The following is a 55,317-nucleotide window of genomic DNA, read 5'->3' on the forward strand; positions in this document are numbered from 1 at the left end:
ACTTGCGACGCTAATCCGCTTCGCGCGCCGGGCCTTCAGCGCACATGGCACATTGAGGGACTCTATGTCCCTCAATGTGCCATTCACGGCTGTGGGCGAGCTCCTGAAACCGGGCCAATCGGGCAGGTCTCGCGAGAGGGTGGCGTCGGCGCCGAGGGACTGAGTCCGCGCAGGTCGAGAAGGGGCGCCGACGCCAGATGCACTGAGACAGGACACGAGGTGTCCTGTCTCAGTCGGCCTGATGCGAGCGCGTCCACCGTCCGACGCGGGAGGGCTCTCCAGCTCGGCCACGTGGCGGCCAAGAAAGCCGGGCGGAGGCGATTCCACAGAGCGCACCCGTTTCCGAGTAGGAACCACCCCCGCCGTACTGCCCCGGATTCTACCCGAGACGGGTCACGTCTTGGACTGCGCGTAGGAACCGACGTCACCCAGGTCGATGAACACGCAGGTCTCCTCACCCACGACCCAGGCATCGTGACCCGGAGGTATCCGTGCCAGGTCACCCGCCCGCATGTGGACCACTTGCGAGTCACCGCCCGACGGCATGGTCACGTCCATCTGGCCGGCCACGCAGAATCCGAGATGCGAGACCTGACACAGCTCCGTGCCCGCGATGGGCCGGACGTCCTTGCTCCACTGCCAGCCAGGCTCGTAGTGACCCCTCAGGGCCGTCTTCCCGTTGGCCAGGGTGACCGCGTCGGCGTGCCCGTGACCGGCGAACTCACGAACCTCGTCGGGGGAGTCGAAACTCCGGACCTCCATCTGGCCGGTTACTTCTGTCATCGCTTTCCTTTCCTGTTCTGATTGTCAGACCTGGCAGGCCACAACAGCGTTGAAGAACAGCCCGCCGTAGACATCCTCGGCGTGCTCCAGTCCCTTTCCGTCGCTCAAGTTGGGGTTACTGCTACCCTCCCCGATGGTCTTGTCCGACCGCACCGTGAACGATGCTGGGCCGCCGTTGGCCAGCCAGTACGCCTCGAAGCAGGCAGCGTCCGTACCCGGAGGGGCGAACCCGGCGAGATCCGAGACCGTCAGAACGGACCAGACCTTGGAATTAAGCCCTGCCTGGAGATCACCCCGAGTGGACCGTGAAGATATGTAACATTCGTGGCTTGAGGCAACCCCGGCAAACATCACCAGCGATGCCACAAATGCTCCGGCAACAATCAGAAACCTACGCATTTTTCTTCTCTCTTGTCTCTATCCCGGACTAACTTCTCAGGCGTTGTCCCACGAGGGGCGCGACCAATGGAACCCGAATGCGTCGGCCTCGTCCGAGGTGGCCATCCCCCAGGTGGCTACCTGTCCCGGCCCCATGTGCGCCTGCACGCGCGCGCCTTCCGGTGTGGTCGGTCCGGTGAGCGCCTCGACGTTGGCCGACGCCCGACCCGGAATTTCGACGCTCCAGCCGGCCAGGTCCTCGGCGATCGACGCGTCGATGGGCACGAACTCCATCCCGGATCTCAGTGCCTGACATCTCGCCGCGTTGCGCCGGCCAGCCGCCAACCTGCCCACCGAAGATGGTCTGGAGGGCGCAGCCACCGACCTTCGGGGATTGCGACGGCGTCCTGGTCTGGCACATCACGGAGGGGACATAGGAGGACACGCGCCTGGACAGGTTCAACGTGGCGATGCTGGGTTCGTTCGTCGGCGACGTACGGGGCGAGCACAGCGACGCCTATGCCGCGCTCTTTCTCGACGAGCGGGCCGACGAGGCGCAGCGCGAAGCACATGAGCACGGGCACAGCACCGTGCATCTACACGCATCGAACCAGCCGCCTCGCAGGGACCAGTTCTGCGCCGTCAGCGGACCCGCCATCGGACATCGCCACCCTGAACAGGCTCTATTATTCGACTACCACCGCCTCAAGGATGACTCTCCCCTGTGGGGGAAACAAGGCGTACATCATTTCGATTCGGGATTCAGGCGAGAAAGTCGAGGTGGGGCAAGAATTACCGACCAAAAGCCGGGAAAGAATGATTTTTCCCGTTTACGTGAGTCCGTGCGGCGACACTACATCGAACTTCAATTCCCAGCCTGGTGGCACGTGAACACGATCGCCGTTGTCGACTTCGCCGTGCCGGAGGGTTCTTGCGTAGACGCCGGCGCTCAGGGGCACCACGCGGGTGCCGAAGAGGGAGCTCTGAGTGTCACCCTCGTCGGCCGACTAGTGGTGGCTGATATGCGAACTTGCCTGCATCACAGAAAACTGGTCACCGGCGTACAGCGGGATTCGGGGCAGGTTCGCGCCGTCGGAAGGGTCTGCTTGGCGTAGGAGTAGTTACGGCCTCGAGCCAGCCGAAAGGTTCCTCGGCTGGCTCGACTGGGGTCGAATCCGTCACCCCGTGATCATCGCATTCGCGCAAGTAGATGACCGGAACCAAAGATTGGCATTGATGACGGCGATGGCTTCGTCGACCCGTCCGGCGCGGGCGCTCGCCAGGACCGGGCCGACGATCGGCCGGTTCGGCGGAGAAGAGTGCACAGATATCGGACCATACGCGGCAGGCGTACGCCGAGCGAGGATGGCGGCGGCCTGCAGTCCGGGCGCCACCCCGGCGAGCTGCGCGAGCCCGCTGGGCTGTCAGGACGGGCGGGCGGGCGGGCGATGAGACCCTGCGCCACTGGATGGCGGCGGCCTGGTTCGCCTGGTCAGGCCTCGGATCTCCGCCGGTGGGTCGGCCGGGGCACCACATTCGCCCCGCACCCTGCCGCCCAAGTAGGACCGCCTGCCGGTCCCTTGCCGCTACATGGCCTCCTCGCGCAGGACGTCAAGGTTGCGGAATACCGCGGGACCGTCGCAGAGTTCCGCCATGGACTTGGCGAACGCGGTGGTCTCGGGCCGGTTCGAGTTCTCCATCGCCTCTTCGTAGGACGGGAACTCGACGATCTGCACGTAGGTGTCCGCCCGGTCGCGGTCTTTGGTCAGGACGCCGCGGGTGGGCACGCGGGAGCCTTCGGTTTCGGCCAGCCAGGCGTCCATCGCGCTGGTGAGCTCGTCGATCCGGGTGGTATTGAACTCGATGGTCTGCACGAACTTGGTCATCCGCTTTCTCCTGTCCGGCGGCCGCGCGGACGGCGTCCGCGCGGCCATCCAGTTGACCACGCCGTCCGGACGGCGCACAGGGCCGAAAGGCCTCAGGTCAGCCCTGGGGGCGAAGGACCGGAGGCGCGTGAACTTGCCTGGTCCGGAGCGGGATCGAGGAGGCCTCCCAGCTCAGCCGAGCGTCCTCGGGTGAATATCGTCGTCGACAACAGCAGCGGAGGCCCGGCTCATGCGCCCCGATGTGGCGTTGCGTCCGGCGCTCCGAGTCAAGGGCCGGCCATTCCGATGTGCCACTGCGAGTACCGCGGTTTCCAGCCCAGGTCCCGGCGGGCCCGTTCGTTCGACGCGCCGCGCAGGGCGGTCAGCTGGTACGTCGGGAACCACCCGAGCAGGCGCCGAGCCATGTCGGCCGGGATCGTCCGCGGTGACGGACCACCCAGGAGCCCAGCCAGCCGGGGCACCCACTCGGCTCCCGTCACCGGCTCGTCGTCGGTGATGTTGAACCGACCTGTCACCTCGGCCTCCACGGCCAGGGCCGTGGCGTGCGCGGCGTCGGCCGCGTGGACGAACGACGTGCGGCCCGTCGCCTCTTCCGGCAGGCGGAACCGGCCCTTCGCCAGCGCGGCGCCGACAGCGCCGTCCGGCGCGTACTGCGTGCCCGGGCCGTAGAGCGTGCCGCAGCGCAGCACGATCCCGCTCGCGCCGAGCGTCAGCTCCTCCAACCGCGCCACCGCCCGGACCGTGCGCGCCCACCCCTCGTCCGGGGCGTCCGTATACAGCCGCGCGTCTTCGTCGACCACCGCCGGGCCCTCCGGCGCCGTCGCGAACGCGATGCTCTGTGCCACGAACCGGTGGACCCCGGCCGCGCGCGCCGCCGTCAGCAGGTTCTCCGTGCCCTCCGTCCGCAGCCGGGCCGTCTCCTCGAACGCCGACGGCGACCGCAGTGCCGACAGCTGGTGCACCACGACGTCCGGCGCCGCGGCGCGGACCGCGGCCACCACACCGTCGCGGTCCAGCGCGTCCGCGACGACGACGTGGCCGGGGGTGGGGGAGCGCACCAGGGAGATCACGTCGTGGCCTCGCTCGGCCAGCAGCGGCAGCAGGGCCCGGCCGAGCACGCCGGTCGCGCCGGCGACCAGAATCCGCACGTCAGTTCTCCTCTTCCGGGATCCCGTGGACGCGCATCAGCAGCCGGCACGCCGGGTCGCCGTGGCGCAGGCAGCCGGTCGCGCGGTTCTCGGTCAGCTCGACGCCGAGCCCGGCCGACCAGCCCGCGTGGATCTCCGTGCACGGGCACTCGTAACCCTCGATGGACCCCGCCATCCGCACCATCGTCACCGCGAAGTTCCGCCGCATGGTCAGTTCCAGCAGATCGTCGTCGACGACGTCCACGCCGCCGTCGCGCAGCTCCGAAGGGAACATCGCCTCCGCACACGCCTCGTACCGCTCGCACAACCCCTTGATGCCGGGGTCGACGTCCCGGGTGCGTTTGGCCACCTTGCGCCCGATGTTCTCCGCGACGAACCGCAGCGCCTCGGCGTTGATCTCGTTCGCCACCTCCTGGCCGAACCGGCTCGCGACGCCCTGGTACCAGCGCGCGTCGTGCAGCCACCACGCCCGGTAGGCGTCCATCGCCCGCAGGTTCGGGGGTTCCGGAGTCACGCGCGCTCCCCGGCGACGAGCTTCGCGCGGAAGCGCTCCCGCAGCTCACGCTTGAGCACCTTGCCCGTGGCGCCCTTGGTGACCTCGCTCGCGTCCATCACCAGCGCGCGGGTCAGCGCCGGGAACCCGGCCGCCGTGAGGACTTCGTTGACGACGCGGGTCCAGTCGGCCCGTGACCCGGTGGTCTGCAGCAGCACATAAGCCTCCGCGACGCCGTCGCCGTCCCAGTCGGCGCGTACGCCGTCGGGGGCGACGGCCACCACCGTGCAGTCGGCGAGCTCCGGCAGCTCCCGCAGCAGCAGCTCCTCGGTGCGGGTGCTGAGCACGAGCCCCGCGGCGGTGCGGATCGCGTCCGGCGCGCGGTCGAGGTGGTAGAAGTTGCCGTCCTCGTCCTGCATGGACAGGTCGCCGGTGAGCCAGTAGCCGCCGAGCCGCAGCCGGTGGAACGTCAGCGAGTCGTTCCAGTAGCCCGGGGTCAGCGTCGGCGACTTCACGCCGAGCCTGCCGATCTCGCCGGGTGGCAACGGCTTCCCGTCCTCGGACAGCACCGCGGCCTCGGCGAAGCTCATCGGCTTGCCGATGCAGCGGCCGTAGGAGGCGCTGCCCGGCCGGTGCCCGTTGTGGAAGATCGAGTACCCGGTCTCGGACGAGCCGAGCCCGTCGGTGAACACCGAGCCGGGGACGCGGACGCGCTTGAAGTCGGGGCCGATCCACTCGTGGCTGCCCTGGGCGATCAACGCGCGCACGTGCGCCTCGTGGGCGGCGTCACCGGTGTTGTACCAGCCCTCCACAGAGGACAGATCACGCTTCGACAGGTCGTGCGCGGCCATCTCGCCGTAGGTGCCGGCGAACCCGAAGATGGTGGTGGGCTTGAACTTCTCGGCCGCGTCGAGCACGTCCGCGCCGCGCTGGCTGGACTGCAGGTAGACCGGCGAGCGCAGCAGCAGGCCGAACAGCAGCACCGAGATCGACGCGTTGTGCGAGCCGGGCAGCGCGACCAGCAGCCGGCCCATCGACGTCCCGGTCGAGAGCCTCAGCCGGTGCAGCTGGGCGTAGAGCAGCGTCTCGTGCGTGTGCGGCACGGCCTTCGGCATGCCCGTCGTGCCGGAGGAGTGCGAGATGATGATCGGGTCCGTGCGGTCGTGGGCGTACGGGAACGCCGCCGGCAGCGAGCCGGTTCCGCGCACGTCCGCGGCGGTCACGCCGAAGCCCAGCGCGAGCTCGCCGAGGTGCCCGGCGAACACCTCGCGGTGCGCTTCGTCGGTGAGCACGCCGACCGCGCCTTGCCGGCGCACGTACTCGCGGGCGATCTCCGGCCGCAGGTTGCCGTTGACGAACGACGGGATCGCGCCGAGCGAGGTCAGCGCCAGGAAGTTCACGGCGAACTCGGTGCTGGAGAAGGTCTGGATCGCCACCGGGTCGCGCGGCCCGACACCCTGCGCGTGGTACCAGGACGCGTAGGCCCGGACCACGTCGTCCAGCTCGCCCAGGGAGAGGACCGCCGGGTTCGTGCCGTCCGGGGCGAGCCAGGTGCCGTCCGTCCAGACTGCCTCGTCGTCGCGCGGGTGGCCGTACGCCAGCACCCGGTGCAGGACGTTGCCCGCGCCGAGCGTGGGGTCGGCGAAGATCTGCGCGCGTTCGGCCTTCGTGATCATCGTCGTTCTCCTTCGTCACGCCCGGCGGGCGCGGTCGTGGTGGCGGAGCGGGCCAGCGTCAGCAGCCCGGCGACGCCGGCGGGATAGGGCCGGGGGAGCGCGGAGCCGGGGCCGACGAGCAGCCCGGCCGCGAGGTCGGCCGGCGGCGGCTCGGCCCCGCGTGCCCGGTGCACGGCGTCGGTCCGCGGCGTGCCCGCGAGTTCGACGCCCAGGACGAGAACCCGGTCGAGGTCGTCGTCGAGCAGCAGGGCGGCCAGGTCGAGCGGGCCGGAGGCGGGGTGCGCGCTCGGCGAGACCGACAGCAGCGGCCCGGTGAGGCCGTGCTCGATGCTGATCCGCCCGAGGATCGCGTTGGCCGTGGCCTGCATGAACAGCAGCGCGTTGGCGGGCTCGCCCTCGGCCAGCAGCCGGCTGGCGAGGTCCGTGGTGACGCTGTCGCCCAGTTCGCTGGCGAGCACCACGCCGGTGCGCGAGCCGTCCACAGCGGACTGAGCCAGCAGTTCCGTGGCGACCTGGTGCGCCAGCGGGTTGAAGGGGGACTCGATGAACCCGGCGACCGGGGGAGCCGTCGCGGAGTCGCCGATCGCCGCGGCGAGGACGTTCACGGGCGCTCCAGCACGAGTGCCGTGTTGGCCCCGCCGAAGGCCGCGTTCACCGTCAGCGCCCGGCGCAGGGGCGCGGTTCGCGCCTCGTTCGGCACGTAGTCCAGGTCGCAGTCCGGGTCCCGGCCCGTGAACCCGGCGGTCGGTGGCACCGTCCGGTCGAGCAGCGCCAGCAGCGTGACGACGAACTCCACGGCACCGGCCCCTTCGAGCATGTGGCCGGTGGTGCTCTTGGTCGAGCTGACCGGGACGTCGGGCGCGGCCGCGCCGAACAGCTCGCGCAGCCCCGCGGTTTCCGCGCTGTCGTTGAACGAGGTGCCGGTGCCGTGCGCGTTGACGTAGTCCACGGATCCGCTCCGTCGCAGTGCCGCCCGCGCGGCGAGCACCAGGCCGCGCGCTCGCGGGTGCGGGCGGGCGACGTGGTGGGCGTCCGACGCCGTGCCCCACCCGGGCACCCGCGCCAGCACCTCGGCGCCTCGCCGCGCGGCGGCCGCACCCGATTCGAGCACCACCGCCGCCACGCCGTCGCCGAGCAGCAGCCCGGACCGCCCTTGGCTGAAGGGCCGGATCACGCCGTCGCGGGCGAGCGCGCGTCCGGCGTCGAACTTGGCCTGGTTCTCGGGCTCGACGAGGTAGCCGCCGGCGCAGACGGCGCTGTCGACGACGCCGGCGGCGATCAGGCGGCAGCCGTGGACGAGGGCGCTCGCCGAGGCCACGCAGGCGGTCGTGAACGTCGTCCGGGGCCCGCGCGCGCCCAGCCGCGCGGCCAGCGCGTCGGCGAACCCGCTCGCCACCGTGTCTTCGACCCGGCTGGTGTCACCGGAGGCCCAGAACGCGGTCACGGCGGTGAAGTCACCGGCCGCGCCGGCCAGCACCGCGGTGTCGCGGCCCGGGGGCAGCCCGGCCATCGCCACCGCCGCGTCGGCCACCGCGGTCAGCGCCGCCCGCAGCGGCGGCGTGTCCGTGCCGGGGCCGCACGCGGCGACGGACGTCCGCAGGCCCGCGGTGTCGAAGCGCTCGATCGGGCCGAACCCCGCACGCCCGGCGAACACGCCCGAGCGCAGCGCGTCGGCGCCGTCGCCGAACGCGGTCCGCACACCGAACCCGGTCACCACCACATCGGTCATCGCACCGCCACCTCGGTCAGGTACGCCGCGATGCGCCGCGCGGAAGTGGGCCCCGCGAAGCACGGCTCGTCCGCCTCGGCGAGCACACCGCGGCGGAGTTCGAGCAGGTGGAGGAACCAGACCAGGCCGAGGGAGTCGAACACGAACTCGGTGTCGTCGTCGGCGAGGTACGGGAAGATCTTCGGATCCGCCAAGAGTTCCCGCACCTGGGCGGCCGAGACCGGCCCGCCGGGGGCGGTGCTCATGCCTTCGCGCCCCGGGCCACCGTGTCGGCCACCAGCTCGCCGAGGCTCATCGCGCCGACCGGCTCGATGCTGTCCTCGGGGTACTCGACGGCGAACCGGCGCTCGAGGCGCATCGTCAACTCGATGAGGCTGAGCGAGTCGAGGTCCAGCCCCGCCGCGCCGAGTGTCGCGCTGTCCTCGACGGTGCCGAGATCCAGCGGCTGCCCCAGATCCTCGACGATGGTCTTGAGCACGAACTCGCGGATCTCGGACTCGAGCGTGGTCTGCATGGGTTTCGCCTTTCGTTTCGGCTCGCGGGGTCAGGCGGGCACGGCCGCCGCGCGCAGCACGTCGTGCCGGCGGACGAGCTTTCCGTTGGGGGTGCGGGGAAGCCGGGGGAGCACGCGGATCTCCCGCGGGATCTTGTAGTCGGCGAGCCGCTCGCCGCACCAGGCCAGCAGCTCCGCGGGGGTGGTGTCGCCGACGACGTAGGCCGCGATGGTCCCGCTGTGCACGGCCACCGCCTCGGTGACGTCCGCGTGGGCGCGCAGCGCGGCCTCGACCTCGCCGAGGTCGACCTTCAGCCCGCCGATCACCACCAGGGAATCGCCGCGTCCGTGCAGGTGCAGGCGGCCGTCGGCGTCGAGCTCGGCCCGGTCGCGCACGCGCAGCCAGCCGTCGGCGTACCGGTCGCCGCCTCCGTTGAGGTACGGGGAACCTTCGTCGAGCCGGACCTCGACCTCGCCGTCTTCGACCCGCAGCACCACGCCGGGGGCGGCGCGGCCGACCGACGGCCGCAGCCGCCCGCTGACGTCCATGGCGAGCACGCCGGTTTCGGTGGTGCCGTAGGACTCGCCGACGCCGATCCCGAACCGGCGGCTGAACTCCGCGGCCACCGCCGGCTCCATGATCTCGCCGCCGCTGACCGCCGCCCGCAGCGACGGCAGCGGCGGGATCTCCTTGGCCGTGGCCAGCAGCGCGTAGTGGAACGGGGTGCCGAAGATGGCGTGCACGTCGTACCGCGCGGCGGTCGCGAGGAGGTCGGCGGCGCTCAGCCTGCTCGCGAACACGGCGGTCACGTTCCGCGCGAGGCTGTGGAACAGCCCGGCGATCAGGCCGAAGCTGTGCGCCGTCGAGCTGAGCAGCAGCACCCGGTCGCCGGGACCGGGCATGCCCTCGACGCGGGTGAAGCGGTCGATCTCGGCGGCGATCGACGCCGGCGTCCGGCCGATCATCTTGGGCACGCCGGTGGAACCGGAGCTGAACTGCACCAGCCGGTGCGCGGTCGAGGCAGGTGCGCCGCCGATCCGGGCGGTGACCAGCTCGTACTCCCGCGCGAAGGCCGGCGTGGCACCGGACGGCCCGCCGCGCACGGTGAACTGCGGCCGGCCGACCTGCTTGACGACTTCGACCTCGGCCGGCTTGAACCGGTGGTCGACCAGCATCACCTGCGCGCCGAGCGACCACAGGGCCAGCATCGCCTGCACCTGCGTGTAGCTCGGCGGCACCTGCAGCAGCACGGTGCTGCCTTCGGTGATCCCGGCGCCGGCGAACACCGCCGCTTCGGCCGCGACCTGCGCGCGGACGTCGCCGCGGGTCCGGACGTCGTCGCCGTGGGCGAGGTAGGGACCCGTGCCGGGGTGGGCGTCGAACAGCCGCGTGACGAGGTCCGCCATGGCGCCCGGCATCAGGACTCCCGGCAGAATTCGCCGATCGGGATACCGACGTGCCGCTGGTCGGTGGCGAGGTAGCCGAGCAGCTCGTCCCCGTTCTGCAGCTCGGTGACGTTGCGGACCTTCGCGCCCGGGCCGAGCACCCGGACGTGCCAGTCGTCCTGCACGGTGAGGCTGACGACGACGCCGTCGCCCGAATGCGCGGTGATGGTCAGCAGCGGGCGGGACTCCAGCTTCGCCCGGCCGACGACCACGCGGCGGGTGCGGCCGTCGGAGTCGACGGCGAGCACGGTGCTGCCGGAGCCGAGCTCGGACAGGTAGTTGGTGCGGTTGCCGGGCCCGAGCACGTAGGAGTGCAGCGCGCCGGCGTTGACCCGGAACGGCCGCGTCGGCATGTATGGCAACGGGTGGGTTTCGCTGCAGCACAGGACGAACCCGGTTGAGTACGAGCCGACCAGGATGCCCTCGTCCTCCCGGAAGTGCGTGCAGGTGTCGACGCAGACGCGGTCGCCGAGGCCGTGGTGCTCGATCCGGTCCACGGTGAGCGTGGTCAGCTCCAGCCGCGGGCTCGTCCCCGACAGCAGGCGGGTCAGCGCGAACACGTCCTCGGCGGTGCGCGGGGCGAGCAGGACTCCCTCGGACCCGCGCTCCAGGACGTCGACCACGATGCCGGCCTCTTCGAGGTCGGCGCACACCGTGATCAGCTGCCCGGGTGCCTTGTCGGCGGCGGCCAGCACGATCTCCAGCGGGATCTTGGTGGGGTCGGCGAACTCGACGATCGCGTACGGCAGCTCGATCGCGGCGGCACAGGCCAGCTGCAGCGTGCGGTCGTCGCGGACGTGCACCCAGCCGGCGCGGTCGCCGTCGCCGCTGACCAGCTCGGCGAGGGCGGCCTCGTCGTCGACCGGTGTCACGCGCACCGGTGCGTCGCCCTCGCCGACGAGCACCCCGGTGACCGTCGGCGGCAGCTTGGCGAGGAGCCCGGCGTCGGCGGAGACGACCGCCTGGGCCTTGGCGTGGATGGCCGCGTCCACCACGGCCTCGAGCTGGTCGGCCGGCACGGCCCGGACGTCGATCCATGCGTGTTTCATGCGGCACCTGTCGTGAGGGGAGTGAGGGACTCGGACAGCGAACGGGGATCGGCCGCGTGGACCACCGCGGCCAGCCGGGCGACGGTGACCGCGGGGTTCTCCGCGGTGAAGATCCGGCGGCCGACCGCGAGCCCGGCGCACCCGGCGGCCATCAGCGCCGCCGCGGCCGGCGCCGGGTCGCGGGCGTCGGGCGGGCCGCCGGCGCACAGCACCGGGATCGGGCAGCTCTCGACGACCTCGGCCATCCGGGCCGGGTCGGCGGGCACCGCCGTCTTCACTAGGTCGGCCCCGAGGTCGGCGGCGATGTTCACCGCGTGGGACAGCAGCGTGACGTCCCGCGGGTCGGCAATGCGCGGTCCACGCGGGTAGATCATCGCCAGCAGCGGGATGCCCCACCGCTGGCAGGCACCGGCGACCAGGCCGAGATCGGCCAGCTGCCGGCTTTCGGTGGCGGAGCCGACGTTGACGTGCACGCTCACCGCGTCCGCCCCGAGCCGCAGCGCGTCGTCCACGTCGCCGACGAGGACCTTCGCGTCGGTGTCCGCGGCGTGCGCGGTGCTGGCGGACAGGTGCACGACGAGCCCGCAGTCACCGAGCGCGGCGGGCAGGAGGGTGCGGGCCCGGCCCTTGTGCAGCACCAGGGCGTCCGCGCCGCAGCCGGCGATCGCGCGGACCAGGCTGTCCCAGCCGGAGCGGTCGCTCACCGGGCCGTCCGAGACGCTGTGGTCGAGCGGGACGAACAAGTGCTTCCCGTCCCCCGTGCGAGAAAGCCTGCGCATCCGCAGGGCCTTGCCGTCGACAGTCATGGGCCTCCTTCCGCGGTGCGGCCGAGATGTGCTCGTACACCACGGAAGTCTGCTCGGGGCGATCTTCGGAAATCAAATACCAACCGGTGATAACTCGGCGGTTATCGCTTTTTGAGAATATCGCCAGGTGGTGTTCGCCTGGTTCTTGATTGGTTTCTCAGGTTTCAGTGCGATGTTCGGCGGACCGGCGAGAGAGGAGCAACGGTGACTTCCGAGGTCCGTGTGGCGGTCGCCTACCACGGCGGCCGCGGGCACACCGCGCGGCTGGCCGAGGCGGTGGAAGCCGGAGTCAAGGCGGTGGAAGGGGTTCTGGTCGACCCGATCGACGTCGGCCGGATCGCCGCCGAGGACTGGTTCCGCCTCGACGACGCCGACGCGATCGTGTTCGGCGCCCCGACCTACATGGGGACGGCGTCGGCGGCGTTCCACACCTTCGCCGAAGCCAGCAGCCGGCGCTGGTTCACGGGGCGGTGGACCGGAAAACTGGCCGCCGGATTCACGAACTCGGGGGCCAAGGCCGGCGACAAATCGAGCACTTTGTCCTATTTCGCCACCCTGGCCGCGCAGCACGGGATGCTGTGGGTCGGTCTGGGCCTGCGCCCGGGCTGGAACACCACCAAGGGCGGCCCCGGCGACCTCAACCGGCTGGGGTTCCACCTCGGCGCGGCCGCGCAGTCCAACCTGGACGAGAAGCCGGCCGCCATGCACGAATCGGACCTCGCGACGGCGGAGCACCTCGGTGGCCGGGTCGCCCGGTACACCCTGCAGTTCGCGCTCGGCCGGGAGCGGATGCCGTGACCGGTTCCGCCGCCGTTTCCGGCGACGCGACCCGGGTCGCGCGGGGACGGCTGATGCTGGTCGTCGCGCTGGTCGCGCACACGCTGGTCCTGCTCGACAACACGATCATGAATGTCGCGATCGACGTGCTGGCCGACCCGGTCCGCGGGGTCGGTGCCGGCACCGGGGAGCTGGCCTGGGCCGTCAGCGCGTACCCGCTGGTCTTCGCCGCGGTGACGCTCACCGGGGGTGCGCTCGCCGACCGCTTCGGGGCGTCCCGGGTGCTGCTGCCTGGCCTGTGCCTGCTCGGCGCCGCGTCCGCGGCGGCCGCGCTTTCGCCGGACGGGGGCGCCCTGATCGCGGCCCGCGCGGTGATGGGCGCGGGCGGCGGGCTGATCGCCCCCGCGACGCTGACCCTCGTCACCGCCGGGCTTCCGCCGGGGCGGCGCGCGCGGGCCGTGGCGCTGTGGTCGTCCGCGGCCGGGGTGGCCGTCGCGGTCGGACCGGTGCTCGGCGGGCTGTTGCTGGTCCACTTCGCCTGGCCGGCGGTCTTCCTGGTGAACCTCCCGATCGTCGGCGGTCTCCTGCTCCTGGGCGTGTTCCTGCCCCGGCTCCCGGTGCCCGGCCGGCTCCGGCCGCTCGACCTCCCCGGCGCGGCGCTGTCCGGGCTGGGGCTCGCGGCACTGGTGGGCGGGATCGTCCAAAGTGGACGCGAAGTCACGCCGGTCGCGCTGCTCGCGCTAGCGGCGGGGGCGGTGCTGCTCGCCGTGTTCGTGGTGCACCAGCTGCGGGCCCGGCACCCGGCGTTCGACATGCGCCTGCTGCGCAAACACGGTTTCGGCGGTGGCATCCTCGGCCTGCTGCTGAGCTTCGCCGGGCTCGCCGGGCAGCTGTTCTACTGCGCGTTCTTCCTCCAAGGCGTGCACCGCCTGACCCCCGGTGAAGCCGGGTTCGTCATGTTCGCGGCGGCGGTGGGCATCGTGACCGGCAACCGGGTGTGTTCGCCCGCCGTGGACCGGTTCGGCGCGCGAGGCACGGTTCTGGCCGGTCTCGTGGCCGCGTCGCTGACGTACGCCGCGTACCTGTTCTTCGACGAGCGCACCCCGATCGCGCTGGTCGTCGCCGTGCTGTTCGTCCAGGGTTTCGGTACGGGGCTGGCGTTCGCCCCACTGACCTCGGGACTGGTCGGCGGGCTGCCGGACGACCGGGCCGGCGCCGGTGCGGCACTGGCCACCGTCACCCGGCCGCTCGGCAGCACGATCGGCGTCGCCGTGCTCGGCACGGTGCTGACGCTGGCTTACCGCACGTCGGTCGCCCCCGCGCTGGGCGGGCTGCCGGGGCCGGCCGCCGAGCAGGCGCGTGGCTCGGCCGAGGGCGCCCGGGCGGCCGCGGCGGCGCTGGGCCGCCCGGAGCTGATCACGGCGGCCGACGCCGCTTACGTCCACGCCATGCACGTCACGGCCGGGTGGGCGACCGCGGTCTCCCTCGCTGGGTGCGCCGTCGTCGCGCCGGGCCTGCGCCGGATCGGACGGCGATGGAGCTGACCCTGCGCCACCTCGCGCTCGTGGTCGCGGTCGCCGACGCGGGCGGTATCCGGCGGGCCGCGATGGCCATCGGGGTCGCCCAGCCGGGGGTGACCGCGCAGCTGAAGCGCATCGAGCAGGACCTGGGGGCCGAGCTGTTCGAGCGCCGCGCGGAAGGGGTCGTGCCGACCCCGCTCGGCACCCAGTTCGTCGCCGAGGCCCGGGATCTGCTGGCCCGCTTCGACGAACTCGTCGCCAGCGCCCGGGTGCTGGGCCGCGGGGTGGCTCCGGGCACGACGGTGCGCGTGGGCGCCACCGACAACCGGCACCTCCCGCGGATCACGATGGCGCTGGCCGAGCTGCTGCCGGGAGGAGACCACGAAATCTCGGTGGGCGGCGACGCCGAGGAACTGCTGACGGCGACCGAAGAAGGCAGGCTGGACGTCGTCGTGCTGACCGAGCACGCGCACCGGCCGCGGCCCCGGCTGGGCGGCTTCCTCGACCACGATCTGGGACGGGAACCGCTTTTCGTCGCGGTGCCCGAAGAACACCGGTTGGCGCACCGGCGTTCGGTCGTCCTGGCCGACCTGGCGGGGGAGGGCTGGGCCGTGCCGGTCGAGCAGTCCGAGGAAGAGTGGCGGAGCTTGCAGGAAGCCTGTTCCCGGGCCGGATTCAGCCCGCGGTTGCGCCACCGCGGGGTGGACCGCGCGAGCACCGAGGCGTTGGTCCGGCTCGGGCGCGCGGTCGCGGTCCTGTCACCGCAGGAGCCAGCCGGTGCGGGGGTGGTCCTGGTGCGGCTGGGTGATGCCGGGCTCTGGCGCAGGACACGCTTGCTCTGGCTGCCGGACTCGCCGCTCGCCGCCGTGGCCGCGCAGCTGCCCGCTTTGCTGCGCCCTGCGGGGGAACCGGCCGCGGCCGCCGGGTGAATGACCTCACGTCCGGAATTGTCCGGCCATGAGGTGGTATGGAAACTTTCCGGACTGTGCTAGTAGTTGAAAGTACAACGACGACCTGTGGCGCGCTGCCGCTATGAGGAGAGCGGGAGCAGGGCCCCTGCCCTCCGTGGCGCTCCGGGATCGGGCACCCGCGTCCGGTGGGTACCTCAGAGCGGAGGAGGAGATCCCATGCGTGGACGTCCCGGCCTCGCGCCCGTGCTCGAGCAGCGACCGCCGGGCGCGGTGATCCGCGTCCTGCTGATCACCGGCGACCCGCGGGTTGCGGCTCGGCTCGGCGACACGCTCAGCGGCGGTAACTGCGTGGTCGAGCGGGCCGCCGACGCCAGGATCGGCCTGGATCGGGCCCTGTCGAGGGAGTTCGACGTCGTCGTCCTGGACGGACAGCTCCAGTCGGGTCGGGGTCTGGACCTGATGCGGCGGATGCGCCGGGCGCGCGTGCTCACCCCGGTGATCATGCTGACAACGGACGGGCAGGTGCGCGATCGGGTCGGGTGCCTGCAGGCCGGCGCGGACGACTGCGTGGACAGCCTGACCGACGCCGAGGAGTTGCTCGCCCGTCTGCGGGCGTTGCACCGCAGGAGCCCGTACCGCACGGGGACGGTCCACCTGGGCGCGGCGCGGGTCGACGTGACCCGGCGCGTGGTGATCCACGAGGACGGCACCCGGGTCAGGCTGACCGGGCGCGAGTGCGCCGTGATCGCCGTGCTGGGCGCCGAGCCGGGCCGGGTGGTGTCCCGTGCCCGCCTGCACGCGTTGATCTTCCCGGACCGGCAAGCGAAATCCATTGTGGACACATATGTGTACCACCTGCGCCAGAAGCTGGGCCGGGAGGTGGTCACGACCGTGCACAGCGTCGGCTACCGGCTGGGGCACGTCCCGTTCGTCTGAGGCTTGAAGAAGCCATCGCCGCTCGGTACCGCGTGCGGGCGCTACGACGCCCGAGCGGCCAACGCGTACACACTGCAGTGCAAGAATTATCTGGTGAACGGGGACTGTGGGACATCGTCGGCCTCCGGTCAGTCAGTCACCGCCGAGATGAACCGATGCAAACGAGTTGATTCGGCGGTTGTCAACCTCTGGGGACCCGAACATTCCAGCTTCAGGTAAACGGTTTCAGTGGCTTGAACAAACCTAGTTGAACGCGGCCCGCAGGGCGGCGGGGGACTTCCATACCGCCACGTTCGTGAACAGCCGGCTGCCGCCGATGCCGCGGTACAGCTGCACCGCGAGGAGGTTCCCCGTGTCCTTCATGTACTGCGCGTCGGCCGCCCAGGCGGCCAGGACCTCGTCGGTCTTGCCTTCGGGTGCCACGAACGTGTTGATGATGGTGACCGGCCCGGTCTCCACGTTGTGCCGGCCGACGAACGGGGTGGAGTCGTCGAGGTTCTCGAGGGTGAGCATGCTTCCTCTTTCGGGTATTGGGTAGGGACGTCGCGGCCGGGACCCGCGCTACGGGATCAGGACCACTTTTCCGCCCGCGTGGCCGGTTTCGCTCAGCTCGTGCGCCAGACCGGCGTCGGCCAGTCCGAAGGTCGCGGCGATGCGGACGCTGAGCGCGTCGTCCGCGACGAGCTGACATAACGATCACCGGGTTGGTGAGCGACCCGCCGTGCGGGTGCGTGACCTGAGGAGTGTGCCGGCGATCGCCCGGCTGGTGGCTGCGGACGAGGACACCGTGCGGGATGTCATCCATGCCGTTGCGGATGAGCCCGGACCGGGTCATCCTCGGCGAGGTCCCTGCAGCTTGCCCTGGAGTGCACTCCAGGGTTTAGCGTCGAGACTATGAGCATTCGGCTTGGCTACCAGATCCCCAACTTCAGCTACGGGACGCCGGTCACGGACCTGTTCCCCACTGTGATCCGCCAGGTGCGGGAGGCGGAAGATGCCGGCTTCGACGCCGCGTTCGTGATGGATCACTTCTACCAGTTGCCCGGCATCGGCGAGCCGGACGAACCGATGCTGGAGGCGTACTCCGCGCTGAGCGGACTGGCCACCGCCACCTCGCGGATCCAACTGTCCGCGCTTGTCACCGGAAACACCTACCGCAACCCGCCGATGCTGGCCAAGAGCGTCACCACGCTGGACGTGGTCAGTGGCGGACGTGCGGTACTGGGCATCGGCGCAGGCTGGTTCGAACTGGAACACCGGCAGTTCGGCTGGGAGTTCGGCACCTTCACCGACCGGTTTGAACGACTCGACGAGGCGCTGCAGATCATCGAACCGATGCTGCGCGGTCAGCGCCCAACCTTCGACGGCAAGTGGTATTACACCGAGAACGCGATCAACGAGCCCAGGATTCGCGACGACCTGCCGATCATGCTCGGTGGCAGCGGTGAGAAGAAGACCTTCGCACTGGCGGCGCGCTTCGCCCAGCACCTCAACATCATCTGCGACCCGGCAGATCTGCCTCGCAAGCTCGATGCGCTCGACCAGCGATGCGACGAGGCGGGCCGGGACCGGTCCACGTTGGAGACGAGCTTTCTGGGCTTCGTGATGATCGACGAGAACGGCGACCGGGCCAGGGAGCAGCAGCGTGCCTTCCTGCGCAGCCGAGGAATCGACCTCGACGCGCTCGCCGACAAAGAGCGTGCGGCGGTCACGGCTCGCCAGTTCGTCGGTGATCCCGACCAGGTCGCCGCAGACCTGAAAGCCAGGGTCCTCGATCCTGGCGTCGATGGCCTGATCATCAACCTGGTCACCAACGGACACCAGCCCGGTGTGGTCGACCTGGCCGGGCGCACCCTGCGCAAGCTGGTCGACTGAGCCCGATGTACTGCCTCCCAACCCAGTGATCAATATTGGTCACCGCACCAGCGCAGTGGCTGCCGGGCGGTGAGGGTTCCGCCGCCGCCCGGCACCTCCTCGCCGTCCCAGGAGGCCAGGATGCGCAGCGCGTCGTGCGAGGGGGTGCCCGGCTCGGCGGTCAGCACGATCATGTCCGGCGCGCCCGGGCCTTCCGCCATGCCGCTGGACCCGTACACCAGGCGGCCGTAGCGCTGCTCCCGCGTGCTTTCGTCGCGGATCGGGGCGGCGACGCCTCATCTGGTGCAGCGCGGAAGACGTCGCCCCGAGGGCACCGACCAAGGCGGACGACAACGGATCGACGGTGACACCCCGCCGCGCGAACTCTCGCGTGGCGGAGGCCGCCGGCGGGAACCGCGTTCGGGGCCGGAACCTGGACGCTCGCACGCCGTGCTCCTACCGTTCACCCTGGGACCGCCGGCATCGCCGCACGAGCGTGCCCGCCGGGAAAGTCCATTCGGGAGGTCGGCACGATGCGAGGGTTCGAGGGTCAGGTCGCGGTGGTCACGGGCGCGGGCTCGGGGATCGGCCGGGCGAGCGCGCTCCGGCTCGCGGCCGGCGGGGCGCACGTCGTCGTCAACGACATTTCGGCGGAAGCCGCCGAGGAGACCTTGACCGAACTGGCCGCCGCCGGTGGGTCGGCGGAGGCCGCGGTCGGTGACGTGCTCGGTGAGGGCTTCATCGACGAGCTGTTCGACAAGGTCGTCGCCGCTCACGGCCGGGTCGACATCGTGCACAACAACGTCGGATTCGGGCGCCGGTCGGCCATTGTGGACGTTACCGACGAGACCTGGGCGCGAGGCATCGACGGCAACCTCGGCGCCACCTTCCGGGGCGTGCGGGCGGCGCTGCGGGTGATGGCCCCGCGGCGCCGGGGTGCGGTGATCAACACGTCGTCGCTCGCCGGGCTGGCGAAGGTGCCGGGTGTGACGCCCTACTACGGCGTGGCGAAAGCCGGTGTCGTCCAGCTGACCCGGGAGGCCGCGGTCGAGGCCGGGGAGTTCGGCGTCCGGGTCAACGCCGTGGTGCCGGGGTCGGTCCGTACCCCATCCCTGGAGGCGTTCTTCGGGTCGGACTTCGACGCGTACGTGCGGCAGCTGCCCTTGCGGCGGATGGTAGAGCCCGGCGACATCGCCAACCTCGTGGCCTTCCTCGCTTCCGACGAAGCCTCGGCCATCACCGGCGTCGCCATCCCGGTCGACTGCGGGCAGAGCGCCGTGATGTACCAGCCGTCGGTCGGCTGACCGCGGAACCCGGAGGGAAGCGGTCCATGCGAACCGGCCTGTACTTCGACATGCGCAATCCCGCGCCCTGGCGCCGGGACCCCGTGCAGCTCTACGGCGAATTCCTCGAATTGTGCGAGGAGGCCGAGCGGCTGGGGCTCGACTCGGTGTGGGTGACCGAGCACCACGGCTTCGACGACGACTACCTGCCGGCCCCGTTGACGCTGCTGGCCGCGGTCGCCGCCCGGACCACCCGGATCCGGCTGGGTACCGGCGTGGTGGTCGCGCCCCTGCACCGGGCGGCCGAGATCGCCGAGCAGGCCGCGGTCGTCGACCTCCTCAGCGGCGGCCGGCTGGACCTCGGGCTCGGCGCCGGGTACCGCCCGACGGAGTTCGAACTGTACGGCGCGTCGATGCGGACCCGCTACGCCGAGAACGACGCGCGGGCCAGGGAAGTGCGTGAGCTGTGGCGGTCGGGCGCCGTGACGCCGGCTCCGGTGCAGCCCCGGCTGCCGATCTGGATGGGTTACCTCGGGCCGAAGGGCGCTCGGCGAGCCGGGTTGCTGGGTGAGCACCTGCTGACGGCGGACGCGCGCAGCTGGGAGCCGTACCGTGCGGCGCTCGCCGAGGCCGGGCACGACCCGGCCGGCGGGCGGATGGCCGGTGGTGTGCAGGCCTGGGTGACCGACGACCCCGAGCGGGACTGGCCGGTGGTTTCCCGGCACCTGGCGGCACAGGTGGACTCCTACGCCCGGCACGCCCGCCAGGGCACCGCGCTGCCACCCGCGCGACCGGTCGATCCCGAGCGGCTCCGCGCCGGGGAACCGCGTACGTCGTTGAACTACTTCTTCTACGGCACCCCGGAGGACGTGGCCGCCCGGATCCTGGACTACACAGCGGGCGCGCCGGTCGAAGCGGTGTACCTCTGGGCGGGCCTCGCGGGCATGGGCCAGGACCTGGTCGCCCGGCACGTCACGACGATCGCGACCCGGCTCGCGCCGCTGCTGCGGGCGGCGGACCCGACGCACGACGCCGGCTGACGCACCCGAACCCGGTTCCCTCCGCACCCTCTCCGCCGCGCCCGATCGGCGGGCTACCGTCGGGACATGGCGGAGTACGAGGCGGCGACGGCGCGGCCGGCCGGCGAATCCCTGGCCGGCCGGGTCGCGCTCGTCACCGGCGCGGGCCGGGGACTCGGCCGGGCGCACGCCTTGGCGCTCGCTTCGGCGGGCGCGGCGGTGGTCGTCAACGACCTCTCCGTTTCGGTCGACGGGACCGCGGCCGAGGACGGCGATTCCGCCGCGCGGACGGTGGCTGCGATCGTCGCGGCGGGCGGGACGGCCGTTGCCGACCGGTCCGACGTCTCCCATTTCAGCGGAGCCGAGGCGGCCGTGCGGTGCGCGCTCGGGACCTTCGGCGGACTGGACATCCTCGTCAACAACGCGGGCATCCTCACCGGCGCCGGGGTGGGTGAACTGTCCCAACAGGAACTGGAGCGCTGCCTCGCGGTCAACGTGATCGGCAGCGCCGGGACCGTCCGCGCGGCCTTCGAGCACATGCGCGGCCGGCGCCACGGCCGCGTGGTCAACACGATCTCCGAGGCGGGCCTGCGGACGGGCTGCCACGCCGGCGTCGCGTACGCGGCGGCGAAGGCGGCGTTGTGGGGGCTGACGATGGCGTTGTCCGACGAGGCCGCGCCGCACGGCATCACGGTGAACGCCGTGTCACCGGGCGCGCGCACCCGCATGTCGCAGGATCACTTGGACCGCGCCGGCGGTGAGCTGGACCTGGCGCCCGCGCACGTGTCGCGGATCGTCCTGGCGCTGGTCGCCGACTCGGCGGGCGACGTCACGGGCCGGGTGGTGCACGCCGCCGGCGGCGCGGTCCGGGAGTACCGGCTGCGCCGGGAAGCCGACACCCCGCTCACCCGGCGCCTGACCCGCTTGGGCGCGCCGCGTTGAGCACGACAGGAGGACAGTCCATGCCGGACACGACGACGTCACCGGGCACCATCGGCCGGCGGCTGGCGGGGAAGGTCGCCCTGGTCACCGGGGCCGGGCAGGGCGTCGGGCGGGGGACCGCGCTGGCGCTGGCCCGCGAAGGCGCCTGCGTCGCGCTGGCCGGGCGAACGGTCTCGAAGTGCGAGGCGGTGGTGGCCGAGATCGACGCCTTCGGCGGCTCGTCGATCGCGCTGGCCTGCGACGTCACCGACCGGGCCCAGATCGAAGCGGCCATCGACGACACAGCCGGCCGCTTCGGCGGACTCGACGCGCTCGTCAACAACGCCCAGACCTCGGTGCAGCGCTTGCTCGCCGAGACGACGCCCGAAGACGTGGACGTGTGCTGGCGCAGCGGGCCGCTGGCGACGCTCCACGCGATGCAGGCGGCGCTGCCGCTGCTGCGGGCCAGGGGCGGCGGCTCGATCGTGAACTTCGGGTCCAGCACGGCCATCGACGGCAACGTGACTTTCGGTGCGTACGCGATGGCCAAGGAGGCGATTCGCGGGTTGTCGCGGGTGGCGGCGCGCGAATGGGGCCGCTACGGCATCCGCGTGAACGTGGTCGTACCCAATGCGCTCTCTCCCGCCGCCGAGCAGTTCAGCAGGGACGAGCCCGAGCGGTTCCGGAAGGTGACCAAGGCGATGCCCCTGGGTCGCATGGGTGATCCGGAGACCGACATCGGGCGGGCGGTCGTCGCGCTGGTGAGCGACGACCTCGCGTACCTGACCGGTGACACGCTGATGCTGACGGGAGGCGCGTGATGGCCGGGACGATCGAGCAGCGGCTGGCCCGGGTCGAAGCGCGGCTGGACATCGGGCAGCTCCCGATCCGGTACGCCCTGGCCGTGGACCAGCGGGACCTCGACGCCTGGGTCGCGCTGTTCGTGCCCGACGTCGACATGGGTCGCCGGGGCACGGGGCGGCCGGCGCTGCGCGACTACATCGAGCCGCGGTTGCGCTGGTTCTACCGCTCGGTGCACCTGCTGGCCGGGCACCGGATCGACCTCGGCCCCGACGGGCCGGACGGGGCGCCCGCCACGGCCACCGGGCAGGTGTACTGCCGGGCCGAGCACGAGGTCGGCGACCGGTGGATCGTGATGGCGATCCGGTACGACGACGTCTACCGGCGGGTCGACGGCGAGTGGTTGTTCGAGCGACGTCGTGAGCGCCATTGGTACGCCGCGGACCTGGCCGAGCACCCGCAGGCCGTGGGGTTCGACAGCTGGGGGACCGGTGGTCCGCCGGCGTTGCCCGGCGCGGACCCGGCCTGGCACGGCTTCTGGGCCGGGGTGCCGGACGCGCCGTCCGGCCGTCCGGTGACCGGCTGACCGCTGTGCCGGCCGGACACCGATCGGCGCGGGTGCGTCAGGACAGGGCGCGCAGGGTGCGCTCTTCGCCGGCGTCGGACGCCGGGCGCAGGGCCCGCAGCACGAAGTCCAGTGCGGTGTGCAGGGCCTGCTCTTCGGACATGCCGAGCCGGCCGTTCAGGCCGTCGGCGAACAGCCCGCGCACCAGGTGCCGCACCATCGCGGCGTCGGCGACCGGGTCGCCGGCCCGGAACACCCGGTCCGCCATGCCGCCGCGGAGCACCTCCACGAGCCGCCTGCCCGTCACGTCGTAGAGCCGGTGCACCTCTTCGGGGAGTTCTTCGAGCAGTCCCGCGTCGAGGAACAGCCGGGCGCGTTCCGCGAGCTCCCGCCGGTAGACCGTGCGGACGTTGAACCTCAGCCAGGCCCGCAACCGGTCTTCGGCCGAGTCCGCTTCGGCGATCCGCTTCGCGAGCGTGCGGTCCGCGCGCGCGGTCTCGTCGGCCAGCAGCGCCAGCAGCAGGTGCGCCTTGCTGGGGAAGGACCGGTAGAAGGTGCTGGCGGACGTATTGGACGCGGTCAGCACCTGGCGTATCTTCAGCGAACGGAAGTGTGACCGCTCGAGCACCGCCCACGCCGCGCGCAGGATGTGCGCGGCCTCGGTCTCCTGGGGCGAGTCCGCACCGGACGGTACCGGGGTCATCGCCGGCACGAGGTGCGGCGCGTGGGGACCTTCGACGACGGCAAGCTGCGTCATCGCACCTCCGCTCGGCCGGGCGTCTCCTGAGACGAGAGCGTCTCTAATAGTTAAATAAATTACACTATGGCGACGGGACTTCCAAGCGTCGAACCAGGCACTTGATCTCCACGAATCGCGCGATGTCGTCGGACGCCAACCGGGAACGCCGTTCTCTGGGCCTGCCGGGGCGGGGAGGTTACGGTCGTGACCCAAATCTCTTAATCTTCTAACTCTTTGGTCAAGGGCGATCGATGGAGGTACCCACCGTGGCCGACACGCAGCCCACAGTGCTCGAACCGACTGTGGCCCCCGGCGAGCAGCGCCGTTACCTCGAGCCCGACCTCGAAACCATGCCCCGCGCGGAACTGGAGGAGATCCAGCAGCGACGTCTCCTCGAGCTGGTGCCGGAGGCGTACGAGCGGTCGGCCTTCTACCGCGAGCTGTGGTCCGCCGCCGGGGTCGATCCGGGTGAAGTCCGCTCGCTGGCCGACTTCCGCCGGCTGGTGCCGACGTTCACCAAAAAGGACGTCCAGGCCTACCGGGACCGCACCGGCGACCCGTTCGGCGGCATGCTCCTGACGCCGACGGCCGAGCTGACGTCGATCATGTCCACCTCGGGCACCACCAGCGATCCCGAGCTGATCCCGGAGATCTGGGACGCCTACCCGCCGCTGCAGCTGTGTTCGGCCCGCGATCTCTGGGAGATCGGGCTGCGCCCGGGTGACAAGGTGCTGGTGTCGGCGGGTTCGTTCCGCGGCTTCTACGACACCTTCTACCACGGTATGGGCCTGGTCCCGATCTTCGTCGACACGTGGATCGGCAAGGGCGAGGAGATCGTCCAGGCGCTGCTGCGGTTCCGGCCCGCCTACCTGCAGCTGATGATGCCGACCGTGCTCGAGCTCGAACGGCTGGAAAGCACCTACGACATTCGCGACGCACTGTCGTCCCTCAAAGGCGCCTCCTTCGCCGGGCAGCCGCTCGGGCGGGCGCTCGCCGCGAAGGTCCGCGACGACTGGGGCGTCGAAATGTTCACCTACAGCAGCGCGGGTGACACCGGGACGTGCTGGGAGTGCCGGGAACACGACGGCTACCACCTCTGGGAGGACCTGGTGCTGGCCGAGAGCCTCGACCCGGCCGATGACGTGGCGACCGCCGAAGGCACGGTCGGCGAGCTGGTGGCCACCGACCTGGACAACCGCGCGGCACCCCTGATCCGGTACCGCAGCGGCGATCTCGTCCGGCTCAGCAGACAGCGGTGCGGGTGCGGGCGCACCCACGCCCGCCAGTGGGTGGTGGGCCGGTGCGGCGAGGAGACGACGGTCGCCGGCACCCCGGTGGTGCTCGGCGAGGTCTGGGCCGCCGTCGAATCCCTTCCCGAGACGCAGGACGGCATGTTCCAGATCATCCGCGAATCGGCCACTGTGGACCGGTTGCGGCTGCGGGTCGGCTACGAGCCGGCCCGGACCGCCGACGTGGCCGAGCTGAGCGCCCGGTTGCGGCTCGCGGTGCTGGACCGGGTCGGTGTCGAGCCCGACCTGGACCTGGTCACCGTCGACGACCTGCTCACGCGCAGCTCCAGCGTGGCCAAGTTCCCGCGGGTGGTGCGGGCATGAGCAGGGCGAGCATGGCCGCGGCGCTGGGGGGACCGGTGTCCCCGCTGTTCGGTATCGGGCTGTACCTCGATGGCGACCGGCAGGTCCCGTTCGACATCGGGTGGGCGGAATTCGCCCGCGACGTGCGGTGGGCGCACCGGGTGCTGGCGGTCTGGGGCATCGGCGAAGCCGACCACGTGCTCATCAGCACGCCCAACTTCGAGGGGCCGTGGGCCAGCCCGCTGGTGCGCGCCCTGCGGGACCGCCGGGTCGTTCACAGCAACGCGGAACCGTACGGCTGGGACGTGCGGCGGTCCACGACCTTCCTCCGGTTGCTGTCGTTCCGTGCGTTCGTCGGCATGTCCGAGGAAACGGCCGCCGGACTGCTGCAGCAGGACGACTGCGCCGAGGCGCTGGCCGCGCTGGCGCCGATCTGGGCCCGGCCGGCGGCGATCCGCCCGCTGCGTGACGCGGGTCTGGACCCGGCCGTCTTCGCGATGCTCGGACCCGCGCTCGGACTGGAATGCCCGCAACGGTCCGGGGCGCACGTCGATCCCGCCGAGTGGCGGCTGGCGGAAGGTCCTGACGGCGTCACCCTGAGCACCGTGGGCGACCGCGCACACGTTGTGCGTGACCTCGTGGTCGGCCGGACCGCTGCTCTCGAACACACCCCGTGTCCCTGCGGACTGCCCGGGCCGCGCATCCGGCTCGGCTGACCCCGTCCGGCTGGGTGATCCCCGGCCGCTGTCCTCCAGCACCGAGCGCGTCCGCGCCGGTGCCGCCCCCGCATACCCGCAAGCCCGAGGAGAACCATCCCATGAACAGAACCCGTTTTCGCGCTCCGAACCGGGCGTGGTGGGCCGCCGGCCTGGCGGCCGTGGCGCTCACGACGACCGCGTGCGGCGCCAGCGGGTCGGCCGCGACCGACACCCACGGCCTCACCGGAACCCCCGTCAAGATCGGCGTCCTGGCCAACGTCAGCGGCCCGACCGGGGCCTCGGAGGCGTCGGCCACCAAGGTGTTCCAGGCCTGGGCCGCGCACACGAACAAGGGCGGTGGCCTCGCCGGGCACCCGGTGCAGGTGGTCGTCAAGGACACCAAGGAGGACGCGCCGACCGCGGTGGCCGCCGCCCGGTCCCTGATCTCCGATCACTCGATCGTGGCCGTGGTGGCGGCGAGCACCAGCACGGACCCCGCGGTGGGCGCCATCCTCGCCGACTCCGGGCTGCCGGTCACCGGGGGCATCGGCTACAACCCGACCGTGTGGGGCAAGCTGAAGAACTGGTTCGGCATCACCACCACTTTCCCGCAGGTGGTCAACATGCAGATCGCCTCGGCCGCACCGGTGGGCGGCAACGCGATCTCGGTGGTGGCGTGCGCGGAGGAACCCGCCTGCGTCGCGGCCGTGCCGCTGTTCGAGGCCGCCGCCAAGGCCGCGGGCAAGACCTACTCGGGCACGATGCAGGTCGCGGCCGCCGCCCCGAACTACACCGCGCAGTGTCTCGACCTGGTCAACCGCAAGGTGGACTTCGTCCAGCTGTCGATTTCCCCCGCGGTCGGCGTGCGGGTCGTCAAGGACTGCCAGGCGCAGGGCTACGCGGGCTACTTCGGGTCGTCGGCCTCGGCGATCTCGCCCACGCTGTACCACGCGCCGAACATCCGGCTGGCCGGTGCGCTCAACGCGTTCCCCTGGTGGGCCGACACGGCACCGGTCAAGGACTACCGGGCCGCGATGTCCGAGGAGGGCGTGGCGGACAGCGACGCCGGCCAGCCCGCGGCGACCGCGATGTGGGCCAGCGGTGAGCTGTTCAAGAAGGCGCTGACGCCGGGCGCGGGCAAGGCGGACGACACCGTCACTCGGCAGGCCGTGCTGGCCGCCTACGGCAAGGTCAAGGGCGAGACGCTGGACGGCCTGCTGCCGCAGCCGATCACCTTCACCGCCGACCAGCCCGCCCCGCCGGTGAACTGCTACTGGCTGTACCAGTACCAGAACGGTGCGTTCGCGGGTTCCGCCCAGCCCACCTGCCCCAGCTAGGAAGGCGCCACCCGTGCTGCAGCTGCTGCCCTTCGTCGTCGCCGGGATCGCCGCCGGGGCGATCTACGGCCTGGCCGGGACCGGCCTGGTGCTGACCTACAAGTCGTCGGGCATCTTCAACTTCGGTCACGGCGCGATCGCCACTGTCGCCGCCTACGCGTTCTACGCGCTGCACACCGAACTCGGTCTGCACTGGACGATCGCGCTGGTCGGCAGCGTGGGAATCGTGGGACCGGCGGTCGGGCTCCTCATGGAGCGCATCGCCGCCCGGCTGGCGCCGCAGCGCATCGCGTTGCAGATCGTGGGCACCGTCGGCATCATCCTGGCGGTGCAGGGCCTGGCGACCCTGCGGTACGGGGCCAACACCATCCAGGTCGACCCGTGGCTGCCGGCCGGGCAGGCGAGCTTCCGCCTGTTCGGCGCGGTGGTCGGCTGGGGGCAGGTCACCATCGTGGCCATCGCCGTCGCCGCGGTGGCCGGGTTGTCGGCGATGTTCCGGTTCGCCCGGATCGGCCTGGCCATGCGCGCCGTCGTCGACGACCCGGACCTGCTGGCGATGCAGGCCACCGATCCGCGGCGGGTGCGGCGGATCGCCTGGGTCATCGGTTCGACCTTCACGGCCCTGTCGGGCGTGCTGGTCATGCCGCTGATCGGGCTGGACGCGGTCGGCCTGACCTTCCTGGTGGTCCAGGCGTTCGGTGCCGCCGCGGTCGGTGCGTTCGGCAACATCCCGCTGACGTTCGCCGGCGGCCTGGTGGTCGGCGTGGCCTCGGCCGTTTCCCAGCACTACGTCCTCGACGTGCCCTGGCTGAGCGGGCTGCCGTCGGCGCTGCCGTTCCTCGTGCTCTTCGTGACGTTGCTGGTGCTGCCCAAGCGCAAGCTGGTTCGTCCGTCCACAGTGGAGAAACGGCCGCCGCCGTCCTACCGTGCGCCCGGCCGCGTGCGGCTGGCCGGCGGTGCGGTCGTCCTGGCGGTCCTGCTCGTCCTGCCGCAGCTGGTCGGTCCCGACAACCTGTCGTACTGGCTCGCGGCCCTGGTCAGTGCGATCATGTTGCTCTCGCTCGGCTTGCTGGTCCGCACCTCGGGCCAGGTGTCGCTGTGCCACGCCGCGTTCGCGGCGATCGGCGCGGTGGCCTTCTCCCAGTTCGCCGTCGACCTCGGCCTGCCCTGGGTGGTCGCGCTCGTGCTGGGCGGCCTCGTGGTGGTCCCGGTCGGCGCGCTGATCGCGCTGCCCGCGATCCGGCTGTCGGGCCTGTTCCTGGCCCTGGCGACGTTCGGCTTCGGCATCCTCGTGCAGCAGCTGCTCTACCACGAGCCGTACATGTTCACGTCGCTGTCCCAGGGCAGGACGATGCCGCGGCCGGACTTCGCGCAGGAGGACGGCGACTTCTACTACGTCGTGCTGGCCGTGCTGGTCGCGGTCGCGGTGCTGCTCGTGCTGATCCAGCGTGGCCGGCTCGGCCGGCTCCTGCAGGGCATGTCGGACTCGCCGACGGCGGTCACTTCGATGGGCCTGAGCACCAGCGTGACCAAGGTGATCGTCTTCTGCGTGTCGGCGTTCCTCGCCGGCATCGCCGGGGCGCTGCTCGGCGTCGCCCGGCTGTTCGCGGTCGGCTCGGACGCGTTCTTCCAGCCGTTCACGTCCCTGCAGCTGGTCGCGCAGCTGACCCTCGCGCCGCTGGCCGAGCCGTGGTTCGCGCTGATCGCGCTGACCAACGTGATCCCCGGCTACGTGCCGGGTGACGGGGTCACCGAGGTACTGGGGACCGTGTTCGGCGTGGCCGCGGTCCTCGTCGCCGTGCGGGGCGGCGGCCCGCCGATGCCCCGGCGGCTGCGTGCCCTGCTCGACCGGCTCGGGGGACGCCGCCGCGGCGTGCCCATCGTGACCGGGGGGCCCGCCCAGCCGGTCGCCGCGGGCAGTGGAGTGTCCGTACGCGGTCTGTCGGTGTCCTTCGGCGGGCTGACCGCGGTCGACGACCTCAGCTTCGACGCGCCGCTCGGCCGGATCACCGGGCTGATCGGTCCCAACGGTGCCGGCAAGACCACGACCTTCAACGCCTGCAGCGGCCTGAACCGGCGGTTCGCCGGCCGGGTGCTGCTGCACGACCGCGATGTCACCCGGATGCCGCCCGCACGGCGAGGGCGCGGCGGCATCGGCCGGACCTTCCAGCGGATGGAGCTCTGCGAAACGCTCACCGTGGCGCAGAACGTGCTGCTGGGCCGCGAATGCGCGCAGGCGGGCTCCGGCGTGCTCGCCCAGCTCGCGGCCCGCCCCGGCGAGTGGCGGGCCGCCGAGGCCGCCGCGTGGTCGGCGATGGAGCTGTGCGGGATCACGCGGCTGGCCGACGAGCAGGCCGGCACGCTCTCCACCGGCCAGCGCCGCCTCGTCGAGCTGGCCCGCTGCCTGGCGGGCCCGTTCGACGTGCTGCTGCTCGACGAGCCGTCGTCCGGCCTGGACCACGACGAGACCGGCCGCTTCGGGGAAATCCTCCAGCGGGTCGTCGAGGAACGGGGTGTTGGCGTGCTCCTCGTCGAGCACGACATCGCCCTGGTGATGCGGATCTGCGCCGACATCTACGTCCTCGACTTCGGGCGGCTGCTCTTCCACGGCACTCCGGCCGAGGTCGCGGCCAGCCCGGCCGTGCAGGCCGCCTACCTCGGCTCGGCGGACACCCTGGCCGAAACGGAGTCCCGATGACCGCGAACAGCACTCTCGACCGCACGACTTTCGTGCCGCCGGCGCTCGAGGTGGACGGCGTGTCGGCGAGCTACGGACAGACCGCCGTCCTGCGCGAGGTCTCCCTGGTGGTGCCGGCCGGCTCGGTCGTCGCGCTGCTCGGTGCGAACGGGGCGGGCAAGACCACGTTGCTGCGCGCGGTGTCCGGCCTGCTGCCGGTGCGGTCCGGGAAGATCCGGATGTCCGGTCGCGACGTCACCGGTGAGCGGCCTCAGCGGCGGTTCGCCCGCGGGTTGTGTCACGTCCCGGAAGGCCGGGGTGTCTTCCGCGGGCTGACCGTCCGGGAGAACCTGGTCCTGCAGGGTCCCGCCCGGCGGGAGAACGAATCCGTCGAACGGGCGGTCGCCGCGTTCCCGATCCTGGGTGAGCGCCTGCGCCAGCAGGCCGGCACGCTCAGCGGCGGTCAGCAGCAGATGCTGGCGATGGCGGCCGCCTACGTGCGGAACCCGGACCTGGTGCTGGTCGACGAGGCGTCACTGGGGCTCGCGCCGCTCGTCGTCGACGAGATCTTCGGATTCCTCCGGCAGCGTGCCGCCGACGGCGCCACGCTGCTGATCGTCGACCAGTTCGCCCGGCGCGCGCTCGCGATGGCGGGCACCGCGTACATCCTGCGGCGCGGCCGGATCGTGCACGGCGGTCCGGCCGCGGAGCTGCTCGATTCGGAGCTGTTCAACTCCTACCTAGGCGTCCACGAAGACTGACCCGTCACTTTCCCTATGAAAGTGATACGGAGGACTGACCTCCACATCACTTTCATAGGGAAAGTGACACGGAAGTCAGTCCGCCGTGGGGAGGGGATCGGGTTCGGCGGGCGTCGCCGGGTCCCACGGCTCGAACAGCGGCGGCCGCTTCTCGAGGAAGCTTTCGACGCCTTCCTTGAAGTCCGGATGGCCGCGCAGGTGTCCCATCCAGAACCGGATCGCCGTCACCCGGGACTCCTCGAGTGACGTCTCCCAGCTCTCGTAGACCTGTCGCTTGATCGTGCCCATGGCGACGGGAGAGCTGGTGGCCGCCAGCGACTTCGCGTACTCCAGGGTCTTCGGCATGAGCTCGTCCGGGGCGAACACCCGGTCCGCCAGCCCCAGTGCGACGGCTTCCTCGCCGAGGACGACCCGGCCCGACAGGAGCAGGTCCAGTGCGCGCGAAGTACCGATCAACCGGGGGAGCGTCCAGGCCAGTCCGTGCTCGGCCATGATGCCCCGCTGGACGAACGCGGTGGTCAGTTTCGCCGTGGCCGAGACGAACCGCAGGTCGCAGTTGAGCGCGGCGATGAGCCCGATTCCGGCGCAGGCCCCGTTGATCGCGGCGATCACCGGCTTCGCGATGGCCGTCGGCGTCGTCATCGGCTGCCGCAGGTGCGGGTTGGTCGAGACGCCGGTGGCCACCTGGTCGGCGAGTGCGGCCGTGTCCATGCCCGGGCAGAAGCTGCGTCCCGCGCCGGTGACCACCACGACCCGGACGTCCGGGTCGGCCTCGGCGGCGCGGAGCAGGTCGTAGTAGCGGTTCTCCAGCTCGACCGACCACGCGTTGTGCCGTTCGGGCCGGTTCAGGGTCAGGACCGCGACGCCGTCGGCCACGGTCCGGGTGACGATGTCGCTCATCGGCTGTTCCTGTCCGGTCGGGGTTCCCGTGGCATGCCCAGTGCCGATTCGGCCAGGATGTTCCGCTGCACTTCCGAGGTGCCGGCGTAGATCGTGCCGGACACCGCGTGCAGCCACACCGTTGACCAGGACGCGGTCGAGTTGGGGGCGCCGGGATCGTCGGTGCGGTAGTGGCGCAGCGGGCCGCGGCCGGTCGGCACCATGGCCGCCGGGCCGAGGATGTCCATGGCCAGCTCGGTGACCGCCCGATGGTGCTCGCTCCAGTAGAGCTTCGACACCGATGCTTCGGTGCCGGTCGGCTCGCCGCGCAGCCACCGCGTCAGGACGCGGTTGCCCAGGTGGCGCATGATCTCGGCGCGGCTGTAGCAGCGGGCCAGCCGCTGCCGGACGACCGGGTCACCGTCGACGCCGCGCTCACGCGCCAGCTCGATGAGCCGGTCGATCTCGGCGCGGAACAGGATCGGGTTGGTCGCCGCCTCGTCGCCGCGTTCGAGCCCCAGCAGGCTCATGGCGACCGACCAGCCCTCGCCGACCTCGCCGACGACGTTCGCTTCGGCGGTGCGCACGTCGGTGAAGAAGACCTCGTTGAAGCCGGTGTCGCCGGTGATCATGGTGATCGGGCGGATGTCCACTCCGGACTGATCCAGCGGGACCAGCAGCATCGTGATGCCCCGGTGGCCGCGTGCGCTCGGGTCGGTGCGGGCCAGCAGGAAGATCCAGTCCGCGCTCTGCGCCTGCGACGTCCACACCTTCTGCCCGTTTACGACCCACTCGCCGTCCACCAGTGTGGCCCGGGTGCGCAGGGCCGCCAGGTCGGAGCCGGCGCCGGGCTCGGAAAAGCCCTGGCACCACTTGTCCTCGCCGCTGATGATGCGCGGCAGGAAGTACCGCTTCTGCGCTTCGGTGCCGTACCGGAGCAGCAGGTTGCCGATCATCTTGATGCCGAAAACGTCCTGGGACCCGCTCGCCGGGAGGCCGGCCTTGGCCAGCTCCTCGACGAGCACCACCTGCCGCAGCCGGTCCAGCCCGCCGCCGCCGTACTCGACCGGCCAGGCTGGTGCCAGATAGCCGTGTTCGGCCAGCACCCGGCGCCACTGCTCGACGAAGGCTTTCGCCGCGTCGCTGTCCAGCGCGCCGAGACCGCGCCAGCCTGGCGGAACGTGGGCGGCGATGAACGCACGCACCTCGTCCCGGAACTGCTGCACCTCGGGTGGGTAGCTCAGGTCCACGGCGGCCTCCGTCAATTCGTGGGCTGGGTGAGGGCTCGGCGCAGGACCTTGCCGTTCGGGTTGCGGGGAAGGGCGGCCACGAACTCCCAGTGTTCGGGCACCTTGAAACCGGCCAGCGTCGTCCGCGCGAAGGCGCGTAGTTCGGCAGGGTCCGGCGGGGCGTCGAGGTTTCGCGCCACGACGAACGCCTTCACGGCCTCGCCCACCCGCTCGTCGGGCACGCCGACCACGGCGACGTCCTCGACGTCGTCGTGGCGGGTGAGAGTCTGTTCCACCTCGAGCGGATGGACGTTCTCCCCGCCGCGGATGATCAGGTCGCCCTTCCGGCCGGCCAGGAACACGTAGCCGCGCTCGTCGACCCGGCCGAGGTCGCCCGTGCGCAGCCAGCCGTCGGCGCCGGGGGCGAACAGGTGCGGGCCGCGGGCCCTGACCTCGCCGACGCCGTTCCCGTCCGGCTCGTGCACGACCAGTTCGATCTCCGCGACCGGCCGCCCGACGGAGTTCAGCAGGTCTTCGTCGCCGGCCGCCGCCCGCTGGTGATCCTCCGGGGACAGGCAGGTCAGCGGGGCCCCTTCGGTCTGCCCGAAGAGGTTCACGAAGGCCACTCCGGGCATCGCGGCCAGCGCCCGGCGCAGCGTGCCGGGGTGGATCGGGGACGCGCCGTACTGCAGCAGGCGCAGGGTGGGGAGCGCGAAGGCGTCGGCGCGCAGCAGCGTCTCGATCATCGCCGGCACCGCCTGCGCGTGCGTGACGCCCAGGCGTCCCAGGCTCTGCCAGGCGTCCACCGTGAACCGGGGGAACGCCACGATCCGGGCGCCGGCGGCGAGTGCCACGGCGAAGGCGCCGAGCCCGCCGATGTGGTGGAACGGTGAGCTCGCGCTGTACACGCTCGCGGTGTCCAGCCGGGTCAGCCGTGCGTTGACGACCGAGCGGGCGCCCATCCGATCCTGGCGCACGTCGACCCGGCGCGGCCGTCCGGTCGTTCCCGACGTGTGCAGCACGAACGCGGTCTCGTCCGCCGCGGCGGACAAAGCGGGGGCCTCGGCGCGGGGCAGGTTTCCGACCACCGCCAGCCGACGGCCGCACCGCCGCGCCAGTTCGCCGCCGATCTCGGCCGAACCGGGTTCGCACAGGAGTACCGGGGATTCGAGGTCCGTCAGGCAGTCCGCGAGTTCGGTGACCGTGAGCCGGGGGGACAGGGGGGCGATCGGGCGCCGGGTGGCGGCGCCCGCGACGACCGTCGCCATGGCCTCGGGGCGGGTCGTCATCAGCGCCGGGACGGTACCGCCACGCGGGCAGCCTGCCGCGTCGAGCAGGGCCGCCGCGCCGCCGATCCGCCGGGCGAGCTCGGCCCCGGTCCACCCGGCGCCGGGCTCGCCGGCGGGCACCACCAGCACCCGGTCGCGACCGGCTTCCAGCGCCCGGGCCACGAGGTCGATCCACAGGGGGGTAGCGGCCGTTCGCTGGGTCATCCCTGTCCTCCACACTAATATCGCTCTATTATCTATATCAGTTAACTGTTAGGAGGCCAAGTGAACGAACCGGTGACCGATCGCCTCGTCCTGCTGGCGGACCTGGAGCGGATCGACGGGGACGTCTTCGTCGCGGCGGCTTCCGGCGAGCCGGGCCGGATGTTCGGCGGGGAGGCCGCCGCGCGCGCATTGGCGGCGGCGCAGTGCACGGTGTCGGGCGACCGCGCGGTCCACGTGGCACAGGCGACCTACCTGCGACCCGGGAACCCGGCGGAGCCGTCGTGGATCCGGGTCGACCGGCTGCGTGACGGGCGCGCCTTCTCCCTGCGGCGGGTGGACATCGAGCAGGGCGGCAAGGTGATCTTCACGGCGCTGTTCTCGTTCCACCTCGGCGCCACGGCGTTCGAACACCACGATCCGATGCCCGAGGTCCCGGCGCCCGACGAGCTCGGCGGGCCGGCCGGCTGGCCGGAGGGGCAGGCCGCGTGGCCGTCGTGGCTGGTCGGCGATCCGTCGCTGGACCTGCGGCCGGTGCCGGTGGACGGCGCGGACCCCGCCGGTGCCCGTGCGCTGTGGTACCGAGCGACCGCCCCGGTGCCGGACGATCCCGCGCTGCACGCGTGCCGGTGGCTCTACGCGAGCGATCTGACGCTGGTCGCCTCGATTCGGCTCCCGCACGAGCGCACCGCGCGCAAGACCTGGCTGATGACCTCCCTCAATCACACGGTGTGGTTCCACCGGCCGTTCCGGGTGGACGACTGGCACCTGGTGGTGCAGCGGTCCTCCCGGGCCTGCGACGGCCGCGGGCTCGCGCACGGCCAGGTCTTCACCCGTGACGGTGAGCTCGTGTCCAGTCTGGCACAGGAAGGGCTCGCGTCAGCGCTCCCACAAGGTGTATAAAGAGCTTAATAGGTTAGATGATTATGAGGAGGCTGCACGTGACGGACGACGGGGAAGCCCCACTGCTGGCGGCCGGGTTGACCTGGGACCGGATGACGCCGGGCACGGCCTTCCGGACCTCGGCGCGCACCATCACCGAGACGGACCTGGTCACCTTCGTCGCGCTGGGTGGCTTCACCGAGCCGTTGTTCTACGACGCCGGGCACGCGAAGGCGGGTGGCTATGCGGGCCGGCTGGTCCCGGGCGGGCTGGTCTACATGTTCGCCGAGGGTCTGGTGCTGCAGACGAACGCGCTGCACGGCACCGGCCTCGCACTGGTGCACCTGGACTTCGACATTTCGGAGCCCACCTACGTCGGCGACACGCTGCACGTCGTGGTGCGGACGATCGAGTCGCGTCCGTCCAGCAAGCCGGGACGCGGGGTCGTCACGAGCCGCTGTTCCATCCGGAACCAGCGAGGCGAGGAGGTCGCGGTGTACCGGCCGGTCCGGATCATCCGCGGCGCCGATTTCGCCGAGACGGAGGCGTGAGATGGCCGAGGACGCCGTCCTGGTCACGGCCGACGGTCCGGTCCGGGTGCTGACGCTCAACCGGCCCGGCACGCTCAACGCGTTCGACACCGAGCTGCACCACGCGCTGCCCAGGGTGCTGGCCGAGCTGAGCCTGGACCGCGACGCCCGGGCGGTCGTGCTGACCGGCGCCGGCCGCGCGTTCAGCGCGGGTGGCGACCTGGAGACCTTCGAGCGGCACGCGAACGACCTCGAAGAACGCCGCCGGACGCTGCGCATCGGCCGCCGCCTGTTCGACGAACTGGTCGGCCTGCACCTGCCGGTGGTCGCGGCCGTCAACGGCCCGGCGGTCGGCCTGGGGGCGACCCTGGTCACCGCCTGCGACATGGTCTTCATCGCCGAGCACGCCTTCATCGCCGACCCGCACGTCACGGTGGCGCTGGTCGCCGGGGACGGGGCCGCGGCGACCTGGCCGTTGCACACGAGCCTGTTGCGCGCCAAAGAGTTCCTGCTCACCGGGGACCGCGTGCCCGCCGCGGCCGCCGTCGAGCTGGGGCTCGCCAATCGGGTCGTGCCCGCCGAGTCGCTCATGGCCGACGCGCTCGCGTTCGCCCACCGGCTCGCGGCGCTGCCTCCGCAGGCGGTCCAGGACACCAAGGCCGTGCTCAACCAGTGGGTGCGGCAGGCGGCGGTCTCGGTGCTCGGCTTCGGGCTGGCCGCCGAGAGCCAGTCCCACGACACCGCGGAGTTCCGCGCCGTCCCCGAGGCGTACCGCGCGCGGTCCGTCCGCAATCCCTGAGCCCGGAGGTCGGCCGTGCGTTTCGCGCTGGACAAAGAGCAGGAGGACCTGCGCTCGGTCGTGCGGGAGTTCCTCGCGGACTTCTCGCCGGAGCCGGTCGTGCGGCGGCTCATGGCCGCCGACGCCTCCCATGACAGTCCGATGTGGACGAAGATGTGCGGCGAGCTGGGGCTGGCCGGGCTGGCGGTGCCGGAGGAGTACGGCGGCGCCGGGTTCACCTTCGTCGAACTCGGCATCGTGCTGGAGGAGCTGGGCCGGGCGCTGGCGGTGACGCCGTTCCTCACGTCCGTCGTCATGGCCACGACCCTGCTGCTGGCCTCCGAGGACGAACAGGCGAAACACGACTACCTGCCCGGACTGGCCGACGGGCGGCTGATCGGCACGGTCGCGCTCGCGGAGGATGCCGGGAAATGGACGAGCGAGAGTATCGGGATGCGGGCCGCGCACACCGGCGAAGGCTGGGTGCTCGACGGGCACAAGTCGTTCGTGCTGGACCTGATGAGCGCGGATCTCGTGCTCGTGGTCGCGCGTGCCGGCGACCGCCTCGGGGTGTTCGCCGTCGAACCCGGGGCCGCGGGGCTGGACCGGCAGCCGTTGCCGGTGCTGGACCAGACCCGCAAGCAGGGGCGGTTGACGTGCGTTGCCACTCCCGCCAGGCTGATCGGCGGCTGGGCGGCCGTCGACCGGATGCTGGACCTGACGGCCATCGCCGTGAGCGCGGAGATGCTCGGCGGCGCGCAGCGGACCCTCGAGATGGCCGTGGCCTACGCCGGCGTGCGGCAGCAGTTCGGCAGGCCGATCGGCTCCTTTCAGGCGATCAAGCACAAGTGCGCCACGATGCTGGTGGAGGTCGAGGCGGCCCGTTCGGCGGTCTACTACGCGCTGTGGGCCGCCGCGACCGACGCACCCGGCCTGGCCGCGACGGCCAGCCTCACCAAAGCTTTCTGCTCCGACGCCTACCTGCTCACGGCGGGGGAGAACATCCAGATCCACGGCGGCATCGGCTACACCTGGGAACACCCGGCCCACCTGTACTTCAAGCGGGCGAAGAACACCGCCCTGTTCCTCGGCGACCCGGACTTCCACCGCGAACAGCTCGCCCGCCGCATCGGCATCTGAGCCCTGCCCGAACCCAGGAGGAACCCATGACAGCACACGCGGCGCCCGAGGGCCGGCTGTACATCGACGGCGAGTTCCGCGACGCGGCGGGCGGCGGACGGTTCGAAGTCCTGAACCCGGCCGACGAATCGGTCGTCGGCACCGCGGCCGACGGACAGGCCGGTGACGTCGCCGCGGCGGTCGGGGCCGCGAGGCGGGCCGCCGACGAGACTTCGTGGCCCACCGACCACGCCTTCCGCGAGCACGTCCTGCGCCAGTTGCAGGAGGCGCTGCGCGACGAACGCGCGTCGGCCGCGTCGATCCAGATCGCCGAAGCCGGTACCCCGGTGTCGAACATCGCCGCGCACATCGACGTGATGATCGAGGACATGTCGTTCTTCAACGACCTGATCGGGCGCTTTCCGTGGGAGCGCGGTTTCGGCCCCCACCAGGGTGTCGGACCGCGGAGCGACCGGCGCGTCCGGTACGAGCCGTACGGCGTCGTCGGCGCGATCACGCCGTGGAACGCGCCGTTCATGACCGATCTGTGGAAGATCCAGCACGCGCTGGCCACGGGCAACACGATCGTGCTCAAGACGGCTCCGGACACCCCGCTGACCGGGGCCTTCATCGCCAGGGTCGCGCACGAGCGGACCGACCTGCCGCCCGGCGTGCTGAACGTGGTCAGCTCGCGGGACAAGGCGGCGGCCGGGGAGGCGCTGACCGGTGACCCCCGGGTGGACATGTACCACTTCACCGGTTCGCCGGCGGTGGGACAGCGGATCTACGAGCGCGGCGCCGTCGGCATCCGCAAGGTCTGCCTGGAACTCGGCGGCAAGTCCGCCAACCTCATCCTCGACGACGCCGACCTCGCCATCGCGATGCCGATGACCGTGGGCATGTGCATGTCGAACAGCGGGCAGGGCTGCGCGCTCGCCACCCGGCTGATCGTCCACGCTTCCCGCTACGACGAGGTGCTCGACGCGCTGACCGCCGCGGTCGGGGGACTGCCGTGGGGCGACCCGGCCGATCCGGCCACCTTCGTCGGGCCGATCATCAACGCCGCCCAGCTCGCCCGGATGGAGGGGCTGGTGGACCGGGCTCGCGAAGCCGGCGCGCGGGTCCTCGTCGGCGGCCGCCGTGGCGATTCGCCGACCGGTGGGCGGGGGTTCTGGTACGAGCCGACGGTGGTCGCCGACGTCGACGAGAACGCCGAGCTCGCGCAGACCGAGGTCTTCGGTCCCGTGCTGACCGTGGTGCGCTACGACGGAGGCGACGACGAAGCGGTGCGAGTCGCCAACAACTCCCGCTACGGGCTTTCCGCCTACATCCAGACCCAGGACCCCGAGCGCGCCTTGCGGCTGGCGAACCGCATGAAGGCCGGGACCGTCAACGTCGGTCCGTCGTTCTACCTCTCGCCGGACACGCCGTTCGGCGGCTACGGCATCAGCGGCGTGGGCCGGGAGCACGGCGAGGACGGCTTCCGCGAGTACCTCCAGGCCAAGACCATCGCCACGCCGGCGTGACCCCAGGCTTCCCGGTGCCCTGTCCCGTAGTTCGACGGGACAGGGCACCGGGAGTTCAGCTCGGCTCGGCGCCGATGACGCCGGCCGCCCGCAGGTTCGCGACCTCGTCGTCGGCCAGCCCCCAGTCGCGCAGGGCGGACCCCGAGCCCTCGCCGGGGCGCGGCGGTGGGCCGGCGATCGCGCCCGGGGTGCGCTGCAGGCGTGGTGCCGGGGCGGGCTGCACGACGCCGAACGCCGTCGTGAACACCTCACGGGCCCGGTTGTGCGGGTGGGTGGTCGCCTCGGTCAGGCTCAGCACCGGCGTGACGCAGGCGTCGGTGCCGTCGAACACCTTCTCCCACTCGTCCCGGGTCCGGGAGCGCAGCACCTCGGCGATCACCGACCGCAACGCTTCGCGCTGGGCCGGGTCGTCGCGGTCGGGAACTGTCCGCGGGTCGAGCCCGAGCCGCTCCAGGAACTCCGTGTAGAACTGCGGTTCGGCGGCCGCGACCGCCACGAATCGCCCGTCGGCGGTTTCGTGGACGTCGTAGTGCGGGGAACCGCCGTCGGAGAAGTTCACCCCCACCTCGTCCACCCATCGGTCCTGGGCGAGGAAGCCGTGCAGCATCGCGGTGAGTGAGGCCACGCCGTCGACCATCGCCGCGTCGATCACCTGACCGAGGCCGGAGCGGGACGTCTCCAGCAGGGCGCAGGCGATGCCGAAGGCCAGCACCATTCCGCCGCCACCGAAGTCGGCGACCAGCCCGGGTGGGGTGGCCGGGCGCTGCCCGTGCCGCGCGAACAGGCGCAGGGCGCCGGACAGCGCGAGGTAGTTGAGGTCGTGTCCGGCGGTCGCGGCCAGCGGGCCGTGCTGACCCCAGCCGGTCATCCGGGCGTAGACCAGGCGCGGATTGCGGCGCAGGCACACGTCGGGAGCGAGGCCCAGCCGCTCCATGACGCCGGGCCGGAAGCCCTCGACGAGCACGTCGGCGCGCTCGGCGAGCCGCAGGACCGCGTCCGCGCCACCGGGCGCCTTCAGGTCGACGACCACGGACCGCCGGCCGCGGTTGAGCACGGCCCTGGCCGGATCGCCCGCGAGGGTGGACACCGGGCGGTCGACGCGGAGCACGTCCGCGCCCATGTCGGCCAGCATCATCGCGGTGTAGGGGGCCGGGCCGAGCGCGGCGAGCTCCAGCACCCGGATCCCGCTGAGCGGTCCGGGCATCAGCGCATCCGCTCGATCAGCGTGCCGGTGCCGAGGCCGCCGCCGCAGCACATGGTGACCAGCGCCCGGCGACCTCCGGTGCGCTCCAGTTCGTGCAGCGCCTTGGTGATCAGGATGCCGCCGGTGGCGCCCAGGGGGTGGCCGAGGGCGATCGCGCCGCCGTTGGGGTTGACCCGGTCGAGGTCCACCCCGATTTCGCGCTGCCAGGCCAGCACCACCGAGGCGAACGCCTCGTTGATCTCGACCAGGTCGAGGTCGTCGGTGGTCAGCCCGGTGCGCTCGAGGAGCTTGCGCGTCGCGGGAATCGGCCCGGTCAGCATCAGCTCCGGGTCGCTGCCGACCAGCACGGAGTCCACGATCCGGGCCCGCGGCCGCAGCCCGAGCTGGTCAGCGCGCTCCTCGGTCATCAGGAGGACGGCGGAAGCGCCGTCGGCGATCTGCGACGACGAACCCGCCGTGTGCCGCGCCGGGGCTCGGTCCGGCAGGTTGGGCTTGAGCGTGCCCAGGACGTCGAGGCTGGTCGGGCGCGGGCACTCGTCGGTGTCGAACGTCGTCGCGCCGGCCTTCACCGGGACGATCTGGTCGCGGAACCGGCCCTCGGCGACGGCCTCGGCCGCCCGGTGCTGGGAGAGCGTCGCGAAGGCGTCCAGCTCGGCGCGGTCGAGCTCCCAGCGCTCGGCGATCCGCTCGGCCGCTTCGAACTGCGTGGTGGCCTCCCAGTGCTCGGCGTACCGGCCGCCGCGGCCGTCGCCGAGCGCGGCGATCGAACTCGAGCCCATCGGCACCTGGCTCATCGACTCGACCCCGCAGGCGACGGCGATGTCGCACAGGCCACCGGCGACGAGCCCGTGGGCGAGGGTGTGCGCCTGCTGCGCCGACCCGCACTGGACGGTCACCGTGCTCGCCGGGACCTCCAGTGGCAGCCCCGCGCCCAGCCAGGCGTTGCGAGCGACGTTGCCACTCTGCTGACCGACTTGGCCGACGCACCCGCCGACGACCTGGCCCACCAGCGCCGGGTCCAGCCCGGTCCGGTCGAAGAGGGCGACGAGCACGTCGCCGAGCAACTCCGGGGCGCGGTGTCCGGACAGCGTTCCCCGGCGCTTGCCGACCGCGGACCGGACCGCGTCGACGATGACCACTTCGGTCACGGGTACCTCCTGGGCTCGGCGTTTATCAGGTAGATTGTAGCAATCAGATTAACTATCTAACTGTTAAGCTGGCGACTGTGGCCAGGCTGACTCCGGGAGACAGACGATGATCCAGACGCGCTTCACCGAAGTCTTCGGTGTCCGGCACCCGATCGTGCAGGGCGGGATGCAGTGGGTGGGCACCGCTCCGCTCGTCGCCGCCGTCGCGAACGCCGGCGCGCTGGGCCTGATCACCGCGCTGACCCAGCCGAACCCGGAGGAACTGCTTCGGGAGATCGGCCGCTGCCGCGACCTGACCGATCAGCCGTTCGGCGTCAACCTCACGATCCTGCCGAGCATCAAGCCGCCGCCCTACGCCGAATACCGCGCGGCCATCGTCGAGTCGGGCGTCCGGATCGTGGAGACCGCCGGGTCCAACCCGGCGCCGCACCTGCCGCACTTCCACGAGGCCGGGATCAAGGTGCTGCACAAGTGCACGAGCGTGCGGCACGCGGTCAAGGCGCAGGCGGTCGGCGTCGACGGCGTCAGCATCGACGGCTTCGAGTGCGGCGGGCACCCGGGCGAGGACGACATCCCCGGTCTCGTGCTCGTCCCGGCCACCGTCCGCCGGCTCGACATCCCGGTGATCGCCTCGGGCGGTTTCGCCGACGGACGCGGGCTGGTCGCCGCGCTCGCGCTCGGCGCGGACGGCGTCAACATGGGCACGCGTTTCCTGTGCACGGCCGAGGCGCCGGTGCACGAGCGCGTCAAACAGGCCATTGTGGACGGTGACGAACGCGACACCGAGCTGATCTTCCGCCCGTTGCGCAACACCGCGCGGGTGGCGCGCAACAAGGTCAGCGTCGAGGTCGTGCGGCTGCTGGACGAGGGCGCGCAGTTCGCCGACATCCGCGAGCTGGTCGCCGGGGTGCGCGGCCGCGAGGTGTTCCGCACCGGCGACTTGGACGCCGGGATCTGGACGGCGGGCTGTGCCCAGGGGCTGATCGACGACATCCCCACGGTGGCCGAGCTGGTCGGCCGGATCGTCGACGAGGCCGAAAAGCTGATGGAGGCGGGACTGCCCGCGCTGGTATCGTGATGACGCCGGGCTTCCGCGTCTTCGCCATCCGCTACGCCCATCGCGAAGGCGTGGCGGCCACCGAGGTCTTCCACCACGCCACGTCCGCCGACGAACCGCGGGCGATGGCCTACTACCTCTGGCTGGTCACCGGCCCGGCCGGGGCTTTCCTGGTCGACACGGGTTTCGGGTGCGAGGTGGCCCGCATCCGCGACCGGGAGGACTGCCTGCGCGGGGATCCGCTGGACGCGGTGCGCGCGCTGGGCGTCCAGCCCGAGGAGCTGTCCGACGTGGTCCTCACCCATCTGCACTTCGACCACTGCGGCGAGCTCGGCCGGTTCCCGAGTGCCCGGTTCTGGCTGCAGCGACGGGAAATGGCCTTCTGGACCGGGCCCGGCGCGAGCCGCCCGTCGTTCCGCCGGGTCGTGATGAGCCAGGACCTCACCGACGTGGTCGAGCTGAACCTCGCGGGCCGGGTGCGCTGGGTCGACGGGGACGCCGTGGTGGCGCCCGGGCTGTCCCTGCACCACGTCGGCGGGCACACCGCCGGCATGCAGGTGGTGCGGGTGGACACCGGATCCGGTGTGGTCGTGCTCGCCTCCGATGCCGCCCACTACTACGACAACCTTGAAACCGACCGGCCGTATTCGGCCCTGGAGTCGGTGAGCGGCGCCCACGCCGCGTTCGACCGGCTGCGCGAGCTGGCGGGCCCGGCGGGCGACATCGTGCCCGGCCACGACCCCGCGGTCATGTCGCGCTACCCGGCGGCGGGCCCCGGCCTGGCCGAGGTGGCGGTCGAACTGACGGCGCCGAAAATCGAGAGCGAGGAACTGTCATGATCCGCACAGCGGTGATCGGCCTGGGTGCCATGGGCGGGGCGGTGGCGGAAAGGCTGTTGTCCCAAGGGTTTCCGACGCTGGTTCACGACATCGACCCGGCCGCCGTCGCCCGGCTCGTCGAACTGGGCGCCACCGCCTGCGTGCCGGCGGACGCGGGTGGCGCGGACGTGATCGTCACCAGCCTGCCCAACGACCGGATCGTCCGCGACGCGGTGATCGGCAGCGGCGTCCTGAAGAACTGGGCGGGCCGCGTCCTGGTCGAGCTGAGTACGACCCTGCCCGAGACGGTGCGGGCGGTCGCCGAAGCGGCCCGGCCGCACCAGGTGGCGGTCGTCGACTGCCCGGTCAGCGGCGGCCCGGGCGAAGCGCTCGCGGGCAAGCTCGTCCAGCTCGTCGGGGCCGACGAGGACGCGCTGGAACGCGCCCGGCCGGTGCTGGCGGTCCTCGGCACGATCGAGCACGTCGGCGCGGTCGGCCACGGCAAGACGGTGAAGCTGCTCAACAACCTGATGGCCATGGGCAGCATCGTGGTCGCCGCGGAGGCGTTCACCCTCGGCGTGCGGCTCGGCCTGGACCGCCACGAGCTGTTCGACGTGCTCAGCCGCTCGGGCGGGCGCTCGTTCCACTTCCTCAAGCGCTGGCCCTACGCGCTGGCCGACGACTACCACGCCCGGTTCGCGGTGGCGCTGGGGGAGAAGGACATCCGGCTCGGGCTGGAACTGGGCCACGAAAGCGGCTACGTCATGCCGGTGACCGGCATCGTGCACCAGATCTTCGAGATGGCCAGGGCCAAGGGCCTCGGCAACGAGGACGTCGTCGCCGTGCTCAAGGTCTACCAGGAGTGGGCCGGGCTGTGAGCCCGGGCAGTTAAGGATTCCTCTGCCGCGCAAGCGGTCAGCGGAACCGCCGTGAATGTCGCATTGAGGGACTCTATGTCCCTCAATGCGACATTCACGGCCTTGGGCGAGCACCTGAAACCGGGCCAATCGGGCAGCTTGACAGGCTCGCTGCCGCAGCCAACTGCCCGGCCTTGGTCATTCGCGACACCAGGCCGAGTGGTGAGGCCGCCCGGATGCGGCGGAAGCGACTTTGCCGGAACCCTGAGGGGTCAGCTGCGGCTCACGTACTTGAGCCGCTGGAACCCGCCGAGGCCTTCGGCCCCGCCCTCCGTGCCGACGCCGCTGAGGTGGAACCCGCCGAACGGGGTTTCCGGCAGGGACGGCCGCCAGCTGTTGACCGCCACCGACCCGGCTTCCAGCTCACGCGCGATGTGCGCGGCGGCGCGCGAGTCGCCGGTCCAGGCGTAGGACGCCAGGCCGAACGGCAGCCGGTTCGCCTCCGCCAGTGCCTCGTCCAGGTCGTCGAACGGCGTCACCGTCTTCAGCGGACCGAACGGCTCGACGGTGCCGGCGAGCGAGTCCGGCGGCACCGACGTCAGTACGGCCGGGGCGAAGAACCACCCGGTGTCGCCGATCCGCTCGCCACCGGTCTCGACGACGGCGCCGCGGGCACGGGCGTCGGCCGTCATCTCGGTCAGCGCCCGCAGCCGCCGCTCGGTGGCGACCGGTCCCATGTGGACACCGTCGGCGCGCCCGTCGCCGACCTTGCGGCCGCGGACCGCGTCGACGAAGGCGGCCAGGAACCGGTCGTGCACGTCGGCGTGGACGAGAAACCGGGTGGGGGAGGTGCAGACCTGGCCGGAGTTTCGGTAGCACGCCGGCACCGCCGAGCGCGCGACCGACTCGACGTCGGCGTCCGCGAGCACCAGGACCGGCGCGTGCCCGCCGAGTTCCATGGTCATCCGGGTCATCGACGGCGCGCCCAGCGCCCGGAGCTCGGCGCCGACCGCGGTGGATCCGGTGAAGGTGACCGCTCGCACGACCGGCGAGGTCACCAGGTGACGCCCGATCATCGGCGGGTCGCCGAAGACGACGTTGAGGACGCCATCGGGCAGCCCGGCCTCCCGCAGGGCCGCGGCCATCATCAGTGCCGCCGTCGGGGTTTCCTCGGCCGGTTTCAGGATCATCGAGCAGCCGGCGGCGAGCGCTCCGCCGATCTTGCGTGCCGGTGTCACGGCCGGCGCGTTCCACGGCGCGAACGCGGCGACCACGCCGACCGGTTCGACCACGGTGTGCTGCAGGGTCTCCGGATCCCGGGCCGGGATGACCCGGCCGTACGACCGGCGGGCCTCCTCGGCCGCCCATTCGAGGTGCTCGGCGGCCAGGAGAACCTCGGCGCGCGACTCGGTCAGCGGCTTGCCCAGTTCGAGGGTGATGACCATGGCCAGGTCCCCGGCCCGGGCGCGGATGAGCCGCGCGCCCTCGCGCAGCACGCGGCCGCGCTCGACCGGGGACGTCCGGCGCCAGCCGGGGAAGGCCCGGCGTGCGGCGTCCAGCGCCTCGTCGAGGTCCGCGGCGGTGGCGACCGGCAGTTCGGTGAGCGTCTCGCCGGTCGCCGGGTTCTCGACCGGGCGGGTTTCCGTCCCGGAACCCCGCGTCCAGCGGCCGTCGACGAGCATCCGGGGCTCGGGGTGGGAGATCACTCTGCTTCTCCGTTCGTCGGCACCTCGCGCAGCCGGACGACGGCGTCGAGCGCGACGACGCCTTCGCCGTCCGGGCGGACGAGCACGGGGTTGAGTTCGGCTTCGACGACGTCACCGCGCGCGGCCAGCTCCGACACGGCGACGACCAGCCGGGCCAGCGCCTCGAGGTCGCCGGGCTGCGCACCGCGATGGCCTCGCAGGGCCGCGATGCCCTTCACCTCGCCGAGCATGCGGTGCGCGGTGGCGAGGTCGACCGGGGCCGGGCTGAGGCTGCGGTCGGCGTAGATCTCCGTGAGCACGCCACCGGCGGCGACCAGCACGAGCGGGCCCGCGTCCGGGTCGATCCGGTAGCCGACGAGCACCTCGCCGACGCCCGATTCCATCGACTGCACCAGCACCTCCGAGATCTCGACCCCGCCTCGCGTGGCCACGTCGGCGCGGATCCGGCGAGCCGCGTCGCGGACCTCCTCGGCTGTCCGCACGTTCAGCACCACACCGCCGACGTCGCTCTTGTGCCCGAGCGCGGGGGACAGCGCCTTGACCACGACCGGGAACCGCAGGCCCGGATCGGCGCCGAGGTCGTCGATGGGAATCACCCGGTGGGGCGCGGCTTCGACGCCCGAGGCGGCCAGCAGGGCGTACGACGCCGCCTCGTCGAGCGGGCGACCGGCGCCGGGCTCACCGGGCATGGGCGGTGACACGCTGCGTGGTGCTCGTCGTGCGAGTGCCGCGGCGATCGCGTCGGCACACGATTCCGGCGTGCGGAATGCGGGAACACCGGCGTCGGCGAGCATGGTCAGCGCCTCCGGCGCGTGCGGCACGAGGAACGCCGCCAGCCGCTCCCGGTGGGCGCGGTCGACGATCGGGCGGACCGCGACCTCGGGCTCGAACCGGGCCGAGGACCCGACCACGGCGACGACGAGGTCGAACTCGCCGCAGGACAGCAGCACGTCCAAGGCCGCGGACATCACCTCGTACCGGGTGCCCGCCAGGGTGAGGTCGACGATGACGCCCGGAGCGGCCGGCGCGCCGGCCGCGGCGAGCCGGGCGAGCGTGGCCGGCGTGGGTCCCGCCACTTCGACGCCCAGCACGCCCAGCTGGTCGACGACCATCGCGGCGCCCCCGCCGGTGGTCGTGACCACGCCGACCCGCCGGGTCGTGCCGGTGTCCACCGGGGTCCTGGCGAGCAGGGGGAGGCCTTCGAGCAGGCCGTCGAGGGTGTGCGCGCGGGCGATCCCGCAGTCGGCGAGGAAGGCCGCGGCCACGTCGTCCTCGCCCGCCAGGGAGCCGGTGTGGGACACGGCCAGCTCCGCGGCGGCCCGGGAGCGGCCCAGCTTGTAGGCCAGCACCGGCTTCCCGTGCGCCGCGGCCTCGCGGGCGAAGGTGCGCAGGCTGTCCGCGTGCCGCAGGTTCTCCAGGAACAGCAGGAACCCGGTGACGTCGGGGTCGGCCACGGCGGCGCCGCAGATCTCGCCGATCCCGAGGTCGGCTTCGCCGCCGACCGACACCAGGTGGGAGCAGGCGGCACCGCGGGACAGCAGCGCGCCGATGAGGCTGCCGGAGTGCGAGGCGACGAAGATCCCGCCGGGCTTCAGGTCCGGGTCGGCGAACGCGGCGTTGGCGGTGAGCGTCAGGCCGGTGCGGGTGTTGACCAGGCCGAGGCTGCTCGGCCCGACGACGCGGGTGCCGGATTCCCGGGCCATGGCGACGAGTTCCCGCTGCCGCGCGGCGCCGTCCGGCCCGGCTTCGGCGAAGCCGCCGGACAGGACGGTCACCACCGGCACGCCGAGGTTGCCGCACTGCCTCACGGCGTCGAGGGTGGCCGCGGCCGGGGTCATCAGGAACGCGTGCTCGGGCACCTCGGGCAGGGCGTCGAGCGACGGGAAGGCGGGCTCTCCGTCGATGACCCCGGCTCGGCTGTTGACCGGGTAGACGGCGCCGGCGAACCCGCTGCGCCGCAGGAAGCGCAGCGGGCGTGACGACGCCTTGGCGGGATCCGTGGAGGCACCGACCAGCGCCACGCTGCGCGGCGTGAACAGGGCGGCGGCGAGATCGGCCGTCACTTCGGGGCTCGTTGGCTGAACCGGCGCCCCAGGACGTCTTCGGCGATCCGGTTGCGCAGGATCTCGAGCGAGCCGCCCGCGATCATCCAGCCCCGCGTGCGACGGAAGCAGTACTCGACCAGGGTCTCCGTGCTGTAGCCCATCGCGCCCATCACCTGCATGGCCTGGTCGGCGGCCTGGAAGCCGGCCTGGTTGGCCGCGAGCTTGGCGACCGAGGTCTCGTAGGCCGACGGCAGGCCATCGTCCGCGTTGGCCGCCGCCCGCTCCAGCAGGAGTTCCGCGCCGTCCAGCGCCACCGCCATGTCGGCGAACTTCCACTGGACGCCCTGGAAGTCGGCGAGCGGGCGGCCGAACTGCTCGCGCTGGAGCACGTGGTCGCGGGCGATGGTGAACGCCAGCCTGCCCAGTGCGAGCGAGCGGGCGGCGTTGCCGAGCCGCTCGACGTTGAATCCGCTGATCTGCTTTTTGAAGCCGCCGGGCCCCAGCAGCACGTTCGCGGCGGGGACGTGGCAGTTCTCGAAGTACAACGGCGCCCACTGCTCGCCGCTCAGGTAGCTCGACGGCTTGCCGATCTCCAGCCCGGGCGTGCCGCGTTCGACGAGCACCGAGCCGATGCCGCCGACACCGGGGCCGAAACGGAGGTAGACGAGGAAGACGTTCGCCTCGACGCTGTGGGTGGACCAGATCTTGGTGCCGTTGACGACGTATCCGCCGCCGTCCGGCTCGGCGCTCGTGGTCAGGTCGGTGACGGCCGAACCCGCCTCGGGTTCGCTCATCGCCAGCCCCAGCAGCGTCGTGCCGGCCAGGAACCCGGGCAGGAAGCGAGCTTTCTGTTCGTCGCCGGCGTACTCGGCGAAGGTCCGGAGCGCTCCGAAGTTGCCTGCCTGCACCACATCGGCGCTCTTCGGGCAGACCAGGCCGATCTCCCGGATGGCCGTCACGGCGTCCAGCAGGGTGGCGCCCTGGCCGCCGTCGCTTTCCGGCACCGTCAGCCCGAGCAGGCCCTGCCGGGCCAGTAACTCCGCGACGTCCCACGGATAGCCGGGCGCGTGTGCTCGTTCGAGCGCTCCGGCGGCCAGCCGGTCGCGGGCGAAGGCCCGGACCGACTCGGCGAACGCCGTCCGCTCGTCGGTGCTGGTCGTCATCGGGAATTCCTCTCGTTCACGTCCGCGAGCCCGGACACGATCGCGGCGATGTCGTCGAAGGCCCACACGGCGGCGGCGACGCCCGCCGCGCGGCCGGCGCCGAGGACGGGGTCGGCGAGCAGCCGGAACTTCGCCGTGAGCTCTTCGTCGGCCAAGGGGCGGCTCGGCTCGCCGCGCGGCTGGCCGACCTCGTGGCACAGCGCGGGCCGCCCGGCGCGGTGCACGGTGACCCGGGCCGGGCGCTCGGCCGGATAGCGGGCGTCGAACTCGGCGCCGGCCACGACCTCGACCCGCGCCGCGAGCGCGGCCACCTCGGCGGACGCCCGATGGGCCGCGTCGAACTGCGCCAGGCCGGCCTGGCCGTCGAGCAGGGTCACCGCCACCGCGTAGGGCAGGCTCATCTGCGCGTCGATGAAGCTACCGAACGTCGTGTGCGCGTGGGCCGCGGCGACCGAGTAGGTCTCGACGCGCACCGCCGTCACCGCGGCGAGGTCGTGTTCCGCCCGCAGGTCCAGCAGCGCGTCGATGGCGCTGTGCAGGTGGCGGCAGCACGGGTGGACCTTGACGTAGGTGTCCCGCAGCGCCCAGCGCTCGCCGAGCCCGTCGAGCAGCTCGGCCGGGCGCCACGCGTCGCGGGCAAAGGCGTGAAAGTAGCCGTTGGCGCCTTCGAGCGCGGTCGCCGGACCGCTGACGCCCAGCCGAGCGAGGTGGGCGGACAGCAGGCCGTCGCGGGCCGCCTTGCCGGCGTGCAGCCGCTTGACCTCGGCGCCGCTGCCCAGGAACTCGAACAGCCCGCCCGAATGCGAAGCCGCGACACCCAGCGCCGAGGCCACGTCGGCCCGGTCGAGGCCGAGCACCACCGACACCCCGGCCGCCGCACCCACCACGCCCGCCAGCGCGGTGTTGTGGAACCCGGCCTCCCGGGTCGCGGGATGGGCGGCGCGGGCGAGGCGGCAGGTCACCTCCACGGCGGTCGCGACGGCGCGGAGCACGGTGCCGGCCGGGGCGCCGGTGCTCTCCGCCGCCGCCAGGACGGCCGGGACCGTCGGCGCGCTCGGGTGCACCGAGCCCGGGGTGTAGCCGTCGTCGATGTCGAGGGCGTGTGCGGCGGTGCCGTTGGCGAGCGCCGCCCCGGCGGCCGAGGCCCGCCCGCCGCCGACGATCGCGGCGTGGTCGCCCGGATACATCGCGGCGACGAGGTCGCGTACCGCGGCTGCCACCGGCGTCGCCGAACCGGCGATCGCGGCCGCGAGGCAGTCCAGCACGAGCCGCCGGACCTGGTGGGCGACCGCGGCGTCCGGCGTCGCCCGTTGCATGCCGTGCACCCACTCGGCGAGCTGTGCCGTCGCGGGAGAACCGTCACGCACTCGGGGCCGCCTTCGACTGGACGTTAATAGTCAATTCATCTAACTATATCCGAGAGGGTGGCAGTGGGGAAGGGTGCCCCGGCGAGGCGCGCGGCACACCGTCTACTGAGGACGGACGCGCACGAGTCCTTCCTGGACCGCGCTGGCCACGTGCCGGCCGGCGCGGTCGAAGAACCGGCCTCGCGCCAGCCCGCGGCCGCCGTCGGCGGTCGGGGAGTCCTGGTCGAACAGCAGCCAGTCGTCCACCCGGAACGGGCGGTGGAACCAGACCGCGTGATCCAGGCTGGCCATGGCGACCTGGCCGCCGTCCGCGCCGAAGGACTCCAGCCGGTGGGCGTAGGTGACGCCGCTCAGCAGGGTCAGGTCGCTCGCGTACGTCAGCAGGCAGGCGTGCAGCAGGGGATCGTCGCCGACGTCGTCGGCCGCCCGCAACCAGACCTGGGTGGCGCGTTCCGGGTCGCGCCCGGCCCGCCAGCCGTGCTCACCGGCGCGGCGCAGGTCGAACGGCAGCATGTTCCCCGGGGTGTCCCGGCCCACGTGCAGGAACGCCTCGTGCGTGGTGGGCAGCGACTCGGGTGGTGGCGCCGCCGGCATCGTGTCCTGGTGGGTCAGACCCGGCTCGTCGGCGTGGAAACTGGCCGACATCGTGAAGATCGTTTCGCCGTGCTGCAGCGCGTCCACCCGGCGGGTGGTGAACGAGCGGCCGTCCCGGATCCGGTGGACCCGGTAGACGATCGGGTCGTCGGGGTGGCCCGGCCGGACGAAATAGCCGTGGAGGCTGTGCACCGGCCGGGCCCGGGCGACGGTCCGCCCCGCCGCCACCAGGGCCTGCCCGGCGACCTGGCCGCCGAACACCCGCAGCGTCGCCGTCCGCGGGCTGCGGCCGCGGAAGAGGTTCTCCCCGAGGTGTTCGAGGTCCAGGATTTCGCCGACCAGCTCGAGCAGGGCGGCGCGCGCGAGGCCGGGGGCCGACGCGGACACGCCGGTCATGGGAGCGATCCGGTGTGCGCACGGGCGAGGCGCAGCCCGTCGGCGCGACTGGGTGCGATCACCTCCCACCGTTCGCACGAGCAGGCGCACACGTAGGAACCGTCGTCCAGGGGAATGACGGACTGGGCCACGCATCGGCCCGATTTCTCCGCCACCTCGTGGAGGAACTCGGTGGGGGAGTCGTACAGGACGTTGTCGTCACTCATCGCGGTGCGCTCCCGGTCAGACCGTGACCGGTGCCGGCAGGGGCGGCACGCCGGGGAACAGCTCGATGAAGGCGCCCGCCGTGATGCGGTGGCGGACCTTCGGGTCCACGCCGTCGAACAGGTGGTGCAGCGTCTCCTGCGTGTGCCCGTAGGTGCCTTCCATGTGGGGGTAGTCGCTGCCCCACATGACGTTTTCGTACCCCATGGCGGTGCACGCGGCGATCGCGGACTCGTCGTGCTGGAAGGAGGCGTACACCTGTGAGTAGATGATTTCCTTCGGCGACCGCTTGAGCTTGGGCCGGACCGCCATCGCGTGCTGGCGGTACCCCTCCTCCATCCGGTCGGCGACGAACGGCACCCAGGTCGCCCCGCCCTCGGACACCAGGACCCGCAGGTCCGGGTGGCGGTCCAGGGCCCCGGAGGCGACGAGCTTCATCACGGCGCGCTGACCGCCGAAGGTTGTCTCGGTGTAGTTCAGCACCGCGCCGCCGGGGCCGCGGTAGATCACCCCGGACGCGCCGCCCTTGGACAGGTCGATCGGGTCGGTGCCGATGTGGAACGCGAGCACCATGTTCGCCCGCTCCGCGGCCGTCCAGAACGGCTCCCAATCGTCCTGGTTGTAGTCCTTCTGCAGCGGGTGCGGCGCGACCGGGAGGTAGACCGCGCGGTAGCCCAGCTCGGCGACGCGTTCCAGCTCGGCCACCGCGTCGCCGATGTCCAGGGTGGACACCTGCGCGGTGGTGACCAGCCGCGGCGAGAAGCCCTCGATCGCGTCCCAGGCCCAGTCGTTGCTGACCCTGAGCGCTTCCCGCAGGACCTCCGGCGTGCGGAACGAGGAGCTCCACATGCCCAGCGACGGGAAGACCAGCTCCGCCCAGACGCCTTCGTTGTCGAGGTCGACCATTCGCTTGGCGAGATCGCGGGCGCCCGGGGCCCGGTGTGTCGCCTCGAGGAACTCCTTGTTGCGTCCCGTCGGCAGCTTGCGGCGGAAGGACATGCCGTCGATGTGCACGGTCTCCCACTCGCCGTCCGGATCCCGCTCGGCGCGCGGGACGAGTTCGGCCAGCCGCGCCGGCAGGTTTTCCCGCCACAGCTCCTCGGGCTCGAGGAAGTGCGAGTCGCCGGAGTTCGCCCAGATCTTCTCCATCGGAATCCTTCTTCCCCTGGGCTGCGTCGCCCGACGAGTGAAAATGACGTTTTCAGTAGATGCCTTGGAAGCCAGGCTGTCAACACCCGGTTCTCCCCGCCTCAGTGGCCGGTGGCCCCGAGGGCGCGCAGCGCGAAGCCGGTCAGCAGTTCGGCGGTCTCGTTCGGGGTGGCCGGTGCGGTCCCGGCGATCTGCTCGTCGAAGGCGTGCTGGATCGCGGCGCGGATCCACCCGGCATCGGACGCCGGCCGCGTCAGCGGGAACGTGCCGTCGGCCCGGCCCCGCTCGAGGAGGCCGGTGAGCTCGCCCTGGACGAGCGCGTGGTAGCGCTGGCGCTCGGCGACGAACCCCTTGGCCCGGGCGATCTCCTCGGAGGACATGATCAGGACTCGCTGACGCCGGCGCGGATCGGCGGTGATTCTCAGCATGGCCTGCACGAAGGCGAGCAGTGCGGCGGCGGGTGGCTCGGCGGAGGCGGCACGGCGCAGGCGGGCGGCCACCCGGTCGGAGTCCTGCCGGAACAGGGCGAGCAGCAGCTCGTCCTTCGAGGTGAAGTGCCGGTAGAACGCGCGGGTGGACAGCTCGGCGGCCCGCAGGACCTCGTTCACCGAGAGGGCGGCGCCACCGGTGGCCACCAGTGCGCGGTACGCGGCGTCCATGAGCCGGTCACGTTCCGATGGCTGCTCCACGCCACCCCTCCCTCGTCGTGTCCTCGCCACAGGGTAGAGCAGGCGCGCGCCGGCCGCCCCGGACGACCTTGACAGGGACCGTTATAGTTCAATTAGCTAACTGAATGTACTGTGGGGCACCGAACGCAACGGCTGAGCAGGCCGGGACGAGGAGTCGGCCGAGATGCGCCGGACCATATTCACCGAAGAGCACGAACTGTTCCGCCGGTCCGCCAGGACGTACTTCGAGAAGGAGTGCGTCCCCTTCGTCGACGAGTGGGAGGCCGACGGCAAGGTCAGCCGGGAGGCCTGGCTGAAGGCCGGCGAGCAGGGACTGCTCGGCTGGGAGGTGCCCGAAGAGTACGGCGGCTCCGGGGTCGGCGACTTCCGGTTCAACGCGATCCTCACTGAGGAGTACTGGGCGAGCGGAGCGGTGGGCATCGGGCTCGGTCTGCAGAACGACGTCATGGCGCCGTACCTGATCACCCTGACGACCCCGGAGCAGCGGCGGCGGTGGCTGCCCGGGTTCTGCTCGGGGGAGATCATCACCGCCATCGCGATCTCCGAGCCTGGCGCCGGCTCCGACGTGCGTGGCCTGCGCACGACCGCCCGCCGGGACGGTGACCACTACGTGCTCAACGGGACGAAGACGTTCATCTCGAGCGGGCTCCTCGCCGATCTGGTCATGGTCGCGTGCAAGACCGATCCGTCGGCCGGGCATCGCGGCATCAGCCTCATCGCTGTCGAAGCGGAGACACCCGGGTTCTCCCGCGGGCGCAAGCTGGACAAGATCGGGCAGCGCTCGGCCGACACCGCGGAACTGATCTTCGACGACGTCCGGGTGCCTGCCGAAAACCTGATCGGCGAGGAGAACAAGGGCTTCTACCACCTGATGCGGAACCTGCCGAAGGAGCGGCTCGGCATCGCCGTGCACGCCGTCGCGAGTGCGCAGCGGGCCTACGAGATCACCCTCGCGTACGCGGGCGACCGGGAGGCGTTCGGTCAGCCGATCGGGAAGTTCCAGGTCAACCGGCACGCGCTCGCCGAGATGCGGACCAAGATCGACGTCATGCGCACCTACCTCGACCAGTGCGTCCTCGCCGCGAACGCGGGTGAGCTGACCGCCGAGGAGGCCGCGGGCGCGAAGTGGTGGACCACCGAGACGCAGTGGGAGATCCTCGACCGCTGCCTCCAGCTGCACGGCGGGTACGGCTACGTCAACGAGTACGAGATCGCCCGGCTGTGGCGGGACGCCCGGGTGCAACGGCTGTACGGCGGGACCACCGAGATCATGAAGGACCTGATCGGCCGGTCACTGGGGATGTGACCGCCGGGTCTCCGGGCCCGATCGGCAGGGTCTTTCGGCCTGTTCTCGCGCCGCCGCGCCAACGGCCTTCGCGATCGCCGCCGCCGCAACCGGGCGGCCTTACCACTCGGCTTGGTGTCGCGAATGACTCATTCGGGCAATGCCGGGTAGTTAAGGATTCCTCTGCCGCGCAAGCGGTCAACGGTAGGCCGTGAATGGCCCATTGAGGGACTCTATGTCCCTCAATGGGCCATTCACGGCTGTGGGCGAGCACCTGAAACCGGGCTAATCGGGCCAATCGGGCAGCTTGACCGCTCGCTGCCGCAGCTAACTGCCCGGCCTTGGTCATTCGCGACTTCAGCCGGCGGTCCGGGCCATGTCGGCCCGCCCGGAGCTGTCGGTGGTCTCCGGTAACGTGAAAACCGGGGGACCCCCAGGCCGGGGACCTTTCAGCGGCGCGCCCGCACGGCCGCGGCGAGCTCGTCCAGCAGCGGCGCCGTGTCGTCCCACGCGAGGCACGCGTCCGTGATCGACTGCCCGTACGTCAACTGCTCCGGGTGCCCCAGCGAAAGGTCCTGGCGGCCCGCCGCGAGGAAGCTCTCCATCATCAGCCCGACGATCCCGCGCTCTCCGTTGCCGATACGCGACGCCAGCTCCCGGACCACCGAAGCCTGGCGCACATGGTCCTTCCCGCTGTTGCCGTGGCTCGCGTCGATGATCACCCGCTCCGGCAGGCCCGACTTGGCCAGCCGGGCGAGGGTGTCGGCGACGGTAAGAGCGTCGTAGTTGGGGCCGCCGTTGTGGCCGCGGAGGATCACGTGGCAGTCCGGGTTGCCGGACGTCGTGAGCAGCGCCGCCAGGCCGTCGGTATTGATGCCGGGGAACACGTGGCTCGCCGCGGCCGCGCGGGTCGCGTCGACCGCC

At 71.9% G+C, this 55,317-nt stretch carries 55 protein-coding genes and 2 pseudogenes (1 of these 57 only partly in view); 25 read left to right on the plus strand and 32 right to left on the minus strand.

The window, feature by feature from the left end:
• Positions 1-393: 393 nt before the first annotated feature.
• The 3 genes from AB0M82_RS27715 to AB0M82_RS27725 all read right to left on the minus strand — a co-directional run bounded on the left by AB0M82_RS27715 (position 394) and on the right by AB0M82_RS27725 (position 1,455).
• Positions 394-783 (minus strand): cupin domain-containing protein, encoded by a 390-nt coding sequence (locus tag AB0M82_RS27715; protein WP_364727627.1) that lies wholly within the window; start codon positions 781-783, stop codon positions 394-396.
• A gap of 24 nt (positions 784-807) precedes the next feature.
• Positions 808-1,149, minus strand: a complete 342-nt coding sequence (locus AB0M82_RS27720; protein ID WP_364727629.1) for a hypothetical protein — start codon at positions 1,147-1,149, stop codon at positions 808-810.
• A gap of 69 nt (positions 1,150-1,218) precedes the next feature.
• A complete protein-coding gene (locus AB0M82_RS27725) occupies positions 1,219-1,455 on the minus strand; it encodes a DUF1326 domain-containing protein (protein ID WP_364727632.1) in 237 nt (78 codons plus the stop codon).
• Positions 1,456-1,520: 65 nt separating this feature from the next.
• Between AB0M82_RS27725 and AB0M82_RS27730 the strand changes: the two are divergent.
• Positions 1,521-1,730 (plus strand): annotated as a pseudogene (locus AB0M82_RS27730) (DUF1326 domain-containing protein); the annotation flags it as partial.
• A 1,017-nt stretch (positions 1,731-2,747) separates the two neighbouring features.
• On the opposite strand, the gene AB0M82_RS27735 reads toward AB0M82_RS27730, so the two are convergent.
• From AB0M82_RS27735 to AB0M82_RS27785, 11 genes are all read right to left on the minus strand, one after another.
• Entirely contained in the window at positions 2,748-3,047 is a 300-nt protein-coding gene (locus AB0M82_RS27735; RefSeq protein ID WP_364727635.1) for a hypothetical protein, read from the minus strand.
• A 266-nt stretch (positions 3,048-3,313) separates the two neighbouring features.
• The gene (locus AB0M82_RS27740; RefSeq protein ID WP_364727638.1) at positions 3,314-4,195 is read right to left on the minus strand and encodes an NAD(P)-dependent oxidoreductase; all 882 of its coding nucleotides are present in this window, start codon (positions 4,193-4,195) and stop codon (positions 3,314-3,316) included.
• 1 nt (position 4,196) lies between these two features.
• Entirely contained in the window at positions 4,197-4,709 is a 513-nt protein-coding gene (locus AB0M82_RS27745; protein WP_364727641.1) for a hypothetical protein, read from the minus strand.
• Positions 4,706-6,364, minus strand: coding sequence for a class I adenylate-forming enzyme family protein (locus tag AB0M82_RS27750; protein ID WP_364727644.1), 1,659 nt, complete (start codon positions 6,362-6,364; stop codon positions 4,706-4,708). Before AB0M82_RS27750 ends, AB0M82_RS27745 begins: the two co-directional genes overlap by 4 nt.
• Positions 6,361-6,969, minus strand: a complete 609-nt coding sequence (locus AB0M82_RS27755; protein WP_364727647.1) for a beta-ketoacyl synthase N-terminal-like domain-containing protein — start codon at positions 6,967-6,969, stop codon at positions 6,361-6,363. Before AB0M82_RS27755 ends, AB0M82_RS27750 begins: the two co-directional genes overlap by 4 nt.
• A complete protein-coding gene (locus AB0M82_RS27760; RefSeq protein WP_364727649.1) occupies positions 6,966-8,093 on the minus strand; it encodes a beta-ketoacyl-[acyl-carrier-protein] synthase family protein in 1,128 nt (375 codons plus the stop codon). The genes AB0M82_RS27755 and AB0M82_RS27760 overlap by 4 nt, the downstream gene beginning before the upstream one ends.
• Positions 8,090-8,338, minus strand: a complete 249-nt coding sequence (locus AB0M82_RS27765) for a hypothetical protein (RefSeq protein ID WP_364727652.1) — start codon at positions 8,336-8,338, stop codon at positions 8,090-8,092. Before AB0M82_RS27765 ends, AB0M82_RS27760 begins: the two co-directional genes overlap by 4 nt.
• Positions 8,335-8,607, minus strand: a complete 273-nt coding sequence (locus AB0M82_RS27770; protein WP_364727654.1) for an acyl carrier protein — start codon at positions 8,605-8,607, stop codon at positions 8,335-8,337. The genes AB0M82_RS27765 and AB0M82_RS27770 overlap by 4 nt, the downstream gene beginning before the upstream one ends.
• 30 nt (positions 8,608-8,637) lie before the next feature.
• Positions 8,638-10,005 carry a fatty acid--CoA ligase family protein gene (locus AB0M82_RS27775; protein ID WP_364727657.1) on the minus strand — a complete coding sequence of 456 codons (1,368 nt, stop codon included), beginning with the start codon at positions 10,003-10,005 and terminating at the stop codon, positions 8,638-8,640.
• Positions 10,005-11,081 (minus strand): 3-dehydroquinate synthase II, encoded by a 1,077-nt coding sequence (locus AB0M82_RS27780; protein WP_364727660.1) that lies wholly within the window; start codon positions 11,079-11,081, stop codon positions 10,005-10,007. The genes AB0M82_RS27775 and AB0M82_RS27780 overlap by 1 nt, the downstream gene beginning before the upstream one ends.
• The gene (locus tag AB0M82_RS27785; protein WP_364727663.1) at positions 11,078-11,887 is read right to left on the minus strand and encodes a 2-amino-3,7-dideoxy-D-threo-hept-6-ulosonate synthase; all 810 of its coding nucleotides are present in this window, start codon (positions 11,885-11,887) and stop codon (positions 11,078-11,080) included. Before AB0M82_RS27785 ends, AB0M82_RS27780 begins: the two co-directional genes overlap by 4 nt.
• Positions 11,888-12,091: 204 nt before the next feature.
• On the opposite strand from AB0M82_RS27785, the gene AB0M82_RS27790 reads away from it, so the two are divergent.
• From AB0M82_RS27790 to AB0M82_RS27805, 4 genes are all read left to right on the plus strand, one after another.
• Positions 12,092-12,685, plus strand: a complete 594-nt coding sequence (locus AB0M82_RS27790) for a flavodoxin family protein (RefSeq protein ID WP_364727666.1) — start codon at positions 12,092-12,094, stop codon at positions 12,683-12,685.
• Positions 12,682-14,208: an MFS transporter gene (locus AB0M82_RS27795; RefSeq protein WP_364727669.1), complete on the plus strand. Its 1,527-nt coding sequence runs from the start codon at positions 12,682-12,684 to the stop codon at positions 14,206-14,208. The genes AB0M82_RS27790 and AB0M82_RS27795 overlap by 4 nt, the downstream gene beginning before the upstream one ends.
• Positions 14,199-15,113, plus strand: coding sequence for a LysR family transcriptional regulator (locus AB0M82_RS27800; RefSeq protein ID WP_364727672.1), 915 nt, complete (start codon positions 14,199-14,201; stop codon positions 15,111-15,113). Before AB0M82_RS27795 ends, AB0M82_RS27800 begins: the two co-directional genes overlap by 10 nt.
• 198 nt (positions 15,114-15,311) lie before the next feature.
• On the plus strand, positions 15,312-16,031 hold the full coding sequence (locus tag AB0M82_RS27805) for a response regulator transcription factor (RefSeq protein WP_364727675.1): 720 nt from the start codon (positions 15,312-15,314) through the stop codon (positions 16,029-16,031).
• A 243-nt stretch (positions 16,032-16,274) separates the two neighbouring features.
• Here AB0M82_RS27805 and AB0M82_RS27810 read toward each other — a convergent pair whose 3' ends face one another.
• Both AB0M82_RS27810 and AB0M82_RS27815 read right to left on the minus strand, forming a co-directional pair.
• Positions 16,275-16,544, minus strand: a complete 270-nt coding sequence (locus tag AB0M82_RS27810) for an antibiotic biosynthesis monooxygenase family protein (protein WP_364727678.1) — start codon at positions 16,542-16,544, stop codon at positions 16,275-16,277.
• A gap of 48 nt (positions 16,545-16,592) precedes the next feature.
• Positions 16,593-16,718, minus strand: a pseudogene (locus AB0M82_RS27815) (zinc-binding dehydrogenase); the annotation flags it as partial.
• A 207-nt stretch (positions 16,719-16,925) separates the two neighbouring features.
• On the opposite strand from AB0M82_RS27815, the gene AB0M82_RS27820 reads away from it, so the two are divergent.
• Positions 16,926-17,906, plus strand: a complete 981-nt coding sequence (locus AB0M82_RS27820) for an LLM class F420-dependent oxidoreductase (RefSeq protein ID WP_364727681.1) — start codon at positions 16,926-16,928, stop codon at positions 17,904-17,906.
• Between the two features lie 29 nt (positions 17,907-17,935).
• Here the strand turns inward: AB0M82_RS27820 and AB0M82_RS27825 are convergent, their stop codons facing one another.
• Positions 17,936-18,124: a hypothetical protein gene (locus AB0M82_RS27825; RefSeq protein WP_364727683.1), complete on the minus strand. Its 189-nt coding sequence runs from the start codon at positions 18,122-18,124 to the stop codon at positions 17,936-17,938.
• A gap of 294 nt (positions 18,125-18,418) precedes the next feature.
• Between AB0M82_RS27825 and AB0M82_RS27830 the strand changes: the two genes are divergently transcribed.
• From AB0M82_RS27830 to AB0M82_RS27850, 5 genes are all read left to right on the plus strand, one after another.
• Complete coding sequence (locus AB0M82_RS27830; RefSeq protein ID WP_364727686.1) at positions 18,419-19,189, plus strand: SDR family NAD(P)-dependent oxidoreductase; 771 nt, start codon at positions 18,419-18,421, stop codon at positions 19,187-19,189.
• Positions 19,190-19,215: 26 nt separating this feature from the next.
• The gene (locus tag AB0M82_RS27835) at positions 19,216-20,208 is read left to right on the plus strand and encodes an LLM class flavin-dependent oxidoreductase (protein WP_364727689.1); all 993 of its coding nucleotides are present in this window, start codon (positions 19,216-19,218) and stop codon (positions 20,206-20,208) included.
• Between the two features lie 66 nt (positions 20,209-20,274).
• On the plus strand, positions 20,275-21,129 hold the full coding sequence (locus AB0M82_RS27840; RefSeq protein WP_364727691.1) for an SDR family NAD(P)-dependent oxidoreductase: 855 nt from the start codon (positions 20,275-20,277) through the stop codon (positions 21,127-21,129).
• Between the two features lie 20 nt (positions 21,130-21,149).
• On the plus strand, positions 21,150-21,929 hold the full coding sequence (locus AB0M82_RS27845; RefSeq protein WP_364727694.1) for an SDR family oxidoreductase: 780 nt from the start codon (positions 21,150-21,152) through the stop codon (positions 21,927-21,929).
• Positions 21,929-22,495, plus strand: coding sequence for a nuclear transport factor 2 family protein (locus tag AB0M82_RS27850; RefSeq protein ID WP_364727696.1), 567 nt, complete (start codon positions 21,929-21,931; stop codon positions 22,493-22,495). The genes AB0M82_RS27845 and AB0M82_RS27850 overlap by 1 nt, the downstream gene beginning before the upstream one ends.
• Before the next feature lie 37 nt (positions 22,496-22,532).
• Here the strand turns inward: AB0M82_RS27850 and AB0M82_RS27855 are convergent, their stop codons facing one another.
• Complete coding sequence (locus AB0M82_RS27855; RefSeq protein ID WP_364727699.1) at positions 22,533-23,231, minus strand: TetR/AcrR family transcriptional regulator; 699 nt, start codon at positions 23,229-23,231, stop codon at positions 22,533-22,535.
• A 233-nt stretch (positions 23,232-23,464) separates the two neighbouring features.
• On the opposite strand from AB0M82_RS27855, the gene AB0M82_RS27860 reads away from it, so the two are divergent.
• The 5 genes from AB0M82_RS27860 (at position 23,465) to AB0M82_RS27880 (ending at position 30,278) form a co-directional block, all read left to right on the plus strand.
• Positions 23,465-24,826: a phenylacetate--CoA ligase family protein gene (locus AB0M82_RS27860; RefSeq protein ID WP_364727701.1), complete on the plus strand. Its 1,362-nt coding sequence runs from the start codon at positions 23,465-23,467 to the stop codon at positions 24,824-24,826.
• Entirely contained in the window at positions 24,823-25,521 is a 699-nt protein-coding gene (locus tag AB0M82_RS27865) for a hypothetical protein (protein ID WP_364727704.1), read from the plus strand. Before AB0M82_RS27860 ends, AB0M82_RS27865 begins: the two co-directional genes overlap by 4 nt.
• Positions 25,522-25,622: 101 nt before the next feature.
• A complete protein-coding gene (locus AB0M82_RS27870; RefSeq protein WP_364727706.1) occupies positions 25,623-26,840 on the plus strand; it encodes an ABC transporter substrate-binding protein in 1,218 nt (405 codons plus the stop codon).
• 13 nt (positions 26,841-26,853) lie between these two features.
• Positions 26,854-29,538 (plus strand): ATP-binding cassette domain-containing protein, encoded by a 2,685-nt coding sequence (locus AB0M82_RS27875; RefSeq protein WP_364727709.1) that lies wholly within the window; start codon positions 26,854-26,856, stop codon positions 29,536-29,538.
• Complete coding sequence (locus AB0M82_RS27880) at positions 29,535-30,278, plus strand: ABC transporter ATP-binding protein (protein WP_364727712.1); 744 nt, start codon at positions 29,535-29,537, stop codon at positions 30,276-30,278. Before AB0M82_RS27875 ends, AB0M82_RS27880 begins: the two co-directional genes overlap by 4 nt.
• A gap of 75 nt (positions 30,279-30,353) precedes the next feature.
• Here AB0M82_RS27880 and AB0M82_RS27885 read toward each other — a convergent pair whose 3' ends face one another.
• The 3 genes from AB0M82_RS27885 to AB0M82_RS27895 are packed head-to-tail and all read right to left on the minus strand — an operon-like array spanning position 30,354 to position 33,879.
• The gene (locus tag AB0M82_RS27885) at positions 30,354-31,178 is read right to left on the minus strand and encodes an enoyl-CoA hydratase-related protein (protein ID WP_364727713.1); all 825 of its coding nucleotides are present in this window, start codon (positions 31,176-31,178) and stop codon (positions 30,354-30,356) included.
• The gene (locus AB0M82_RS27890; RefSeq protein ID WP_364727715.1) at positions 31,175-32,407 is read right to left on the minus strand and encodes an acyl-CoA dehydrogenase family protein; all 1,233 of its coding nucleotides are present in this window, start codon (positions 32,405-32,407) and stop codon (positions 31,175-31,177) included. The genes AB0M82_RS27885 and AB0M82_RS27890 overlap by 4 nt, the downstream gene beginning before the upstream one ends.
• Before the next feature lie 11 nt (positions 32,408-32,418).
• Positions 32,419-33,879, minus strand: a complete 1,461-nt coding sequence (locus AB0M82_RS27895; RefSeq protein WP_364727717.1) for a fatty acid--CoA ligase family protein — start codon at positions 33,877-33,879, stop codon at positions 32,419-32,421.
• Positions 33,880-33,939: 60 nt separating this feature from the next.
• On the opposite strand from AB0M82_RS27895, the gene AB0M82_RS27900 reads away from it, so the two are divergent.
• The 5 genes from AB0M82_RS27900 to AB0M82_RS27920 are packed head-to-tail and all read left to right on the plus strand — an operon-like array spanning position 33,940 to position 38,711.
• Positions 33,940-34,779, plus strand: a complete 840-nt coding sequence (locus AB0M82_RS27900; protein WP_364727719.1) for an acyl-CoA thioesterase domain-containing protein — start codon at positions 33,940-33,942, stop codon at positions 34,777-34,779.
• A gap of 38 nt (positions 34,780-34,817) precedes the next feature.
• Positions 34,818-35,309 (plus strand): MaoC family dehydratase N-terminal domain-containing protein, encoded by a 492-nt coding sequence (locus AB0M82_RS27905; protein WP_364727721.1) that lies wholly within the window; start codon positions 34,818-34,820, stop codon positions 35,307-35,309.
• A gap of 1 nt (position 35,310) precedes the next feature.
• The gene (locus tag AB0M82_RS27910; protein ID WP_364727723.1) at positions 35,311-36,087 is read left to right on the plus strand and encodes an enoyl-CoA hydratase/isomerase family protein; all 777 of its coding nucleotides are present in this window, start codon (positions 35,311-35,313) and stop codon (positions 36,085-36,087) included.
• Positions 36,088-36,102: 15 nt separating this feature from the next.
• Positions 36,103-37,206 carry an acyl-CoA dehydrogenase family protein gene (locus tag AB0M82_RS27915; protein WP_364727725.1) on the plus strand — a complete coding sequence of 368 codons (1,104 nt, stop codon included), beginning with the start codon at positions 36,103-36,105 and terminating at the stop codon, positions 37,204-37,206.
• A gap of 26 nt (positions 37,207-37,232) precedes the next feature.
• Positions 37,233-38,711, plus strand: a complete 1,479-nt coding sequence (locus tag AB0M82_RS27920) for an aldehyde dehydrogenase family protein (RefSeq protein ID WP_364727727.1) — start codon at positions 37,233-37,235, stop codon at positions 38,709-38,711.
• 55 nt (positions 38,712-38,766) lie between these two features.
• Here AB0M82_RS27920 and AB0M82_RS27925 read toward each other — a convergent pair whose 3' ends face one another.
• On the minus strand, positions 38,767-39,915 hold the full coding sequence (locus AB0M82_RS27925) for a CaiB/BaiF CoA-transferase family protein (protein ID WP_364727729.1): 1,149 nt from the start codon (positions 39,913-39,915) through the stop codon (positions 38,767-38,769).
• Complete coding sequence (locus tag AB0M82_RS27930) at positions 39,915-41,063, minus strand: acetyl-CoA C-acyltransferase (RefSeq protein WP_364727731.1); 1,149 nt, start codon at positions 41,061-41,063, stop codon at positions 39,915-39,917. Before AB0M82_RS27930 ends, AB0M82_RS27925 begins: the two co-directional genes overlap by 1 nt.
• 106 nt (positions 41,064-41,169) lie before the next feature.
• Here AB0M82_RS27930 and AB0M82_RS27935 point away from each other — a divergent pair, with 106 nt between their 5' ends.
• From AB0M82_RS27935 to AB0M82_RS27945, 3 genes are read left to right on the plus strand one after another with little or no spacing between them, the layout of a single operon-like run.
• Positions 41,170-42,141 (plus strand): nitronate monooxygenase, encoded by a 972-nt coding sequence (locus tag AB0M82_RS27935; RefSeq protein WP_364727733.1) that lies wholly within the window; start codon positions 41,170-41,172, stop codon positions 42,139-42,141.
• A complete protein-coding gene (locus AB0M82_RS27940; RefSeq protein WP_364727735.1) occupies positions 42,141-42,959 on the plus strand; it encodes an N-acyl homoserine lactonase family protein in 819 nt (272 codons plus the stop codon). The genes AB0M82_RS27935 and AB0M82_RS27940 overlap by 1 nt, the downstream gene beginning before the upstream one ends.
• Positions 42,956-43,816, plus strand: a complete 861-nt coding sequence (locus AB0M82_RS27945; RefSeq protein WP_364727738.1) for an NAD(P)-dependent oxidoreductase — start codon at positions 42,956-42,958, stop codon at positions 43,814-43,816. The genes AB0M82_RS27940 and AB0M82_RS27945 overlap by 4 nt, the downstream gene beginning before the upstream one ends.
• 251 nt (positions 43,817-44,067) lie before the next feature.
• Here AB0M82_RS27945 and AB0M82_RS27950 read toward each other — a convergent pair whose 3' ends face one another.
• The 8 genes from AB0M82_RS27950 to AB0M82_RS27985 form a co-directional block, all read right to left on the minus strand.
• Positions 44,068-45,501, minus strand: coding sequence for an NAD-dependent succinate-semialdehyde dehydrogenase (locus tag AB0M82_RS27950; protein WP_364727741.1), 1,434 nt, complete (start codon positions 45,499-45,501; stop codon positions 44,068-44,070).
• Entirely contained in the window at positions 45,498-47,564 is a 2,067-nt protein-coding gene (locus AB0M82_RS27955) for an acetate--CoA ligase family protein (protein WP_364727744.1), read from the minus strand. The genes AB0M82_RS27950 and AB0M82_RS27955 overlap by 4 nt, the downstream gene beginning before the upstream one ends.
• Positions 47,561-48,709 (minus strand): acyl-CoA dehydrogenase family protein, encoded by a 1,149-nt coding sequence (locus tag AB0M82_RS27960; protein WP_364727747.1) that lies wholly within the window; start codon positions 48,707-48,709, stop codon positions 47,561-47,563. Before AB0M82_RS27960 ends, AB0M82_RS27955 begins: the two co-directional genes overlap by 4 nt.
• Positions 48,706-50,076, minus strand: coding sequence for an MmgE/PrpD family protein (locus tag AB0M82_RS27965; protein ID WP_364727750.1), 1,371 nt, complete (start codon positions 50,074-50,076; stop codon positions 48,706-48,708). The genes AB0M82_RS27960 and AB0M82_RS27965 overlap by 4 nt, the downstream gene beginning before the upstream one ends.
• Positions 50,077-50,178: 102 nt before the next feature.
• Positions 50,179-51,066: an acyl-CoA thioesterase II gene (locus AB0M82_RS27970; RefSeq protein ID WP_364727752.1), complete on the minus strand. Its 888-nt coding sequence runs from the start codon at positions 51,064-51,066 to the stop codon at positions 50,179-50,181.
• Positions 51,063-51,272, minus strand: coding sequence for a hypothetical protein (locus AB0M82_RS27975; RefSeq protein WP_364727754.1), 210 nt, complete (start codon positions 51,270-51,272; stop codon positions 51,063-51,065). The genes AB0M82_RS27970 and AB0M82_RS27975 overlap by 4 nt, the downstream gene beginning before the upstream one ends.
• A 16-nt stretch (positions 51,273-51,288) precedes the next feature.
• Entirely contained in the window at positions 51,289-52,419 is a 1,131-nt protein-coding gene (locus tag AB0M82_RS27980; RefSeq protein WP_364727757.1) for an amidohydrolase family protein, read from the minus strand.
• A 101-nt stretch (positions 52,420-52,520) separates the two neighbouring features.
• Positions 52,521-53,108 carry a helix-turn-helix domain-containing protein gene (locus AB0M82_RS27985; RefSeq protein WP_364727760.1) on the minus strand — a complete coding sequence of 196 codons (588 nt, stop codon included), beginning with the start codon at positions 53,106-53,108 and terminating at the stop codon, positions 52,521-52,523.
• A gap of 163 nt (positions 53,109-53,271) precedes the next feature.
• On the opposite strand from AB0M82_RS27985, the gene AB0M82_RS27990 reads away from it, so the two are divergent.
• Positions 53,272-54,414, plus strand: coding sequence for an acyl-CoA dehydrogenase family protein (locus tag AB0M82_RS27990; protein ID WP_364727762.1), 1,143 nt, complete (start codon positions 53,272-53,274; stop codon positions 54,412-54,414).
• Positions 54,415-54,842: 428 nt separating this feature from the next.
• On the opposite strand, the gene AB0M82_RS27995 is transcribed toward AB0M82_RS27990, so the two are convergent.
• Positions 54,843-55,317: the 3' end of a 3-deoxy-7-phosphoheptulonate synthase gene (locus AB0M82_RS27995; RefSeq protein ID WP_364727765.1), read on the minus strand. 608 nt of this gene lie beyond the right edge of the window; the window shows 475 of its 1,083 coding nt (coding positions 609-1,083); its start codon lies off the right edge, out of view; it ends in the stop codon at positions 54,843-54,845.

Origin of the sequence: Amycolatopsis sp. NPDC051128 (assembly GCF_040682715.1) — a bacterium.
Taxonomy (GTDB): Bacteria; Actinomycetota; Actinomycetes; order Mycobacteriales; family Pseudonocardiaceae; genus Amycolatopsis.

Bases quoted from the DNA above. Each gene is read 5' to 3' on its own strand.
- AB0M82_RS27970 (WP_364727752.1), bottom strand. From the start codon at position 51,066: ATGACCGGCGTGTCCGCGTCGGCCCCCGGCCTCGCGCGCGCCGCCCTG.
- AB0M82_RS27940 (WP_364727735.1), top strand. From the start codon at position 42,141: ATGACGCCGGGCTTCCGCGTCTTCGCCATCCGCTACGCCCATCGCGAA.
- AB0M82_RS27935 (WP_364727733.1), top strand. From the start codon at position 41,170: ATGATCCAGACGCGCTTCACCGAAGTCTTCGGTGTCCGGCACCCGATC.
- AB0M82_RS27845 (WP_364727694.1), top strand. From the start codon at position 21,150: ATGCCGGACACGACGACGTCACCGGGCACCATCGGCCGGCGGCTGGCG.
- AB0M82_RS27785 (WP_364727663.1), bottom strand. From the start codon at position 11,887: ATGACTGTCGACGGCAAGGCCCTGCGGATGCGCAGGCTTTCTCGCACG.
- AB0M82_RS27945 (WP_364727738.1), top strand. From the start codon at position 42,956: ATGATCCGCACAGCGGTGATCGGCCTGGGTGCCATGGGCGGGGCGGTG.
- AB0M82_RS27805 (WP_364727675.1), top strand. From the start codon at position 15,312: ATGCGTGGACGTCCCGGCCTCGCGCCCGTGCTCGAGCAGCGACCGCCG.
- AB0M82_RS27820 (WP_364727681.1), top strand. From the start codon at position 16,926: ATGAGCATTCGGCTTGGCTACCAGATCCCCAACTTCAGCTACGGGACG.
- AB0M82_RS27750 (WP_364727644.1), bottom strand. From the start codon at position 6,364: ATGATCACGAAGGCCGAACGCGCGCAGATCTTCGCCGACCCCACGCTC.
- AB0M82_RS27855 (WP_364727699.1), bottom strand. From the start codon at position 23,231: ATGACGCAGCTTGCCGTCGTCGAAGGTCCCCACGCGCCGCACCTCGTG.
- AB0M82_RS27980 (WP_364727757.1), bottom strand. From the start codon at position 52,419: ATGGAGAAGATCTGGGCGAACTCCGGCGACTCGCACTTCCTCGAGCCC.
- AB0M82_RS27850 (WP_364727696.1), top strand. From the start codon at position 21,929: ATGGCCGGGACGATCGAGCAGCGGCTGGCCCGGGTCGAAGCGCGGCTG.
- AB0M82_RS27975 (WP_364727754.1), bottom strand. From the start codon at position 51,272: ATGAGTGACGACAACGTCCTGTACGACTCCCCCACCGAGTTCCTCCAC.
- AB0M82_RS27880 (WP_364727712.1), top strand. From the start codon at position 29,535: ATGACCGCGAACAGCACTCTCGACCGCACGACTTTCGTGCCGCCGGCG.
- AB0M82_RS27840 (WP_364727691.1), top strand. From the start codon at position 20,275: ATGGCGGAGTACGAGGCGGCGACGGCGCGGCCGGCCGGCGAATCCCTG.
- AB0M82_RS27800 (WP_364727672.1), top strand. From the start codon at position 14,199: ATGGAGCTGACCCTGCGCCACCTCGCGCTCGTGGTCGCGGTCGCCGAC.
- AB0M82_RS27920 (WP_364727727.1), top strand. From the start codon at position 37,233: ATGACAGCACACGCGGCGCCCGAGGGCCGGCTGTACATCGACGGCGAG.
- AB0M82_RS27765 (WP_364727652.1), bottom strand. From the start codon at position 8,338: ATGAGCACCGCCCCCGGCGGGCCGGTCTCGGCCGCCCAGGTGCGGGAA.
- AB0M82_RS27715 (WP_364727627.1), bottom strand. From the start codon at position 783: ATGACAGAAGTAACCGGCCAGATGGAGGTCCGGAGTTTCGACTCCCCC.
- AB0M82_RS27735 (WP_364727635.1), bottom strand. From the start codon at position 3,047: ATGACCAAGTTCGTGCAGACCATCGAGTTCAATACCACCCGGATCGAC.
- AB0M82_RS27770 (WP_364727654.1), bottom strand. From the start codon at position 8,607: ATGCAGACCACGCTCGAGTCCGAGATCCGCGAGTTCGTGCTCAAGACC.
- AB0M82_RS27835 (WP_364727689.1), top strand. From the start codon at position 19,216: ATGCGAACCGGCCTGTACTTCGACATGCGCAATCCCGCGCCCTGGCGC.
- AB0M82_RS27870 (WP_364727706.1), top strand. From the start codon at position 25,623: ATGAACAGAACCCGTTTTCGCGCTCCGAACCGGGCGTGGTGGGCCGCC.
- AB0M82_RS27895 (WP_364727717.1), bottom strand. From the start codon at position 33,879: ATGACCCAGCGAACGGCCGCTACCCCCCTGTGGATCGACCTCGTGGCC.
- AB0M82_RS27885 (WP_364727713.1), bottom strand. From the start codon at position 31,178: ATGAGCGACATCGTCACCCGGACCGTGGCCGACGGCGTCGCGGTCCTG.
- AB0M82_RS27780 (WP_364727660.1), bottom strand. From the start codon at position 11,081: ATGAAACACGCATGGATCGACGTCCGGGCCGTGCCGGCCGACCAGCTC.
- AB0M82_RS27830 (WP_364727686.1), top strand. From the start codon at position 18,419: ATGCGAGGGTTCGAGGGTCAGGTCGCGGTGGTCACGGGCGCGGGCTCG.
- AB0M82_RS27960 (WP_364727747.1), bottom strand. From the start codon at position 48,709: ATGACGACCAGCACCGACGAGCGGACGGCGTTCGCCGAGTCGGTCCGG.
- AB0M82_RS27865 (WP_364727704.1), top strand. From the start codon at position 24,823: ATGAGCAGGGCGAGCATGGCCGCGGCGCTGGGGGGACCGGTGTCCCCG.
- AB0M82_RS27810 (WP_364727678.1), bottom strand. From the start codon at position 16,544: ATGCTCACCCTCGAGAACCTCGACGACTCCACCCCGTTCGTCGGCCGG.
- AB0M82_RS27910 (WP_364727723.1), top strand. From the start codon at position 35,311: ATGGCCGAGGACGCCGTCCTGGTCACGGCCGACGGTCCGGTCCGGGTG.
- AB0M82_RS27775 (WP_364727657.1), bottom strand. From the start codon at position 10,005: ATGCCGGGCGCCATGGCGGACCTCGTCACGCGGCTGTTCGACGCCCAC.
- AB0M82_RS27725 (WP_364727632.1), bottom strand. From the start codon at position 1,455: ATGGAGTTCGTGCCCATCGACGCGTCGATCGCCGAGGACCTGGCCGGC.
- AB0M82_RS27860 (WP_364727701.1), top strand. From the start codon at position 23,465: ATGGAGGTACCCACCGTGGCCGACACGCAGCCCACAGTGCTCGAACCG.
- AB0M82_RS27760 (WP_364727649.1), bottom strand. From the start codon at position 8,093: ATGACCGATGTGGTGGTGACCGGGTTCGGTGTGCGGACCGCGTTCGGC.
- AB0M82_RS27990 (WP_364727762.1), top strand. From the start codon at position 53,272: ATGCGCCGGACCATATTCACCGAAGAGCACGAACTGTTCCGCCGGTCC.
- AB0M82_RS27925 (WP_364727729.1), bottom strand. From the start codon at position 39,915: ATGCCCGGACCGCTCAGCGGGATCCGGGTGCTGGAGCTCGCCGCGCTC.